This is a genomic window from Stenotrophomonas sp. CASM110 (assembly GCF_049384345.1).
Classification (GTDB): domain Bacteria; phylum Pseudomonadota; class Gammaproteobacteria; order Xanthomonadales; family Xanthomonadaceae; genus Stenotrophomonas; species Stenotrophomonas muris.
Genome location: NZ_JBMRGI010000003.1, coordinates 109,688 through 165,234, shown reverse-complemented (window position 1 = coordinate 165,234; position 55,547 = coordinate 109,688). Strand labels below are relative to the sequence as shown.

Genomic DNA, 55,547 nt, shown 5'->3' with positions numbered 1-55,547 from the left:
AACCTCCTGCGAGCTGGCCCAGGAACGTGGCAAGCACCCGTCGTTCAACGACACCCGTGCCGCCGGTGGCGAACTGCAGTTCGACGCCTGGAACGTGGTGCCGGAAGACACCGCGCGCTGGGATGCCCTGCGCGCCCGCATCAAGGAACACGGCCTGCGCAACTCGCTGATGATCGCGATCGCCCCGACCGCGACCATCGCCTCGATCGCCGGCTGCTACGAGTGCGTCGAGCCGCAGGTGTCCAACCTGTTCAAGCGCGAGACCCTGTCCGGTGACTTCCTGCAGGTCAACCGCTACCTGGTCAACGAGCTGAAGAAGCTGGGCCTGTGGACCGCCGACATGCGCGATGCCATCAAGCTGGCCGAAGGCTCCATCGCCGGCGTGGCGCAGATTCCGGAAACGCTGCGCGAGGTCTACCGCACCGCGTGGGAACTGCCGATGCGTTCGCTGATCGACATGGCCGCCGAGCGTGGCGCCTTCATCGACCAGTCGGCCTCGCTCAACCTGTTCATGGAAAGCCCGAACATCGGCGCGATGTCCTCCATGTACATGTACGCCTGGAAGCAGGGCATCAAGACCACCTACTACCTGCGTTCGCGCCCGGCCACCAAGATCGCCAAGACCACGGTCAGCGCTGCGGCCCCGGCCAAGGTGTTCAGCCCGGACGAAGCCATCGCCTGCTCGCTGGAAAACCCGGAAGCCTGCGAGGCCTGCCAGTAAGACACCGCGCGGTGGGTGCCGACCGTTGGTCGGCACTCGAACACCTCGCACCTGTAGAGCCGAGCCATGCCCGGCTGCGGAAAAACACCCACGGTAGCGCCGGGCCACGCCCGGCGGCTCACCCAGGAATTCAAGGAAACACCCATGGCCGACAAGCCCAAGCAGATGCTGCTCGATCCCGGTTTTGAACTGACCCTGCGCCCGATGCGCTACCCACAGTTCTATGACATGTACCGGAATGCGATCAAGAACACCTGGACGGTGGAAGAGATCAACTTCCAGATCGACATCACCGACCTGCACAGCAAGATGTCGCCGGGTGAGCGCCACCTGATCCACCGCCTGGTCGCGTTCTTCGCCACCGGCGATTCGATCGTGTCCAACAACCTGGTGCTGAACCTGTACCAGCACTTGAATGCGCCCGAAGCGCGCATGTACCTGTCGCGCCAGCTGTATGAGGAAGCACTGCACGTGCAGTTCTACCTGACCCTGCTGGACAACTACCTGCCGGATCCGGAAGAGCGCGCCAAGGCGTTCTCGGCGGTGGAGAACATCGACTCGATCAAGAAGAAGGCCGATTTCTGCTTCAAGTGGATCGACTCGATCCAAGACCTGACCCGCATCGAGACCCGCGAACAGCGCCGCCAGTTCCTGCTCAACCAGATCTGCTTTGCCGCCTGCATCGAAGGCCTGTTCTTCTTCGCTGCGTTCGCCTACGTGTACTACTTCCGTTCGCGCGGCCTGCTGCCGGGCCTGGCCTCGGGCACCAACTGGGTGTTCCGCGACGAGAGCGCGCACATGGAGTTTGCGTTCGAGTCGGTGCGCGTGGTGCGTGAGGAAGAGCCGGACCTGTTCGACGACGAGATGAAGCAGCAGGTCTACGACATGCTGGCCGAAGCCATCGAATGCGAAGTGCAGTTCGCCGAGGACGTGCTGTCCGGCGGCGTGGCCGGCATCTCGACCCGCGACATGCGCCAGTACCTGCAGCACTGCGCCGACCAGCACTTCGCCAAGCTGGGCATGGAAAAGAAGTACAACGTGCGCAACCCGCTGCCGTTCATGGAACTGCAGGACGTGCAGGAGCTGACCAACTTCTTCGAACGCCGCGTCTCGGCCTACCAGGTCGGCGTTCAGGGCGAAGTCGCCTTCGACATGAACTTCTGATCGAACCGGCCAGGCCTGCCGCAACGAAGAACCCCGGCCAATGCCGGGGTTTCTTGTTTCCGTAGCGTCGAGCCATGCTCGACTGCTGCTCGCAAGAAAGTCGAGCATGGCTCGACTCTACAATCAGCGCCGCCCTTCCACCGCCATGCGCACCGCCAGCCCGGCCAGCACCGTGCCCATCAGCCAGCGCTGCACCATCTGCCAGGTGGGGCGCGCGGCCAGGAAGCCGGCGATGCTGCCGGCGGTCAGCGCGATCATGCCGTTCACGCTGACGCTGACCAGGATCTGGGTGGAGCCCAGCACGATCGACTGCATCAGCACGCTGCCTTCGCCGTCCGGGTGCAGGAACTGCGGCAGCAGCGACAGGTACATCACCGCCACCTTCGGGTTCAGCAGATTGGTCAGGAAGCCCATCGTGAACAGCTTGCGCGGGCTGTCCTGCGGCAGGTCACGCACCGCGAACGGCGAACGGCCGCCGGGCCTGAGCGCCTGCCAGGCCAGGTACAGCAGGTACAGCGCTCCGCCGATGCGCAGCGCGTCGTAGGCGAACGGCACGGTCATCAGCAGGGCGGTGATGCCCAGTGCCGCGCACAGCATGTAGAACACAAAGCCCAGCGCCACCCCGCCCAGCGAGATCAGGCCAGCCATCGGCCCCTGGCAGATCGAGCGCGAGATGACGTAGATCATGTTCGGCCCGGGCGTGAGCACCATGGCCAGCGAAACCAGCGCGAAGGCCAGCAGGTCGGAAGTGGCGGGCATGGGCAGTCCTGGCAGTGGGCGTGGCGCAGTGTAACGCCTGCCGCAGGCGCGGCCTGCGCAGGCACCGCTGCCGGGTGACCGTTGCACGTGCATGCCGATGGCCATCACGCCGGTCGCTTAGAATCCGCAGCACCCCACACCGAAGCACCCCCATGACCCCGATCCCCGAGACCGTGCCGCCCACCGAAGTGCGCATGGCTGAAATCGTCTTCCCCAACCACACCAACCACCTGGGCACCCTGTTCGGTGGCCAGGCATTGGCATGGATGGACAAGGCCGCGTTTCTGGCCGCCGCCCGCTATTCGCGCCGCACCGTGGTGACCGCGCGCAGCGACCAGGTCGACTTCAAGCTGCCGATCCGCATCGGCCAGATGGTGGAAACCATCGGCCGCATCGTCGAAGTCGGCCGCAGCTCGATGAAGGTCGAGGTGGAACTGGTCGCCGAAGACCTGCACAGCGGCGAGCGCAAGCTGTGCACCCGCGGCCACTTCGTGATGATCGCGCTGGACGAGGAAGGCCACCCGATCGCGGTGCCGCCGCTGCCGGCCGCCTGAGACCAGCGGCTGAACCGGTGCTTGCGGGGGCGCTGCGGCGCCCCCATCTGGCAGCCATGACCCCGCCACTGACCGACTTCATCGACCGCGCCGAGCGCCTGTTCGTGCTGACCGGCGCGGGTTGCAGCACCGCCTCGGGCATACCCGATTACCGGGACGCCGACGGCCAGTGGAAACGCACGCCGCCGGTGACCTACCAGGCCTTCATGGGCGAGGCGACCACCCGCCAGCGTTACTGGGCGCGCAGCCTGCTGGGCTGGCCGCGCTTCGGCCTGGCCCGGCCCAACGGCACCCACCAGGCCCTGGCCGCCCTGGAAAGCCGCGGCAAGCTGCAGGTGCTGTTGACCCAGAACGTGGACGGCCTGCACCAGCGCGCCGGCAGCCGCAACGTGATCGACCTGCATGGCCGCCTGGATCTGGTGCGCTGCATGGGCTGCGAGCGCCGCAGTGGCCGCGAGGATTTCCAGCAGCGGCTGCTGGACGCCAATCCCGGCTGGGACGCGCTGGAGGCCGGCATCGCCCCCGACGGTGATGCCGACCTGGAGACCGATTTCTCCACATTCGTGGTGCCCGATTGCCCGCACTGCGGCGGCGTGCTGAAGCCGGACGTGGTGTTCTTCGGCGAGAACGTGCCGCGCGAGCGGGTGGCGGCGGTGCACGATCATCTGCAGCAGGCCGATGCGGTGCTGGTGGTGGGCTCGTCACTGATGGTCTATTCCGGCTTCCGCTTCGTGCAGGCGGCGGCGAAGGCAGGATTGCCGGTGGCGGCGCTGAACCGCGGCCGCACCCGTGCCGACGACCTGCTGTTGTTCAAGGATGAGCGGGACTGCGCTGAAGCCTTGTCCGGTTGGGTGGCGGGCTGAGCCGAGCGTCGGCTCGGCTCTACAAGGGGCTGTTCGGCGCTCGGCGGCATGATCGGCTGCGAAACAGCGATCCATCCAGACGGTTGATCCAGAAGCCGCGCAGCGGTGCAATACACACCCCCTACGTCGTTCATCACCCCCTTGAGCCAGCTGTTTTCGCCGATCTCGTTCGGCCCCCTGACCCTGTCCAACCGCATCGTCATCGCGCCGATGTGCCAGTACTCCGCCGAAGACGGCCGCGCCAGCGACTGGCACGCCATGCACCTGGGCAACCTGGCGCAGTCCGGCGCCGGCCTGTTGATCCTGGAAGCCACCGCGGTCGAGCCGCGCGGCCGCATCAGCTGGGCCGACCTGGGCCTGTGGGATGACGGCACCGAGGCCGCGCTGGCACAGGTGCTGGCCAGCGTCCGCCGCTGGTCGCCGATGCCGCTGGGCATCCAGCTGGGCCATGCCGGCCGCAAGGCATCCACCGCCCGCCCGTGGGACGGGGGTGGCCAGTTGCCGGCCGGCGATGCGCGTGGCTGGGCCACCGTGGCGCCGTCGCCGCTGCCGTTCCATGCCGCCGATCCGGCACCGCAGGAACTGGACGAAGCCGGCATCGCCGAGGTCATCGCCGCCTTCGCTGCCAGTGCGGTGCGCGCCGAGCGCCTGGGCTTCGAGCTGATCGAGCTGCATGCCGCGCACGGTTACCTGCTGCACCAGTTCCTGTCGCCGCTGAGCAACCGCCGCACCGATGGTTACGGTGGGTCGCTGCCGAACCGCCTGCGCCTGCTGGTGGAAGTGTTCGACGCGGTACGCGCGGCGGTGTCCGACAAGGTCGCCGTGGGCGTGCGCATTTCCGCCAGCGACTGGGTCGAGGGTGGCTGGGACCTGGTGCAGAGCGAAGCACTGGCCCAGGTGCTGGACGCGCGCGGCTGCAATTTCCTGCATGTCTCCAGTGGCGGCCTGGACGAGCGCCAGAAGATCACCGTCGGCCCCGGTTACCAGGTGCCGTTCGCGGCGGCGATCAAGGCCAAGGTGCGCATGCCGGTGATCGCCGTGGGCATGATCACCGAACCGGAGCAGGCCGAATCGATCCTGCGCCATCGCCACGCCGATGCCGTGGCCCTGGCGCGCGGCATCCTCTACGACCCGCGCTGGCCGTGGCATGCCGCCGCCGCATTGCGCGACAGCGTGGAACCGGCGCCGCAGTACCTGCGCTGCGAGCCGCGCGATGCGCGCGGCGTGTTCAAGGCGCGCTGAGGCTCACACCCGCCAGGCCGGCGCCATGCCGGCCCGCAGGTGCTCGAACAGCGCGCGGATCTTGGCGGTGAAGTCGCGGCGATCGCTGACGCAGAAATAGACCTCCATCGGCTCCGGACGCCACGTGCTGTCGGCGCCGAACACGGCCTGCAGGCGTCCATCGCGCAGGTAGGGCTCGGCCACGAACGCAGCCAATCGCGTGATGCCGGCACCGGCCGCCGCCAGCGACGCCAGCGCATCGATGTCATCGCAGACCATGCTCGGCGGTAGCACGGCGTCCACACGCTGGCCGTCCTTCAGCAGGCCCCAGCGCAACGGCCGGCCATCGGTGGGGAAGCGGTGCAGCAGCCCGCGATGGCTGCCCAGATCCGATGGTTCCTGCGGGGTGCCATGGGCCTTCAGGTAGGCCGGCGAGGCGCAGAACACGAACGGCACGCGTGCCAGCTGCCGTGCGACCACGCCGTCTTCCAGCTGCGCGCCGATGCGGATGCTGGCATCCACCGCCTCTGGACCATGCTGCACGGCGCGGTCGGTCAGCCGCAGTTCCAGCTGCAGCTGCGGGTAGCGTTGCTGCAGTGACGGCAGCAACGGGGCCAGCACGTGGCGGCCGAACGCGCTGCTGCTGGCGATGCGCAGCGGCCCGGCCGGTTCGATATCACCGGAGGTGACCATCGCCTGCGCGCGCGCCAGGTCGGCCTCGATGTGGCGGACCTGCGCCAGGTACAGCGCGCCGGCCTCGCTGAGCGCCAGCTGGCGCGTACTCCGGTTCAGCAGCCGTACGCCCAGATGCGCTTCCAGCCGGTTGATGTTCTGGCCGACTGCGGTGGCGCTGATGCCAAGGATGCGGGCCGCGGCGGCAATGCTGCCGGTCTCTGCGGTGCGGGTGAAGCTGCGGATCAGTTGCAACAGGTTCATGACCGACCAGCTTGCCACGGTGATGGCCAAGTATCGCTTGGGACTGAACCAAGCGGTTCGGTTGCATCGGTGATCATCCGGCTGCTGGGCAGGAAGCTGCCCTACACTGTGGCGATGCGCCCCGATTCCATCCTCACCCTGTCCTGCCCCGACCGTACCGGCATCGTCTACCGCGTGTCCGGCCTGCTGTTCGACCACGGCTGCAACATCCTCGACGCCCAGCAGTTCGGCGATGAGGAAAGCGGCCGCTTCTTCCTGCGCGTGCATTTCGACCTTGACGCCGGCCTGCCGCTGGAGACCGTGCACGCCGCGATGGCCACGCTTGCCGAAGGCTTCGGCATGGACTGGCAGCTGCATGATGGCCGCCGCCGGGCACGCCTGCTGGTGCTGGTCAGCAAGCAGGGGCACTGCCTCAACGACCTGCTGTTCCGCGCCCACAGCGGCCAGCTGAAGGTCGACATTGCCGCGGTGGCCTCCAACCACGCCGACTTCGCGCCATTGGCCGCGTCCTACCAGGTACCGTTCCACCACCTGCCGGTGACCGCCGATACGCGTGCGGTGCAGGAGCAGCAGATCATCGACCTGGTCGAGCGCGAGCGCATCGACCTGGTGGTGCTGGCACGCTACATGCAGATCCTGTCACCCGCGCTGTGCCGCGCGCTGGCCGGGCGTGCGATCAACATCCACCACAGCTTCCTGCCCAGCTTCAAGGGCGCGCAGCCGTACCACCAGGCACACGCGCGCGGGGTCAAGATCATCGGCGCCACCGCGCACTACGTCACCGAGGATCTGGACGAAGGACCGATCATCGAACAGGACGTGGCCCGCGTTGACCATGCGATGGCACCGCGCGAACTGGTGCGGCTGGGCAGCGATACCGAATCGCTGGTGCTGGCACGCGCCGTGCGCCGCCATGTGGAGCACCGCATCCTGCTCAACGGGCATCGCACGGTGGTGTTCCGGTAACGTGCTGCCCCTTCCAGGTCCGCCGGGCATGGCCCGGCACTACCGTTGTGGGTCAGGCGGTCGCGATTCCCGCCTTGCCCAGCGCCTCGCGCACCATCGCGTCGTTGGCTTCGGTCACCGGCCGGGTCAGCTCCCACAGGAACTTCACCCGGAAGCCGGACTTCACCGCATCCTGCGCGCTCCACAGCACGCAGTAGTCGCGGGCCAGGCCGCACACGTGCACTTCGCGGATGCGGCGCTCGTGCAGCCAGCCGGCCAGGCCGGTGGCCGGGCGCTCGCCATCGGGGCCGTGGTTCTCGCGGAAGGCGCTGTACGAATCCACCTGTTGGCGCGTCCCCTTGCGCAGGATCAGGTCGGCCACGGTCCAGTCCACGCCCGGGTGCAGCGCGGCACCGGCGCTGCCCTGCACGCAGTGGTCCGGCCACAGCGTCTGCGGCTGCGCGTGCAGCAGGATGGTCTCGAAGGGGCGTTGGCCGGGGTGCTGGCTGGCGAACGAGGCATGGTCGGCCGGGTGCCAGTCCTGGGTCGCCACCACGGTGCGGTAGCGGCGCTGCGCCAACAGATCGGCGATCGGTGCCACCAGCGCATCGCCCTGGTCGCAGGCCAAGGCGCCACCGGGCATGAAGTCCGGCTGCAGGTCGATCACCAGCAGGGCGACATCGGCGGGCAGGGCGGTCATGGCAGGTCCGCTACAACAGAAGGGGCGACCAGCGTGGCCGCCCCATGCCTGCACGTCAATCGCCCTGTGGCGTCCCAGCGTCCTGCCCGTAGTACAGCAGGCCGATCCTGATCCGCTCGCGGCCATTCTCGCGGCGATGGCGGTTGGCATCGCGAAGCGAGTACACGCAGCCGCAGTATTCCTGCTGGTAGAACTGCTCGCGCTTGCTGATCTCGATCATGCGGCTGGCGCCGCCGCCCTTGCGCCAGTTGTAGTCCCAGTACTGCAGGCCTTCATAGCGCGACGCCGCACGGATCCCGCAGTCGTTGATCTGCGCCATGTTCTTCCAGCGCGAGATGCCCAGCGACGAACTGATGGTGTCGTAACCGTGCTCGTGCGCGTACAGCGCAGTGCGCTCGAAGCGCATGTCGAAGCACATCGTGCAGCGGATGCCGCGTTCAGGCTCGTTTTCCATGCCGCGTGCACGGCTGAACCAGTTGTCGGTGTCGTAGTCGCAGTCGATGAAGGGAATGCCGTGCTGCTCGGCGAAGCGGATGTTCTCCTGCTTGCGCAGCTCGTACTCCTTCACCGGGTGGATGTTGGGGTTGTAGAAGAAGATCGCGTAGTCGATCCCGGAGGCGGTGATCGCCTCCATCACTTCGCCGGAACAGGGCGCGCAGCACGAATGCAGCAGCAGGCGCTTGCCGTCGGCGGGCAGGGTCAGGGTGGGGCGTTGGAGCTCGGTCATCGTCAGGTACCGCATGGACCGTCGGCAACGGCGGTGGCCCATGCATCAGCGCGTGGGTGAACGGGTCTGGCCGGATACCGTGAACAGGACGCGCGCGGCCACACCGCCTGCACGCGCAGGACGACGACGGCCCCGGCAACCTCCCCGCGGAGATTCCAGGTCGAGTCAGGGGACGGTCGTGTCCCCCGGCCGGGGCCGGTATTCGGGCTGATGGACACGGGCCGCAGCCCACCTACTACCCGCCGCTTCCCAGGCGCGAGCCCAGTGCTGTTGGCAGGATTCGTTTCCATTCACCGCTGCGGGGCAGCTCCGGAATGGACGCGCGAGGCGCCTTCACCGGATTCCCGTTTAAATCCCTCCCCGCGCCGCAGCGATGGGAGGGATACCTTCGGCGTGTGCAAGGTGGACCTGTTGGTGGCGCCGGTCAAGAGCGCAGGGGTCAGAACCCGCTACGCTGCAACGGGATCCGACCCCAGCGGAAGGAAGGGGTCGGATCCCGCTGCCACGCAGCGGGCTCTGACCCCGGTCGGGATGCACCTTCAATGCCCCACGGCCGCCCGCGTGCGGATGTCGTCCAGCCGCTGGTCGTGCAGCAGGCGGCCGTTCTCCCACACGGTCACCATTGCGTCCTCGAAGCCGTCCGGCAGGGTGTCGTCGCCGTTGGCCGGCAGTGGCACCGTATGCAGGCTGCCATCGTCCAGGCGGCGCAGCAGGCGCATGCGGCCACGCTTGCTGGCCTTGCCGGCGTCGGTGACCGGATCCTTGTAGACGTCAATCCACCCGCCGTCCACCCGCGCCGCCGAGCACTTCAGTGCGAACTTCTGCGTATCGCGGTCCAGCCGCTGCAGCAGCGCACCACCCATGCCGAAGGCCACGTTGTCGGCGGCGTAGCCGTCGTCGGTGATGCGTTGCAGGATGGTGCGGATGGTATCCGGGTTGATGCCATCGCCCTGGATCACCCGCACGTGGTTGAGCACGCGGTAGCCCTTGCTGTTGAGGGTGTGGCCGAAGGCTTCATCCAGCCGGCGCAGGCTTTCGGCCACCACCTCCACCGGGTCGCCCGAGTCCGGGCGGATGACCAGGGTGGCGCCCGAGGCGATCACTTCATCGCGCAGGGTGGTACCCCAGTGCTCGCTGATGGCGCGGTAGATGTCATAGCTGTCCGATACCACCGCCACGATCGCACCGGGCGTGCCGAACTGGCGCAGCATGTTGCGGTAGGCGTCCACCTCGCGCTCGCGGCCCCAGCTGGTGATGGTGCTGTGCTCGGCGGCGGGAATCGAATAGCCGGCCATCGGCGCGTGATAGTGCGCGCGCGCCAGGCACAGCGCCGATACGGTATCGGTGCCGAGGAAGTTGACCAGGTGTGCGGCACCGCCCAGCGCGGCCGATTCCAGGCTCGATACACCGCGCGCGCCGAAGTCGTGCAGCTTGAACGGTAGCTGCCCCTGCGGGTCGTCGCTGGTCTGCTGCAGGAACGCGGCAATGGTCTGCCGTGCGTGCCAGCTGATGGTGGCCACGGTGACCGGATACCACACGCGCAGCAGCAGCGTTTCCAGGTACGACGGCACCCAGAACGCAGCCGGATCGGTCGACTCGATGGTCATCAGTGCCTGGTGGGTGGGCACCACGCTGCCCTCGGGCACGGCGCGGATGCGCACCGGCAGGTGGCCGCCAAGCCGGTCGACGATATCGCGCCAGCCGGCCTCGTTGAACGGTTCGCCATGCGCGGCGAATACCGCAGCAGCGTCGTCGATGTCGGCGTGGGTGACCGGTCGTGCCAGCGCGTCCTTGAGGATCGCCTGCAGGCCGAAGAACACCGTGCGATCGTGCAGGCCGCCACGTGATTCGACGTAGAAGAACGTGGCATCGGTACCCGGCGGGTACTGCAGCCAATGGCTGGCCTTGTAGCTGTCGGTGTTGAGGAGAAGATTATCGAGGTAGTGCATGACGGAAGCTCCTTCGCGTCGGGTGGCACCGGCGGTCTATCCGCCAGTGGGAAAGCCGGGCCGGTCAGCCGCGGCCGAGGAAGTACTCCAGGATGTGCAGGTGGTCTTCGAACAGCTGCGGGCCCATGTCCAGTGCTTCACTCACCGGTATCCAGCGTGCCTTGTCGGCATCGTCGCCACCGCGCACCGGCGGCAGCTCGCCGGCCGGAAACTCGAAGTGGAAACCGTGGGTGATGGTGCGGCCACGCTGGCTGCGGTCCGGGTGGTCGAACACCTGCTGGCCCTTCAGCGACCCCTTCAACACCGGCAACGGAATCTTCAGGCGGGTTTCCTCGCGCAGTTCGCGCAGGCAGCTGTCGAGCAGGCTCTGTTCCTGGCCGACGAAGCCGCCGGGCAATGCCCACAGCCCCTTGCCGGGTTCCGAGCGGCGACGCACCAGCAGCACGTGGCCCGAATGCACCACCACCGCATCGGTGGTGACGAAGGTGGGCGCGTAGGGCGCATCCTTCCAGGCGGCCTTGTACTGTTCGATGAAGCGGTACTCGGCCACCAGCTGGCCATACGCAGGCGCGCTTTTGCGGAACGCTTCGAGCATGTCGTACACCGGCGCCGGCACATTGCCACGCAGCATCAGCAGCGCGCCGTGGAAGTCGACGTCGCCGGCCTCGAACAGGTAGCGCCGCAGCTCGGTGGCCGACAGGGTGGCGGTGTGCTGCACGTCCACCAGCGGCCACTGCGGGAACTCGCGCAGGTAGTAGCTGGACGCATCCTTGTCCATGCCGATCAGGCCCACCCTGGCATCGGCGGCGGCACCGTCGTTGCGCAGGGCGTCAGCCACCTGGCGCTGCACGTTGGCGATCCATTGTGCTTCGTTGTACAGGTGGTCACGCAGCGGGCGGATCAGCAGACGGTCGGTGTGGCCGTCGAGGGCCGCCTGGATCATCACGGCGCGTTCGGCCACGGTCCAGGGATTGCGCAGGCTGCGGGGGGTATCGGCAGAGCCGACCAGGAAGATCAGCTTGCGGGCCCGGCTCAGGGCCAGGCGGGCAACGGCGGCGTGGCCGTTGTGGAAGGGCTCGAATCGCCCGATGAAGACGAGATAGTCGAATTCCATGAGAATCCCTCATGTCGTTGTGGCAGCCGCGGGTCTGTCCCTTGGCTTGCTGCAGATGCTACGCCGATGGCGGGGCGGGTCAAGCCTGCAGCCGTGCTTTCTGCTGAACGGCGCATTGCGTGCGCGGACTGCGCCGTTGTTCTCAGGCCCTGAGAAGCCCCTGCGCCATACTGCAACCCACGCGGCGGACGGCATGCTCGGGGGCAAGACAGTGGCGGACAAGTACTGCGATCTGGTCATGAAAGGCGGCATCACCAGCGGCATCGTGTACCCCAATGCGGTACTGGCGCTGGCCCGCGAGTATCGCTTCAAGAGCATCGGCGGCACTTCAGCCGGCGCCATTGCGGCAGCGGTGGCGGCTGCAGCGGCCTGCGGCGATCGCCGCCAGCAGGCCGGCGAGCAACTGGCTGGCGACGCCGGCTATGGCGGGCTGTCGGCGGTGTCGGCACAGCTGTCGCGGCGCGGCTTCATCTACAGCCTGTTCCAGCCGGCGCGCGGCGCGCGCGCGGCCTATCGGCTGCTGGTGGTGCTGACCGGCAATGCCCGCCTGCCGCACAAACTGCTGTGCCTGGCCGTTGCGGTATTCGAGATCGCGCCGCTGGAAGTGCTGGTGTCGCTGGCGCTGCTGCTCGGCCTGGGCTGGTGGGGCGGTGGCTGGGGCGGCGTGGCCGCCACGCTGCTGCCATCACTGCTGTGCGCCTACGGTGCGGGTGTGGCCGGTGCCGCGCTGCGGGTCGCGCGGGTGGCGCGTCGCAACCTGCTGGGCCTGTGCAGCGGCCTCAGCCGCGATCCACGCAGGCCGGCGCTGACCGAGTGGTTGCATGAATGCCTGCAGCAGCTGTCGGGCAAGCCGCTGGATGCACCGTTGACCTTCGCCGACCTGCACGATGCGCCGCGCTACGCCGGTGAGCCGGACAGCCCGCATGCGATCAGCCTGCAGATGATCACCACCTGCATCTCACACAATGAGCCGCGCACGCTGCCGCTGGGCGGTGCGCAGTTCTGGTTCCTGCGCGAGGAGTTCGAGCAGCTGTTCCCCGCCAGCGTGGTGCAGTGGCTGGTGAGCCAGGCCGGCCCGCCGCTGGAGGTGGAAGGGCGGCAGTACTACCACCTGCCACAGGGCCCGAAGCTGCCGGTGCTGGTGGCCACGCGCATGAGCCTGAGCTTCCCGCTGCTGATCAGCGCGGTGCCGCTGCATGAACCCTCACGCCGCGAACGACGCTGCGAACCGACCGCCCCTGCGGCCGACCAGGAGCACAACGTTGCCGACAGCATGGAAGGGCTGACCAGTGCCGGGCAGACCTGCGGCCCGGTGATCACCGCCTTCCGCATCTGCTGGTTCTCCGATGGCGGCATCAGCAGCAACTTCCCGATCCATCTGTTCGACGCCGCCCTGCCGCGCTGGCCGACCTTCGCCATCAACCTGGTCTATCCACAGCACGCCGAAGCGGTGAGCCAGGGCAGCGGTGGCCGCCAGGCGCTGGAACATGCGGTGTTCCTGCCCACCGAAAACCGCCACGGCTGGCAACGGCATTACCAGTCCATCGCCACGCCACTGGCCGCAGCCGAGCTGGGTCGTTTCCTGTTCGCGGTGGTGGCGACCATGCAGAACTGGCGCGACCTGCTGCAGGCGCGCGCACCGGGCTACCGCGACCGCATCGTGCACGTCAGCCTGCAGGGCGACGAAGGCGGCATGAACCTGGACATGCCGCAGGAGGTACTCTCCCGCATCGCCGACAAGGGCAGCCTGGCCGGTGCGCGCTTCTGTTCGTTCTCGTTCGAGAACCACTACTGGATCCGCTGGCGCAACCTGGCCTCGGCCTACCAGCGCTACACGCTGGAAGTGGCGCGCACCGATGATCCGGCGCAGCAGGTGCTGGCCTACCGCGCGGCGTACGCGATGGTCGCCAGCGGTCAGCCGACGCCACCGTCGTACAAGCTGGGCTCGGAAGACAAACGGCTGGCCTCGCAGCAGTTGTGGGGCTTGATGGTCGAGCAGGGCCGCACCTGGGAGGACCTCGGCCCGGACCTTACCGACGGCGCACCGCGTCCGCTGCCGCAGATGAAGGTCACGCCGATCTACTGACCCGATCCTGCGGTCGAATCGGGGTCAGATCCGTTTCCGCAGGAAAACGGATCTGACCCCGCAGTGGTTGCTGCTCTTGCCGGCCAGCGGCCGGCGCTACCACGGGTGCAGGGCGCGGCCCTGCCAAACCCGCCCTATCGCCCCGGCAACTGCGCGAACGCGCGCTGCATGCAGTCCTCGCGCGGGCACACCCGGCACCCCGGGCCGATCGATACCGAATTGCCCGGGCTCTGCACATCCAGCCCCAGTGAATACACCAGGCGTTCGGCATGCTGCAGGTCGCAGCCCAGCGCCACCGCGAAGGTCTTGCGCGGTTGGCCATGGCCGACCGGGCCACTGCTGACCTGCCGCGCCAGCCAGAAATGGCGGCGGCCATCGGGCATGCGCGCGGTCTGGGTGAGGATGCGCCCGGGTTGGTTGAACGCCTCGTAGACGATCCACAGCGGGCACGATCCACCCACCTGCGAGAAGTGGAAATCGGTGGCCGAATGGCGCTTTGAGACGTTGCCCGCCCGATCCACGCGGATGAAGAAGAACGGCAGGCCGGGCGCGCTGCGCCGTGCCAGCGTGCTCAGCCGGTGGCAGACCGCTTCGAAGCCGACGCCGAACTGGTGCGCCAGCAGTTCGATGTCGTAGCTGCTGGTTTCGGCTGCACGCAGGAAGCGCATGTACGGCATCACCAGCGCACCGGCGAAATAGTTGGAGAGACCGATCCGCGCCTGCGCGATGCGTGCCTCATCGGTGAACCCGGCGCGCGCCACCACCGCATCGATCTGCGGCAGGTAGCCGTGCAGGGCCAGCTCGGCCGCCATCTGGAACGCCTGCTGTCCGGGCTCCAGGTAATCGGGCAGCCACAGCCGCCGCGCACCGGCATCGTAGTGCCGCTTTTCGCGCCCGGCCTGCAGTGCGGCCACTTCCACCAGCACGCCATGGCGGTCGGCCAGCAGCTGGCGCAGCCGCGGTGCCACATGCCCGGGCGACAGCCCCCATTCGGCGAACAGCTGCTCGGCCAGCTCGTCCAGCTCGGGAATGTGGTTGTGCATGCGGTTGAAGAACTCGCGCACCTGGTCACCGGCGGGCAGGGTGCTGCCGGCGCCGGGCTCGCCCAGCTGGAACTCCAGTGCGGCCGCGTGCTCGCGCAGCGCCAGGTGACGACGGTGCAGGTCCAACAGCGCGCGGCTGACCTGCGGCAGGTTGCCGGCCAGGGCGCGCAGTTCGGTCGCGCTGACCTCGGCCAGGCCCAGGTCGCGCAGGGTTTCGCCCAGCGCCTCCTGCAGGGCGGCGGGCTCATCGTCATCGAACAGCGAGGAAACGTCGCCCAGCACCTCTCCCAGCTTCTTCTGCACCGCCGGTGTCAGTGGGCGCTTGTTGCGCTCGATCTGGTTCAGGTAGCTGGCCGACAGCCCCAGCGCACGCGCCAGATCGGCCTGGCTGTAGCCGCGCTGCTCGCGCAGCCGCAGCAGGCGCAGGCCGAGTTGTCGCTGGGGAGCTGAATAATTCACAGAATTAACAGGAATCGTGGGGGGTGTTGGCCAGATTAAGCGGATTCAGCCCGGAAATCGAGCCGGGTGCTGTGAATAATGCCAAGCATCTTTCGCACCCTGTGGGATTGTCGTCATGACTGTTGCAGCGCCCCGTATCCGCATGCTGATCGATGGCCAGTTCGTTGAATCGGCCACTTCCCACTGGCAGGACGTGATCAATCCGGCCACCCAGGACGTGCTGGCCCAGGTGCCGTTCGCCACCACCGGCGAAGTGGACGCCGCCGTCGCCGCCGCCAAGGAAGCCTTCAAGACCTGGCGCAAGACCCCGATCGGCACCCGCGCGCGCATCTTCCTGAAGTACCAGCAGCTGATCCGCGAAAACATGAGTGAGCTGGCCCACATCCTCACCGCCGAACAGGGCAAGACCCTGCCGGACGCCGAAGGTGATGTGTTCCGCGGCCTGGAAGTGGTCGAGCACGCCGCCGCCATCGGCAACCTGCAGCTGGGCGAGCTGGCCAACAACGTGGCCAATGGCGTGGACACCTACACGATCATGCAGCCGCTGGGCGTGTGCGCTGGCATCACCCCGTTCAACTTCCCGGCGATGATTCCGCTGTGGATGTTCCCGATGGCGATTGCAACGGGCAACACCTTCATCCTCAAGCCGTCCGAGCAGGACCCGATGGTCACCATGCGCCTGGTCGAGCTTGCCCTGGAAGCCGGCATTCCCAAGGGCGTGCTGAACGTCGTCCACGGCGGCGAGGAAGTGGTCAACGCGATCTGCGACCACCCGGACATCAAGGCCGTGTCGTTCGTCGGGTCCACCCGCGTCGGCACACACGTCTACAACCGCGCCTCGCTGGCCGGCAAGCGCGTGCAGTGCATGATGGGCGCCAAGAACCACGCCGTGGTGCTGCCGGACGCCAACAAGGAACAGACCCTCAACGCAATGGTCGGTGCCGCCTTCGGTGCCGCTGGCCAGCGCTGCATGGCGGCTTCCACGCTGGTGCTGGTCGGTGAAGCGCGCAACTGGGTGCAGGACCTGGTGGCCAAGGCCCAGACCCTGAAGGTCAGCGCCGGCACCGTGTCCGGTACCGACGTCGGCCCGGTCATCTCCTGCAGCGCCCGCGAGCGCGTGGAAGGCCTGATCGCCTCGGGCGTGGAGCAGGGCGCCAAGCTGGTGCTCGATGGCCGCAAGCCGCAGGTCGATGGCTTCGAGAAGGGCAACTTCGTTGGCCCGACCATCTTTGCCGGTGTCACCACCGACATGCGCATCTACCAGGAAGAAATCTTCGGGCCGGTGCTGGTCATCCTCGAAGCGGAAACGCTGGAAGAGGCCATCGCGATGGTCAACAGCAACCCGAACGGCAACGGCACCGCACTGTTCACCCAGTCCGGCGCTGCCGCGCGCAAGTTCCAGGAAGACATCGACGTCGGCCAGGTCGGCATCAACGTGCCGATCCCGGTGCCGGTGCCGCTGTTCTCGTTCACCGGTTCGCGCGCCTCCAAGCTGGGTGACCTGGGCCCGTATGGCAAGCAGGTGGTGCTGTTCTACACCCAGACCAAGACGGTCACCGCGCGCTGGTTCGATGACGAGACGCTGAGCCACGGCGTCAACACCACGATCAGCCTGAAGTAACGGCAGGAGCAGCCATGAGCCACTCGATGACGACGGAACTGGAAGAAGCGCAGCAGGCGTACCGCGAGGCGGCGCGCGACTTCGCACAGGCCGAACTGGCGCCGCACGCCGCGCGATGGGATGCGGAGGGCATCTTTCCGCGCGAGGCGATCGCCAAGGCCGGTGAACTGGGCTTCTGCGGTCTGTACATGGACCCGGAAGTGGGCGGCAGCGGCCTGAGCCGACTGGACGCCGCCGTCGTCATCGAGGAGCTCGCCAACGTCGATCCGTCGACCGCTGCGTACATCAGCATCCACAACATGGCCTCGTGGATGGTGTCCAGGTGGGGCCAGCCGGCCCTGCGCGATGCGTGGGGCACCGACCTGTCCTCGGGCAGCAAGCTGGCCTCGTACTGCCTGACCGAACCGGGTGCGGGTTCCGATGCGGCGTCGCTGAAGACCACCGCCGTGCGCGATGGCGACTTCTACGTGCTGAACGGCTCCAAGGCCTTCATTTCCGGCGCCGGTGCCACCGAGCTGCTGGTGGTGATGGCGCGTACCGGCGGTGCCGGTGCCGGCGGTGTCAGCGCCATTGCGGTGCCGGCGGACCTGCCGGGCATCAGCTTCGGCCGCAAGGAAGAGAAGATGGGCTGGAACAGCCAGCCCACCCGTGGCATCACCTTCGAGAACGTCCGCGTGCCGGTCAGCCACCTTCTGGGAGAGGAAGGCGGCGGCTTCAAGCTGGCCATGAAGGGGCTGGACGGCGGCCGCATCAACATCGCCGCCTGCTCGCTGGGTGCCGCACAGGGTGCACTGGATGCTGCGCGCCGCTACATGGGCGAGCGCCGCCAGTTCGGCAAGGCGCTGGCCGAGTTCCAGGCGCTGCAGTTCAAGCTGGCCGACATGGTCACCCAGCTGGTGGCTGCACGGCAGATGGTGCACACCGCGGCACGCAAGCTCGATGCCGGTGCCAGCGATGCCAACGTGTGGTGCGCGATGGCCAAGCGCTTCGCCACCGATGCCGGTTTCAACGTCTGCAATGAAGCGCTGCAGATCCACGGGGGCTACGGCTACATCCGCGAATACCCGATCGAGCGCCTGCTGCGTGACTGCCGCGTGCACCAGATCCTGGAAGGCACCAACGAGATCATGCGGGTGATCGTTGCCCGTCACCTGCTCAACACCGAAGAGGAACTGCGATGAAGGATTGGCGTACCCAGGAGCACGTGGGCCTGAAGGTGGAGGTGGATGGCCACACCGCCGTGGTCACCATGAACAACCCGCCTGCGCATACCTGGACCGTGCACAGCCTGTCGGCGCTGCGCGACCTGGTCGGCGCGCTCAACGCAGACCGCGACATCTACGCGCTGGTGATCACCGGTGATGGCGAGAAATTCTTCTCCGCCGGTGCCGACCTCAACCAGTTCGCCTCCGGCGACAAGGCCGCTGCACGTGAGGCCGCGCGCCGCTTCGGTGAGGCCTTCGAAGCGCTGTCCGGTTTCCGCGGCGTGTCGATCGCCGCGATCAACGGCTACGCCATGGGCGGTGGCCTGGAGTGCGCGCTTGCCTGCGACCTGCGCATCATTGAAGACCATGCCCAGGTCGCGCTGCCGGAGGCCACCGTCGGCCTGCTGCCGTGTGCCGGCGGTACCCAGAACCTGCCGCGCCTGGTTGGCGAGGGCTGGGCCAAGCGCATGATCCTGCTGGGTGAGCGCATCAATGCCGAGACCGCGCTGCGCATTGGCCTGGCCGAAGAAAAGGTCGGCAAGGGCGAAGCCAAGGCGCTGGCGCTGGAATGGGCGAAGAAGGCCGGCAAGCAGAGCCCGACCAGCATCGCCGCCTGCAAGACCCTGGTGCAGTCCACCCGCACCGGCACCCACGCCTCGGCGCTGGTGGCCGAGCGCGAAGCCTTCGTCGACCTGTTCGACACCGCCGACCAGGTCGAGGGCGTGACTGCCTTCCTGGAAAAGCGCGCCGCGCAGTGGAAGAACGCATGAGCACGGATACCGCTGCCGACGACGCACCGGTGCTGTTCGAAGAGCGCGTGGCTGGCAACGGCACGCGCATCGGCATCGCCACGCTCAATGCGCCGCGTACGCTCAACGGTTTCTCGCTGCCGATGGCGCACCTGCTGCTGAAGCAGCTCAACGCCTGGGCCGACGACGATGGCATCGCCATGGTGGTGCTGCAGGGCGCCGGCGAAAAGGCGTTCTGTGCTGGTGGCGACCTGCACAGCCTGTACAAGGCCATGGTCGCCTTCCGTGAGGCCGGCCACAGCGACATCCGCCAGAACGGCTATGCCGCCGAGTTCTTCGACGTCGAATACCGCGTCGATTACCTCATCCATACCTACACCAAGCCGATCCTGTGCTGGGGCCACGGCATCGTGATGGGCGGCGGCATCGGCCTGATGTCCGGCGCCAGCCACCGTGTGGTCAGCGAACGCTCCAAGCTGGCCTTCCCGGAAATCACCGTCGGCCTGTTCCCTGATGTCGGTGGCAGTTGGCTGCTGCCGCGCGTGCCGGGCGAGGGTGGCCTGTTCCTGGCCCTGACCGGCGCACTGCTCAACCCGGGCGATGCCATCTACGCCGGCCTGGCCGACGTGCACGTGGCCGAAGAACGCCGCAGCGCAGTGTTCGATGCGCTGCTGCAGGTGGCCTGGTCCAATGACACCGCACACAACCACGAACGCCTGACCCATCTGCTGCAGTCGCATGCCAGCGATGCCGCCACCGGTCCACTGCTGGCCCACGCGGCGCAGGTCGATGCGTTGTGCGAAGGCGATGACCTTGAAGCCATCGTGGCGCGCATTGCCGGCCTGCAGACCGACGACGCCTGGTTGCAGGCGGCTCAGAAGACCCTTGCTGCCGGTGCACCGGGTTCGGCACGGTTGGCGTACGAACTGCAGCGCCGCAGTGCCGGCCAGGACCTGGCCGCGATCTACCGCCTGGAGTACATCGTCGCCCTGCATTGCGCCGCCCATGGTGATTTCGCCGAAGGCATCCGCGCGCTGCTGGTCGACAAGGACCGCAATCCGCAGTGGAACCCGGCCACCCTGGCCGAGGCCACCGGCGCGTGGGCAGACACCTTCTTCGCTTCCCCCTGGGCCGACGCCGCGCATCCGCTGGCCGACCTGGGCACTCCCCTTGTTGAAAGGAGCCTTGCATGAGCCGCATTGCATTCATCGGGTTGGGCAACATGGGTGGCCCGATGGCCGCCAATCTGGTCAAGAACGGCCACAGCGTGCGCGTGTTCGATCTGGTTCCGGCCGCGGTGCAGGCCGCTGTCGACGCCGGCGCCAGCGCTGCATCGTCGGCGCGCGACACCCTGGCCGATGCCGAAGTGGTGATCTCGATGCTGCCGGCCAGCCGTCATGTCGAAGGCGTGTACCTGGGCGACGACGGCATTCTTGCCGCGATCCCGGCCGGTGCACTGGTCATCGACTGCAGCACGATCGCCCCGGCCAGTGCCCGCAAGGTCTCGGAAGCGGCCGCCGCGCGTGGCCTGCAGATGATCGACGCGCCGGTGTCCGGCGGTACCGCCGGCGCCCAGGCCGGCACCCTGACCTTCATCGTCGGCGGCGAGGAAGACGCGCTGGAACGCGCACGCCCGGTGCTGCAGGCGATGGGCAAGAACATCTTCCACGTCGGCGCCAGCGGCGCTGGCCAGGTCGCCAAGCTGTGCAACAACATGGCGCTGGGCGTGATCATGGCGGTGACCGGTGAAGCCATCGCACTGGGCGTGGCGCACGGGCTGGACCCCAAGGTGCTGTCGCAGATGATGGCGGTCAGCACCGGCCGCAGCTGGGCCACCGAAGTGTGCAACCCGTGGCCGGGCGTGCTGGAGAATGCGCCGGCCTCGCGTGGCTACAGCGGTGGCTTCGGCAGCGATCTGATGCTGAAGGACATGGGCCTGGCGGTGGAAGCGGCGATGAGTGTCGGCGCTTCGATTCCGCTGGGCGAAGTGGCCCGCAATCTCTACTCGATGAACCACCAGGCCGGCCGCGGCAAGCTGGATTTCTCCAGCGTCGTGCAGCTCATCACCAGCGAGAAGTGACCTGGTAGTGCCGGCCGCTGGCCGGCAACCTCATGCCCCCGTGCGGGACAACGGAGGTGGGATGGGCGGATGTTCGGTTTCGACCGGCATCCGCCCATTTTTTTGGGGGTCGGATCCCTTTCGCAACGCGAACGGGCTCTGACCCCATATAGCCGTGCGGGCCTGGGATGGGGTCAGAGCCCTTTGCCGGTGGCAAAGGGATCCGACCCCGGCGCCGCATTAGGCAACGATCAGCGTTACATCAATGTTGCCGCGGGTGGCGTTGGAGTACGGGCACACGATGTGCGCCTTCTGCACCAGTTCTTCCACCTGCTCGCGCGGCACGCCCGGCACGTTGATGGTCAGCTCGGCCTCGATGCCGAAGCCGGTCGGGATCTGGCCGATGCCGACCTTGCCGGTGACGGTGGTGTCGGCCGGCAGCGCGACCTTGGCCTGGCCGGCCACGAACTTCAGCGCGCCCAGGAAGCAGGCCGAGTAGCCAGCGGCGAACAGCTGTTCCGGGTTGGTGCCCGGGCCGCCGGCGCCACCCAGCTCGCGCGGGGTCGACAGCTGGATGTCCAGCACGTTGTCGGACGAGACGGAACGGCCTTCACGGCCGCCGGTGGAGGTGGCCTGGGCGGTATACAGAACCTTTTCGATGGACATCGGGATGCTCCTGGTCAGTGGGTGGGAGTTGCGTTGGAGCCTACTTTGCCCGGTTTCTGCGTACGCTGGGTTGCAGTCCGTACGAAAAACTTGATTGATCGTCCTGCTGGCCTAGATTGTCCACTCGCGGTCGGTGGTGAACATGATGGTCAGCCAGCGGTCCGGCGAGGCCTCGCCCAGCGCATCGCCGATCTCGTCGCGCAGCTGGTCCCATTCCAGCAGGGGCCGCGGCGGGTCGTCCTCGCGTACCACGAAGAACAACTCGATCTGCTCGCCACGCCCCACCTGGGCGACGTAGCTGCGATGCTCGACGAAGCCATGCTTGGCCACGATCGCGCGTGCCACCGCGTCCACGTGCGCCTGCAGTTCCGGCGGGGTGACCAGCAGGATGCCGGCCAGCGCCCGGCGCACCGTCCCGAGCGGGGCGATCATCACCAGCACGCAGACGAAGGCAAGGATGGCCGGGTCGATGTACGGCCCGACCCAGGCCAGCGAGGTGCCGCGCACCAGTACGCCGCCAAGGAATGCCAGCAGGTAGCAGGCCGACATGCTGGCGGCGATCACCCAGTTCTTCGCGTCCAGCGCGATGAACTCCGAACCGATGCGGCGGTTGGCGCGCAGCACGAACCAGGCCAGCGCACCTTCGCCGATGATCGACAACCCGGCGAAGGCGATGGCTGGGCCGAGTGCGATGTGGCGGCCGCCGGACATCAGCGCATCCACCGCATTGACCAGCGCATACAGTGCCGCGCCGATCATCAGCGTGCCGCTCACCCCCAGCACGATGGGCTCCAGGTGCCAGAAGCCCATGGTGAAGCGCTGGTTGAGCCGCGACTGCAGCGCGTCGGTGCTGGTGGACAGTGCGATCAGACGCGCGACCAGCAGTGACAGCCACGTCATCACCACATCGATCAGGCCGTAGATGCCATCGAAGATGATCAGCGAGGAATTGGCCAGAAGACCAAATACCACCGCAGCGGCAGCCAGCAGCAATGAGCCTGCGATGGACAGGCGCAGCACGCCTTGTTCGGTACGCGCATCGAAGAAGCGTTCGGTGTTGGCAGGCATGCGGGAATCCAGCGGGAAATGGGCTGCGGAAGCAGCGCGTTGCCATTCTATCCAGCCTGCGGCACGTCGCCATGACCACGCCCGCACAGCGCCAGGAAAAGTCACCAGACTGGTAACCGTTTGCGGATTGACGGGTGCACACCCGAAGCGTATCGTTTGTACCACGATGACATAGAAGCCTCCGGTGACCCCGGGGGCTTCTTTCGTTTGCGCCGTCGCGCGCTGCGAGGTCACCGCCACCGGCCCTGACGTCCCCGTCGCAGCCGTTCTGTTTTTCCGCCCCGATCCTGCCTTTCCCGCGCCGTCCTGGTGATCGTGTGGGGCGCCGCCGTGCGCGCAGGATCGGGGCACTCCACATCCATCAACGAAGGAGGATTCGATGCCCCTGCTGACCCTTGAGCAGTGCCGCGCGCACTGCCGTATCGACGGCGATTTTGACGACGCCATCCTGGGTGACCTGCTGGCCGCAGCCAGCGACGCAGCCGCGGCCTACCTGGGCCGCGAGCTGTACGCCGACCAGGCCGCGCTGGACCAGGCGCTGGACCAGCTGCCGCAGGACATGGCGGCGGCGGTGACCGGGCATGAAGCCGCGGTTGCCGCCGCCAATGCCGAGACCAACGCGGCCAAGGCCAAGGCCATGCGTGATGTGGCCGATCGCCGCCTGGCCGTGGCGACCGCGCGCAGTGCGCGCCTGCTGCAGGGCATGCCGGTCAACGACAGCATCCGTGCAGCGGTGCGCCTGTTGCTGGGCCACCTGTACGCCCATCGCGAAGCCGTGGTCGTCTCCGCGCAGACGTTCGATGCACCGGCAGGCGCCGCTGCCATCGCAATGGAGCTGCCGTTCGGCGTGGCCGCGCTGCTTGATCCGTACCGATCGGCAGCAACGCCATGAACGCCGGCCACTTCAATCGCCGCATCCGCATCGAGCGCCAGGACGGCCAGCTCGATGCGTGGGGGCAGCCGCTGGACGCCTGGCAGCCGGTGGCAGAACTGTGGGCCGCCATCATCGCCGACCGCGCAGACAGCGTGCAGCGGCTGACGCTGGAAAGCCGCCTGCCGGCAACGATCCGGCGGCAGCGCTTCCATGTCCGATTGGCAGCCGCACGACAGGCAGGCATCCAGGCCGGCATGCGCATCGTGCATGACGGTCGTGTTTTCAACATCACCGGCGTTGCGCCCGACTTCAGCCGGCGCCAGACCACGGTGCTGTTCACCGAACAGTCTTCAGGCATCGCCTGAGCGACGCCAACCAGGACACCGCGATGAGTTACGAAGCACAGCTGCACGCGCTGCTGGCCCCGCTGCTGCAGGGCCGGCTGTATCCCAACCTTCCGCCGGAACCGGTCATCTATCCGTGTGCCGTCTACCAGCAGATGGGTGGACAGTCCGTGTGGTTCAACGAAGGTTCCATTCCCGAACAGAAGCACGCTCGCGTGCAGCTGACCGTCTGGGCAGACAGCCGCGCCCAGGCCAACACCCTGATCCGCAACATCGAGGATCAGGTATGCGCAGGATTGCCGACCGCCGAATCGTTCGGCGCTGCAATCGCCGTGCATGAGCCGATGCTGCACAAGTACGGCGCGCGGCTCGATTTCGGCCTGTGGTACGTCGACCCGTAAACCGCATCACCCGTGCAACACCCCAGCCCGGCATTCGCCGGGCTTTTTTTTATCCAACGAGGAAATACACCATGGCACTCAAGCTTCCCAAGGGCACCCAGTTCGGCTTCGCACCGGTCGTCTCCACCGCGATCGCCACCAGCGCGATCTCCAAGGCTGCGCCGGCGCTGGCCAGCGTTGCCGCCAACAGCGTCGACACCGGCGATGTGGTGGTCATTGAACTGCCGGGCTGGCCGGCCCTGAACAACCGCGCCACCCGCGCCGGTGCTGAAGCCACCGGCAGCGTTGAACTGCTGGGCATCGACACCACCGATACCGTGCTGTTCCCCGGCACCAGCGGTGCCGGTGTACTGCGCAAGGCGGGCGCCTTCGTCGACCTGGACCAGCAGGGCGACCCGACCACCGCCGGTGGCGAGCAGCAGTACTGGAGCGGCACGCTGCTCGAAGACCCGACCGGTCGCCAGGTTCAGATGCCGACCTTCAAGAACGCCAAGACCATCACCCTGCCGCTGTTCTACGATCCGAAGAAGCCGTGGTATTCGGCACTGAAGAACGCTGACGCCAAGGGCGAGCCGGTGATCCTGCGGGCCAAGCTGGTCGGTGGCGACGTGCTGTACTGGTACGGCTACCTGAGCTACAACGGCGACCCGACCATGGCCGCCAACACCCCGATGGGCACCACCGCGACCTTCACCGCGCTGGCAGACTCCATCCTGGTCGAGGGCGCCTGATGTTCCAGGTCAAGGCGCCGGAGAGCTTCAAGAGCACCCTGACCATCGTCGGTCACGGCCGCGAGCAGAAGCTCAACCTGACCTACCGGCACCTGTCGGTAGCCGACTACGCCAGCCTGCTGGAGCGTCTGGGCGATGACACGTTGAGCGTGGCCCAGGCCATCCTGGACATCGTGGTGGACTGGGATGCCGATGTGGCGCTGGACACCGCCGGCGTCGAGCTGGCGCTGCAGCAGCAGGCCGGCCTGGATGGCGCCATCATCGGTGGCTACACCCAGGCCCTGCAGGTCGCACGCAAGGGAAACTGATCGAGGCGGTGGGGGCCCTGTACTGGCGGGCCCCCACCGAGTCCGAGCTGATGAAGCTTGGATTGAAGGCAAAGCACTTTCCACCACCGCAGGTCGAGCTGTGGCCGGAGTGCGTGCTTCCCATCGAACTTTTTTCGCGGGTTGCCACCCAGTGGCGCGTCGGCGCAGGTGGCCCGATCGGGCTGGATTACAACGTGGTCTACCGGGAGCTGGAGCGCGAAGCGCTCGACGGCGACCAGCATGACGAGGTGATGGCGGCCATCCGCATCATCGAACGCGCTGCCTTGGAGCAGATGCAACAGGAATGAGCCGGCCATCGCGGCAATGCCGATGGCCGATCCCGGCTCCGCCGAAGCGGAGCCGACTCTCCCGAGGAACACTCAATGAGCACTACATCGCCTGGCAGCACACGGACCACCGTGGAGGCCAGCAACGCATTGGAAACGGCCATGCAGGCAGCAAGGCGCGGCATGACCGAGATGACCGGCACCACACAGGAGTTCCAGCGGCAGCTGGAGAAGATCAACACGGTGCAGCAGGCCTTCAATGCCGTGCTGACCACCAGCGCATCATTGGTCACCGCACTGTCCACGCAGCTGACCGCCCTGAACACGCAGCTGCAGGCGGCGGCGAAGGCAGGAACAACCGCAGCGGGCGCGGACACCGGCAAGGCTGCAAGGAAGGAAGAGAAGGCCCAACAGGACGACAAGGGCCTGGCAGGCATCCGCAAGGGCCTGGGTGGCGCGCTCGGCGACTATATCGGCAAGACCGAAAACACCGCCACGGCTGCCAAGAAAGCCTTCGACAAAGCATTCACCGGCGCCGACGAAGCGTTGAGGAGCTTCGTGACCACCGGCAAGTCCAAGTACAAGGAACTGGCCCAGTCCATCCTGTCCGACCTCAAGATGATCGCCGCACAGCAGGCACTGGTCTGGGGGGCGAGGAAGATCGCCGGCTTGATGGGGGTCGACCTGACGCCCAAGGATGCAGCGACGGACGCGGCGGCGGTGGCTGCAGGCGTGGCGACTGCCAAGGACGCCAAGGTCGGTGATGCCAAGGCGGGCGAAACCAAGGACGCCAAGGACACCAAGGGCACCACAGGACTTTCGGGGTTCCGCAAGGGCTTCGGCAGCGCGCTCGGCGAGTACATGGAAAAGACCGAGAACTCCGCCAAGTTCACCCAGGATGCCTTTTCCAAGGCGTTCACCGGCGCAGAGGCGGCACTGCAGAGCTTCGTGAAGACGGGCAAGTCCAACTACAAGGATCTGGCCAAGTCGATCATCGCCGATCTCAAGATGATCGCCATCCAACAGGCAATCGTCTGGGGCGTCAAAAAGATCGCGGGCCTGTTCGGATATGGCACGGGGGTGGAGGCCAACGCCAACGGTGGCGTCTACCAGTCGCCGAGCCTGTCGGCCTATTCCGGCGGTGTCTACAACACTCCGCAGCTGTTCGCCTTCGCCAAGGGCGCCGGCGTGTTCGGCGAAGCGGGACCGGAAGCGATCATGCCGCTGCGGCGCGGGCCGGACGGCCGCCTGGGTGTGGCCGCGCACGGTGGCGGCGGTGGCGGCGGAGTGGGAGTCAGCATCCGCATCGACAACAACGGTGGCAAGGAAGTCACCACCAACGAAAGCATGCTGCAGCAGTTCGGCAACGAGATCGGCCAGTTCGTGGAACGCAAGTACCGCGAGCTGCAGAGTCGTGACCTGAAGGCAGGTGGTGTGCTCAGCAGGAGTGCCATGCAATGACCGACACCTTCACCTGGCCGGCAACCAGCCAGAGTACTGGAACCACCACCGCCGCCGTGAAGCGCGCGAAGTTCGGAGATGGCTATGCGCAGGCCGCTGCCGATGGCCTGAACGCCACTTCACGCAGTTACCAGCTGCAGTTCGTCGGCAACCGCAAAACGATCAACGAGATCGTGACCTTCCTGGATGGTCATGCCGGCCGCAGCTTCCTGTGGAAAGGGCCACTGGGGCAGGGGCTGTACATGTGCGATTCCTACACCGACAGCCATCTCGGCGGCCAGGTATCGACCATCACCGCCACCTTCGAGCAGACCTTCCACGCGTAGGCATGAGCATGGATCTTCAACGGATCGACCTGGATACCATCCAGCCCAACGGAAAGCGTGGGGAGACCCAGCGGCCGGCCTTCACCAAGATCAACCAGAACTTTCAGGATGTTGCGTTGGCGCTGGAGGGAATCCCTGGTGCCATCGCAGACTCAGTCTCGGGAAAGAACCGTTTGATCAATGGGAATTTCGAGCTCTGGCAGCGTGGGGACAACTTCACCGCCGCCGCTGCCTACTGTGCAGACAGATTCTTTGCACAGCAGGGAGGGATGGACGGAGCAGTCATATTCAAATCACCCGTTGCCCCGGGCGATTCGAACTTCCCGAGAAGCCTGTTTACGTTGGCCGCCAATTGCAACGGGAATCACAACGCCGCCGGACACCATTTCCTGTTCGAGCAGCGTGTGGAAAGTGTGCGGACCTTTGCCGCATCGGAGAGCACGCTATCCTTCCTGGTCTACAACGCAGGCACCGCAGGCAGAAAGATCGCAGTCGAGTTCCTGCAGCGCTTCGGAACGGGCGGAAGCCCGACTGTCACGGCGATCCAGCCGGAGGTTTTCACGCTCGCACAGGGCCTGAACCGGATCAGCAAGACCGTCAGTCTTCCTTCCATCTACGGTAAGACGCTTGGCAGTGGCGATGATTCGGTCATCTGTGCGGTATGGCTCTCAGCAGGCAGCGACTTCAACGCGCGCACAGGAGGGCTCGGCGCGCAGGCAGGCCAGTTGTACTTCGGTGAAATGCAATGGGAAGCCGGCGCACGGGCGACCCGCTTCGAGTGGAGATCACCGGCCCACGAGCTTGTGCTGTGCCAGCGCTACTACCAGAAGTCCTTTCCTGTTACAGAGGTTCCCAACAGCAGGAGCAGCTCCGCCGTCCACCGGAACGCCGTGGCCTTCAACAGTGGTACCTGCCGGGTTGTTGCAGAGTTCAAAGGCACGATGCGCAGCACGCCAAAGCTGCTGTTCCATGCAGGCGGAGAAGGTGGTGACATCGGATCGCCGAGCTTCTGGAGGTACTACGACGCCGCGGGCGGAACATGGCGCGCGGGAACGCTCACTAACGTAGTCATGGCAACGAGCCAGGCGTTCATGGCTGACGTAGGCGGTGCGGGCTTCCTGGTAAGCGGCTCTGTTCTACTGGCAGGCCACTACACCGCCGATGCCGAACTCTGAGTGCATTCATGCGTCTGCGGGATCGGGCGGAAAGCCGTGAGATCCGCCCATTGACGGAATGAAAGTACTCAGACCCCGAGCGGACGCCGCCGATTCACCTCGTTCAAGGAGCCAACAATGGCAAGAAAGATCATCGACCTCGATTCCGTTCAACCGAACGGAAAGCGGGGTGAAACACAGCGCCCGGCGTTTACCAAGATCAACGAGAATTTCGCCGAGGTCTACGACGCGTTGACCGAGGTCGCGAAGATCCCGGAAACCGTGGCGAATGCCATCACCGAGCGCGTTCCAGGCAGGAATCTGCTCATCAATGGCGCCCTGCAGTTCTGGCAACGCCGTACATCTGGTCGTGTCGGCACTGGGTCGGGGACGCTGGGCGCGGAAGTGTTCTTCGCCGACCGTTTCACGAACTCGGCGCTGGTCTGCAACCACGACGTACAGCGGGTGGCGTACGACGGGCAGGCCGGATTTCCGGAAGACACACGGTCGATTCTGGTCTGCACCGTATCCGAGGCCATCACCAGAAGTGGCGCCTGGATGGGGCAGAAGATCGAGGGTGTCCGCAGTGCAAGTGGAGACATCACGATCTCGGTATGGGCGAACTCTGATGCGCCCGGTCGCAGTGTGGGCGTGCGTGTCATCCAGGATTTCGGAACCGGCGGCTCACCCTCGCCGCAGGTGGTGCTGGAAGCCGGTGTGCTCACACTGGGCACCACCGCCAAACGTCACAGCATCACGGTGACGTTGCCGAGTACCCGGGGAAAGGTGCTCGGCAGCAACGGCAACGACCACCTCTACGTAGTGTTCGACCTGTGCGGTGCTGGTCAGAAGGGCGAGCTGGTGGCACAGAACGGCTCGTTCGGCTTTACCCAGTTCCAGGTCGAATCGGGCCGCGCAGCGACATGCTTCGACTGGCGGCCGCCAGGTGTGGAACTGGCGTTGTGCCAGCGCTACTACGAGAAGAGCTACAACCTCGACATCGTGCCCAACACGGCGCACAACGAAGGGCGCGAGGCATTCTCGATCAACTCACCGGGGATGGCGCATTACCAGAGCGTGCGATTCCAGACGGCAAAGCGTGCCCATCCCTACGTGATGATCATCTCGGCCGACAACATCCAGCAGGATGGGCACATCGCGGAAGACAACATCTCCCGCGTGCCCTGCCTGGTCAACTACGCCTCGCCTTCCGGGTACGAAGTCAGCTGGACCAACAATCCAGGCCGCTGGGGCGGCTGGTGGCATTGGTGGGCCGACGCCGAGCTTTGACGGGGCGCCCGCAGGGAACAGGACGACAGCAATGACGAGAAAAATCATCGACCTCGATACCGTTCAGGCGAACGGTAAGCGGGGTGAAACACAGCGCCCGGCGTTTACCAAGATCAACGACAACTTCGCCGAAGTGTATGGCGCGCTGGATTCGCTGGAAAGCGCATTGCAGAGCGCGGCTCCAGGCAGGAACCGCCTGATCAACGGCAACTTCGATTTCTGGCAGCGGGCCACCACTGGCACCACCCAAGGCGGCGAGATCTATGTGGCCGATCGTTGGACCGTGGCAGCGCTGAGCTGCACGCATACCGCAAATCGCGGGGCCAATCTTCCTGCCGGCGGAGCCGCGCCGGAATCGCGCCGTTTCCTCAACAGCGTTGTCTCCAAGGTCAGTGCTGGCAGCAGCGCCTATGTCGCACAGAAGGTCGAAGGGGTCGCCACGCTGTCCGACGGCGAGGTGACGGTTTCCGGCTTCGCCTATGGCCCGCCAGGAAAACGCATCGGTGTTCGTCTCATCCAGCACTTTGGCACCGGTGGTTCGCCGTCCGCCGCGGTCAGCGTAGAGCTGGGAACCGTAGCGGTCACCGCCGCGTCCTGGACCTATTTCCAGCTCAGTGCGCGACTGCCATCGGTGAAGGGGAAGACGCTGGGCAGCAATGTCGACAGCGATTTCCTGTGGCTGGTGGTGGATCTGTGCGCCGATGCCTATGGCGGTGTCATCTCCGGTCAGAGCGGAGAGTTCGGCCTTGCGATGATGCAGCTGGAGCGCGGCGACAGGGCAACGGCATTCGACCTGCGCCCACTGGCTCACGAGCTGCAGCTGTGCCAGCGCTACTACGAGAAGAGCTACAACCTGGATGTGCCGCCTGGCACGGCCGATGGCATCGGACGCGACAACCAGTTCTACGACCGCAGTGTCGGCGTTGGCAGCACCTCGCAAATCCGGTGTCGCGTGCCCAAGCGGGCCATCCCAGCCTACACGGTCTACAGCGATGTGAACGGGCAGGCAGGGCGCATATCCGGCGCAAGCGGCGGCATCGGCACGGTGACGTCCATCGTATATGCCGGCCAGTCCGGCGCACAGGTCAATTACCAATCCGCCGCAGGCAACTGGGGCTCCTCCTTCCATTGGACCGCCGACGCGGAGCTATGACATGTATCAACTGACCGAAGAGATCGACACCATCAAGTGCCTGCAGACCGGCGCCTTCATTCCACGTGGCCACCGTCTGTGGAATGACTATGAAGCCTGGTGTACGGCAGGCAATGAGCCGGAGCCGGTACCGCCGCTGTTCGTACCCGGCTCGGCGCAGTTCCATCGCTTCATCCGCGGAAAGGCGTGGGAGTGGATGGCCCAGTGTGCCCGCGATCGCGGCTATGACAGCATCGAGAGTTGCTGCAGCTACGCGGGCAGTGCGGTGCCGCGCTATGCGCAGGACGCCATCGCCATGATTGCCTGGCGCGACGGGGTCAACCTCGCATTGGAGACTATTGAGTCCACCGCCGAGGAGAACGCGCCGGACTGGCGGCAGGTCCAGGCGCAACTGCCGCAGCCGGATGCATTCGGCTGGCCTGCCGAGCAGGCGCCGGAAATCATCGGCGGCTGAGGAGGACGACGCATGGCACGACGCACAATCGACCTTGATACCGTGCAGCCGAACGGAAAGCGGGGTGAGACGCAACGGCCGGCCTTCACCAAGGTCAATGAGAACTTCGCCGATCTCTACACGGATCTGGATGAACTCGAAACCACGGTGCAGGATCTCCGGCGCAGGCAGAACGGCCGGAACCGGCTGATCAACGGTGACTTCAGGTTCTGGCAACGGGGCAGCAGCCGCACTGTGGTGTCGCCTCTGGCGGTGTATGTTCCCGATCGCTTCCAGGTGGTATGCACCGGGGCGGGGCAGGTTGCGGTGTCACGCCGCAGCTTCGATGCCCCGGCATTCGGGGTCACGGGATTCATGAACTGCGATCTCACCGGATCGACGGCCGCGACCGAGGCGTTCGTCACCCAGCCGGTGGAAGGCGTGCAGACGCTCGCGGGAAGTACCGTGACGCTGAGCATGCAGGCATGGGCCGCGACGCCGGGCTGCCGCATCGGCGTTCGCTTCATCCAGACGTTTGGTACCAATGGGTCTCCGGATGTGACGGTCCGGGCAGGCGTCCAGGAGATCGGCACCGCGGCCGCGCTCAGGTACTTCACCGTCGAGTTGCCATCCATTGCTGGCAAGACCGTGGGAGCCAACAGCAAGCTGCACGTCATCGTCGACTTTGCGACGCCCGGTGGTTATGGCGGACAGCTTGTCGGCCAGTCTGGGTCCTTTTCGCTGACCTGCATGCAGTTGGAGAAGGGGGCGACACCTACCGACTACGACATGCGTGATGACGCAACCGAGTTGATGCTGTGCCAGCGGTACTACGAGAAGAGCTTCCCGCTGGAACAGGCACCGCAGCTTGGCATGCCGTCACCGCAGGGCGTCGCCGCCGCGTTCCAGGCAGGCCTGGCGCGCAGTGAGCAGATCTCCTTCAAGGTCGCCAAACGCACTGTGCCTGCGCTCACCCTCTACTCCAACAGTGAAGTGGCGCCGGCCCTCGGTTACTGGTCGTTGTTCAACGGCAACGGGTGGTCACGCGGAATGGCTGTCCCGCTGTTCCTTCGTCCCGATGGATTCACGCTTCAGCTTGATTTCGGTTCTGGCCTGACGCCGTTCTATGCCTATCTGGTGGGCGGCAACTGGGCGGCTGACGCCGAGATCTGACCCTGGCCGTCAACACCGGCGCACGCAGCGAGGACTGCACATGACACGAAGAATCATCGACCTGGACACCGTCCAGCCCAACGGCAAGCGGGGTGAGACCCAGCGACCGGCATTCACCAAGATCAACGACAACTTCGCCGAGATCTACGCTGGTCTGGACGACGCGCAATCGGCGCTCATGCATCTGGAAGGCCGCATGGCCGGAAGGAACCCGCTCATCAACGGCGACTTCCGGTTCTGGCAGCGCGGTGCAGCGTTCCCTGCATCCACGGGCTCTCGCTACATCGCTGACCGCTGGGCGGTCAATGCCATCGGCACCAGGGTGGCTGCCTCACGCGAGGATGTGCCTCCAGGCGGCGGCCAGGGAGGGCGCCTGCTGGCTGGGTCGCGCCACCTGCTTCGGCTGGAGGTGCAGAGCGTTGCCGGTGCCGGCAACATGGCGCTGGTCCAACAGCGCATCGAGGATGTCCGGACACTGGCCGGGCGCACCGTCACGATCAGTTTCAAGGCGCGCGCCTCGGTGGACGACTTCCGCATCGGCGTGGAGTTGCAGCAGTCCTACGGAACGGGTGGGTCTACCGCGCGCGACAGCATCGGCGCCTCGGTCGTGCTCGATACGCTGTGGCGATGGCACCAGGTCACCGTGGAAGTTCCCGGTCTTGCCGGCAAGACGCTGGGCCCGGACAGCTACCTGCAACTGGGCTTCTGGCTGGACGCAGGTGCCGATTTCGGCGGCCGCGCGTTCGCCGCCGGGCAGAAGAGCGGCAGCGTGCAACTGGCCGAAGTGCAGATCGAAGAAGGCGATAACGCCACCGACTTCGACCGCCGGTCCGAAGCACTGGAGCTGCTGTTGTGCCAGCGCTACTACGAGACGGTGGATGTAAACCGGATCATCGGCATCACCTACACCGCCAACGGCGACACGCGTGCGTGCATCCCGTTCAAGGTGCGCAAACGCTCAGCGCCCAGAATTTCCTCGCCGTCCACCGCGCTGAACCTGGTGGGCTTCGGCAATGCCGGCAACCTGGTCAACTTCGACGGCGGAGCGCCCAGCTGGCAGTCCACGGTTGACGCGGCAGTCATCGCCTCGATGCCGAACAACATGCAGCTCTGGGGCGCGGTGGTGGTGTGGTCGACCACCTCGCAGGTGCTGGTCCAGGCCGATGCGGAGCTCTGAGCCATGACAACCCCCGCTCCGCAGGCGCCAAAGCACGCCTGCTTCACCACCACTGCCTCGCTGCGCCCAGGCCACCACGTCATCGTACCGTGCGGCCAGGAACGGTACCCCGTACCACCCCCTCTTCCCAATGCCGCACAGGAGAACACCCCATGATCACCGCCGATGCCCAGCAGCTTGAGCCGGGTGGCCGCATCACCGTCTATGAACTTGACGCCAGCAGTTTCGGCGCCGACAAGCTCTTCTTCCACGCGCACCTGCAGAGTGGCCTCATCTGGTGGCAGGGCCAGGAATATGGCCCCTGGCCGATCGAGGCCAGCGGCTTCGAGCGCACCAGCGACCAGCCGCCGAACCCGCGCCTGCGCGTAAGCAACATCGATGGCCGCATCACCGCCATGTGCCTGTTGTTCGATGACCTGGTCGGTGCCCGCATCATCCGCCGGCAGACACTGGCCAAGTACCTGGATGCCGCCAACTTCGAGGAAGGCAATCCCAGCGCGGATCCTGGCGAGCACTTCCCTGATGAAGTCTGGTTCATCGAGCGCAAGATCGGTGAGGACAAGCAGATGGTCGAATTCGAGCTGACCACCGCGATCGATCTCAATGGGCAGCAGCTGCCGGGCAGGCAGATCATCGCCGGCATGTGTGGCTGGCTGGTGCGTGGCGGTTATCGCGGCGCGTACTGCGGCTACAACGGTCCAGCGGTGGCCGACAGCGACGACGTCGCTACCGATGATCCGGCGCGTGACCAGTGCGGCGGTCGGGTACGCAGCTGCAAGCTGCGCTTCGGCCAGGACAAGCCGCTGCCCTATGGCGGCTTCCCAGCCGCGGGCCTGTTGCGCTCCTGATCGATCCCCTCCCGAATTCCACTTTCCAGGCCCGCCCGCGCGGGCCTTTTTCATGGGTGAAACATGCAACCGACAACCCTGCAGGCCATCCAGGCGCACGCCGTGGCCGAGTACCCGCGCGAATGCTGCGGGCTGATCGTGGCCATTGAAGGCCACGAACGCTATCTTCCCTGCCGCAACGTGGCCGCCACGCCCAGCGAGCATTTCCGCCTGCCCGCTGAGGACTATGCCGTGGCCGAGGACAAGGGCGAGGTGCTGGCCCTGGTGCACAGCCATCCCGATGCCGCCGCAACGCCGTCCGACGCCGATCGGGTCATGTGCGAGCGCAGCGGGCTGACCTGGCACATCGTCAGCGTCGGCCAGGTAACAGGCGAGGCACCGCTGTGCGGTGATCTGCAGACCCTGCATCCCACGGGCTACATGGCACCGTTGGTCGGTCGCCAGTTCGCCCACGGTGTGCTGGACTGCTACAGCCTGGTCCGCGATTTCCACGCACGCGAACTGGGCATCCCGCTGTCCGAGTACGAACGCCAGGACGACTGGTGGAGCCACGGCCAGGACCTGTACAGCCTTGAACGGCTGCACGCCGAGGGCTTCGACCTGATCGAGGGCGAGCCGCAGCGGGGCGACATGATCCTGATGCAGATCCGCTCGCCGGTCACCAACCACGCGGGCATCTACCTCGGCGACGGGCAGATGCTGCACCACCTGCATGGCCGCCTGTCCGAGACCGTGCCGTACGGCGGCATGTGGGCCGAGCGCACCCGTTGCATCGTCCGCCATCGCGGGGTGCGACATGACTGACCGTCTTCGTACGATCCGCCTGTACGGCAAGCTGGGTGCGCGCTTTGGGCGCAGGTTCCGGCTGGCGGTGAACAGCCCGGCCGAGGCGGTGCATGCGCTGTGCACGATGTTGCCGGGATTCCAGCAGTACCTGATGGGCGCAAAGGCCAAGGGCATGGAGTTTGCCGTGTTCAACGGGCGGCAGAACCTGTCGCGGGATCAGCTGCACGACCCGCCGGGACAGGATGACATCCGTATTGCGCCGGTGCTGGTGGGCAGCAAGCGGGGAGGCATTCTGCAGACGATCATGGGCGTTGTTTTGATTGTTGTTGGCGTCTACATGAACATTGCGGCCGGTGGATCCGGTACCGGATTCATCCAGATGGGTGTGGGCATGGTGGTCGGTGGCGTCGCCCAGATGCTCTCCCCCCAGCCAAAAGGCCTGGGTGCCAAAGACACACCCGAAAACGCGCCCAGCTACAGCATGAACGGCACCGTCAACACGCAGGCGCAAGGCAACCCCGTGCCGGTCGCCTATGGCGGCCATGACACCAAGGGCATGTTCATCGGCTCGGCCGTGATCAGCGGCGGCATCCTGGCGGAGGACCAGTTTTGAATCAGACCACTCATCCCACGCCGCGCACGCGCGGCGCAGCCACGCCAGTGCTGGCGGGTGCCAAGAAGGGCGCGAGCAACGCCCGAACCCCGGTCGAAACCGCCGACAGCCTGCACTCGATGGCGGTGGCCCGCATCATCGACCTCGCCAGCGAGGGCGAGATCCGTGGCCTGGTTGCCGGCAAGCAGTCGATCTACCTGGACCAGGTGCCGATCGAGAATCCGGACGGCACGCTGAACTTCTCCGGCGTGGACGTGCAGACGCGCTCCGGCACCCAGGACCAGGAGCACATCAGCGGCTTCCCCTCCATCGAGAACGAAGTCGGGGTCAACGTCGAGCTGCGCAGCGATGCGCCGGTGGTGCGCACCGTATCGGGTGCCGATCTGTCAGCCGTCCGTATCCGCTTTGCGGTGCCGGCGTTGCAGAAGACCAACACCGAGAACGGTGATACTGAAGGCTACCGGATCATGTACGCGGTGGATCTGTCCACCGACGGCGGCCCGTTCAGCACGGTGCTGACCGATGCCTTCAGTGGCAAGACCACCAGCCAGTACGAGCGCAGCCGCCGCATCGATCTGCCTGCCGGCAGCCAGTGGCAGGTGCGCATCCGCCGGCTGACCGCCAACGCCAACAGCAGCACCATCGCCGATACCATCAACGTGCTGTCGATGACCGAGATCATCGATGCCAAGCTGCGCTATCCGAACTGTGCGTTGGCGGCGGTGCAGGTTGATGCCAGCCAGTTCCAGAACATTCCCACCCGGTCCTACCAGCTGTGGGGCCGCATCGTACGCATCCCCTCCAACTACGATCCGCTCAGCCGTCTCTACAGCGGTGTGTGGGACGGTACCTTCAAGAGTGGCTGGACCAACAATCCGGCCTGGGTGTTCTTCGACATCGTCACCAACGATCGCTTCGGCCTGGGCCATCGTGTTCCGCTGGACTGGGTGGACAAGTGGCGGCTGTACCAGATCGCGCGCTACTGCGATGAACTGGTCAGCGATGGCCAGGGCGGCAAGGAGCCGCGCTTCACCTGCAGCCTGTATCTGCAGACCCGCGCCGAGGCCTATCGCGTGTTGCAGGACATCGCCACCATGTTCCGCGGCATCAGCTTCTATGCGGCGGGGCAGGTGATGGCCTCGGCCGACATGCCCAAGGACCCGGTGCTGACCTACAGCCAGGCCAACGTCATCGAAGGGCGTTTCCACTATGCTGGCAGCAGCCGCACGGCGCGGCACACGGTGGCCCTGGTGTCGTGGATCGATCCGGACGACTTCGGTCGGCAGAAGGTCGAAGTGGTCCAGCACCTGCCCGGCGTGGCCCGCTACGGCATCAACCAGACCGAAGTAACGGCGGTGGGCTGCCACTCGCGTTCGCAGGCGCAGCGCGTGGGCAACCATATCCTGCATACCGAGATGCTGGAAACCGAGACGATCAGCTTCTCGGTGGGCCTGGATGCGCTGGGCTGCATGCCCGGTGATGTGATCCAGGTGGCCGACCCGAACCGCGCCGGCCGCCGCAATGCGGGCCGCATCCGCAGTGCAGGTGCGCGCAGCCTGGTGCTGGACCGGATGCCGGAACAGATCGCGGCCGGTGACACCCTGCGTGCCACCCTGCCCAGCGGGCAGACCGAAGCACGCACGGTGCAGTCGGTGGACGGCGAGACGGTGACCGTCAGCGCGCCCTGGTCGGCGGTGCCGGTGGCGCAGTCGGTCTGGGCATTGGAATCGCCGGAGCTGGCCCTGCAGCACTATCGCGTGCTGTCGATCAGCGAAGGCGAGGACCTGACCTATCAGATCACCGCGCTCAAGCACGTGCCGGGCAAGTACGCCGCCATCGACGACGGCACGCGCCTGGAGCAGCCGCCGATCAGCATCATCCCGCCCAGCGTGCAGCCGGCACCGGCCAACGTGCGGATGGCCTCGCATGTGGTGGTCGACCAGGGCATCGCTACCTCCGTGCTCACGATCGAGTGGGATGCTGCAGACAAGGCGATCGGTTATGACGTGGAATGGCGCCGTGGCGATCTCAACTGGGTCCGCGCTGGTCGCGTCGGGACGCAAAGCCTGGAAGTGCGGGGCGTCTACGCAGGCGAGTATCTGGCCCGCGTACGCGCGGTCAATGCGCTGGGCGCGGTGTCGCAGCCGACGCTCAGCGCGCTCACCACCATTGAAGGCAAGACGACGCCGCCACCGGCATTGACCTCGCTGACCGCGCGCAGCAGGGTGTTCGGCATCGAGCTGGGCTGGCAATTCCCGGCAGGCGCCACGGATACCGAACGCACGGAGCTCTGGTACAGCACCAGCCCGGATCGCGCAGCGGCCATCAAGCTTGGCGACTTCGCCTATCCACAGTCGCGGCACCAGATGAACGGTCTCGCGGCGGGCGCACGCTTCTGGTTCTGGGGGCGCCTGGTCGATCGCAGCGGCAACGTGGGTCCGTGGCATCCGGTGGAGATGGGTGTTCTGGGCGAGTCCAGCAGCAACCCATCGGACTACGACGCCTATTTCGCCGGCCGCATCAACGAAAGCGCGCTGGGCCAACAGTTGAAGGGCAAGATCGAGCGCGTCACCGAAGTGCTGCCGCTGGTCTGGGATGCCGAGGCAACCTACAGCCCAGGGCAGACCGTCATCCACGACGGCAGGATCTGGAGCTGGCAGGGCGCCGCTGCAGGCAACGAGACGCCGCCGGGCAGCCACTGGAAGAACATCGGCGTCGCGATCGCCGAGGCGGGTGCCATCGTCGGCCGTGTCGACCAGCTGGAAATGGACGTGACCGACGTCGATGGCAAGGTGGCTGCGCAGGGGCAGAAGGTCGACGGCCTGTTCGCCCAGGTCAGCGACCACACTGCCGGCGAGGAGGACTACAACGTCGGCGAGAACGATGTCAGCGCCGGTGCCATCACCGTCTACAGCGTGATGGCCGAGAAGGACGCGGCACTGGCTAAGCGCGTGGACACGGTCGAAGCGTCCATCGAAGGTGTTCCAGGCAAGATCGAGGGCGTCAGCGCCGCGGTCCAGCAGGTCTCGCAGGCCGTGGTCAACCTGGATGGCAAGGTCAGCGCGACCTATACGGTCAAGGCGCAGATCACCAGCGCCGGGCAGATCTACATGGCCGGCATGGGTCTGGGCGTGGAGCAGCAGCCAGATGGCAGCTATCAGAGCCAGATCCTGATGCAGGCTGATCGCTTCGCGCTGATCAACACCAACAGCGGGCAGGTCAGTGCGCCCTTCGTGGTGCAGGGCGGGCAGACCTTCATCAGCCAGGCACTGATCGGCAACGGCTGGATCCAGAACGCCATGATCGGCGACGTGATCCAGTCCAATGCGGTGGGTGCCGGCGGGCAACCGCGATGGAGGCTCGACAAGAACGGCACGCTGACGATGAACGGCCCCGAGAACGGCGGCCGCCTGACCATCAATGACAGTGTCATCCACGTTTACGACAGCAACGGCCGCGTCCGCGTCCGCATGGGGATCTGGTAATGGCAACAGGTATGCAGATATTCGGCCCGGATGGGCAGATGTGGTTCGACACCAATGATCGTGCCGGCAAGATCATGGGCACTCTCTCGGTCGTTGGGAGCTCGTCCAGCAGCGTGGGCCTGGCCGGCCTGGGTGAGCCATTTGCCATCCTGCCCAGCCCTGGCTCCGACAGTTGGCAGGACCAGAATGGCAATCAGTTTTCCGCGCCTGCGCTGGGGTACATGTCGTTTGTCGACGGCGGCAATACATTGCGGATGCAGTTCACGTTCTCGCCGATTGCCAACCCGACTGCTTCCATCTACTACGGAGTCTTCTGATGTCTGTTGGTCTTGAAGTCACCAATGACAGCGGCGTTCCGGTTCTTGTGAACGCACATTCCTTCGTCTTCTTCTCGATAGCCAAGGGCACGCAGTCCATTGCAAGCAATACGTCCGCCTATGGCGCGAGCGGGTTTGTAAGCCTTCCCGCACAGAGCGTGCCGTACCTGGTGTTCATCCGCTGCAATGGCGGATCCGCACAGGTGATGTCAGCGCTGAATGGCTTTTACTGGAGCATGGGGCAAGGGACCACCAGCTTCGAGTGGTGGGCATGGGGGCGGGCGGTCAACAGTGGAAGTACAGGCATGCAGGTCTACAACGCCGACGGATCCATCCAGTGGGATATGTCAAACCGTCCACTGCGCATCGCTGGTTTGGTCGATAAATCGGGTGGAAGTGTTCCAGGCTTTACCGAGATGTCCACCGACAATGTGAGGCAAGGGCCACTGTTCAACGGTCCTGGTGAGAATCTCGCCTATCTGATGTCCGACATTGGACTGTGCCATGACATCTACGCCTACTACGGAAGTGGCCCGACCATTCGCGGCAACATGCGCTATCAGCCGTACATCAATACTCCAAATGCTTCGCAGGTGCGATTGAACTACTGCAGGCGTAGAGAGAACCGTCAACGTTCGTTGAGCGGCGCGTCCTACCAGAGTTTCACGGGGCAGTTGCCGAACTTCCTGATTGCCGCACACACCTACTAGCCTGAATCAGGCCCGTGCAGGCGGCCATTTGAGCCGCCTGGGCCTAGACTGCGCCCCTCCTACGCTCCTCGACGACGCACTGCAGTGATCACGCCACCCTGACCCTTGCCGCACATCGGCAGCCGGCCCGCCCGGCTCAGGATGGTCGGCCTGCTCGAATCGATGATGACCCTGCAGATCGTCGAGGACATCACCGAGACGCCCAGCGAGCGCAACCGCGAATGCGTCGGCCAGGGCGTGGCGAATACGGTCACCGGTTTCCTCGGCGGCATGGCCGGCTGCGCGATGATCGGCCAGTCGGTCATCAACGTGACGTCCGGTGGCCGTGGCCGCCTGTCCTGCCTGGTGGCCGGCGTGCTGCTGCTGGTGCTGGTGGTGTACGGCAGCGACCTGGTGCGGCAGATCCCGATGGCCGCTCTGGTGGCGGTGATGATCATGGTCAGCATCGGCACCTTCAGCTGGCGCTCGCTGCGCGACCTGCGCACGCATCCGCGCAGTTCCTCGGCCGTGATGCTGCTGACCGTGGTGGTCACCGTGGCCACCCACGACCTGGCCAAGGGCGTGCTCAGTGGCGTGCTGTTGTCGGCGCTGTTCTTCGCGCGCAAGGTTGGCCGCATGCTGGATGTGCAGCGCGAGGATGTCGCAGACACGTAGATCTACCGCGTACGCGGGCAGGTGTTCTTCGCGTCCGCCGGCCAGCTGGGCGCCGCGTTCGACTACCAGCATGTGGCGCCGAAGGTGCAGATCGACCTGCGTGATGCCCATCTGTGGGATCTGACGGCGGTGGCCGCGCTGGAACGCGCGCACGAAAAGCTGGCCGCGCATGGGGCGGGGGTGACGGTGGTGGGCCTGAATGCGGCCAGCCAGACGTTGATCGAACAGGTAGGCGGGCGCGGAGGCGGGCATTGAGGTTCCAGCGTCCGCGTCTGAGACGACGTGCACGCATTCTGAATCCAGTCAGGCACCTGAAACCGGCGCCGTCGTAGCATTGCCCGCGTGATGGGGCCGATGGACGGCCCCTCCTTGCCGGCACCCGCTGGCGACACGCAAGGGAGAAACTGGCAATGCAGGCATTGGGCGCGCTTGGGCGCAGCGAACGGGTCGGCGTCGGCCATGGGTATTGGAAGGTGCTGGCCCTGTGCCTGGCGCTCACCGCATGCCAGGCGCCTGCTTCCCAGGCATCGACCGAAACGGCGGCCCCCGCGTCGATTGCTGCGGCATCGCCGACAGCCCCTTCCGGCCCGGCATCGGCAGATTCCCTCCACTACCCGGATGCGTCCTATACCGACGGTCGCCTGCGCCCAGCCTATGGCTGGTGTGTGGATGGGGTGGAAGATGCAGGCAAGCTCCAGGCCTGCGGCAAGGACGAACTCGCCTACCAGGAAGGGCGTCTCGAAGCGGCGGCCAGCAAGGCGCTGGCCGGACTCGACGGCGCTGCCCGGACGGCATTCCAGGCCACCCAGGCGAGCTGGCGCAGCGATACAGACCGTTATTGCCGCGTTGTTCCCAACGGCAGCGTGCAGCAGCTGCAGGGCGCGCAGGAATGCCGCCTGTACCGTGTTGCCAACCGTGCCGACCAGCTGCTGGCGCAGAGCGCGCCGCCGGATACCTCGTATACCCAGGCAGCGCTGCGTCCGGAATACACCCGTTGCGTGCAGGACGCCCGCGGCATGGACGACCAGTTGGAAGCCTGCGATACGGCCGAGCTCGCCCATCACAAGGCGCTGCTGGAAGCACAGGTCGCGCGACTGATGGACGGCCCCGACGGCCCGGGCAAGGACCGCTGGATGGACGAGCAGGCCAACTGGGCTGCAGACACGGACAAACACTGCAGCCAGGCCACTGACAGCGTGGGCCCGGCGTTGGATGCACAGTCGTGCCTCATCAATCGTTACGCCAACCGTGCGGTGGAACTGCAGAAGGGCGTGTTGGCGCGATGATGAGCCTCGATGGCGGCATTGCAGGGGGCCTCGACGCCGATCCGAAAGCCCGTCTGCTGGCAGGGCAGCGGAATTGACTGCGGTCAAGCCTTCAAGATGTCCTTGAAACGGCAGTTTCGTTGAGATTCGTGAGCATTGGGCATCATGTGAGCGACCTCAACATACGAATTCGCGAACGCGATCGCGAGGACGTTGCGCCGTGCAGATTGCAGTTGGGACAAGATGCACACATTCTGAATCCAGTCAGGCATCTGAAATCCACGCTGGCGTAGCATGCAATTCCCGATGGGGCCGATGGACGGCCCCGCGTTGACGGGCCACGTGCCTGGATGCCAAGGAGATGCAAGCAATGCAGGGAACAAACCACCTTCCAGCGGCCCCCCGCGAAACGTTCGGCAGGGCCGGGGCCATCGCGCTTGCGCTGGCCCTGGGCCTCAGCCTGGCAGCATGCCAGGCCAAGAGCCCGGAGGCGGATACGGCAGTTGCCCCCGCGGCCGCCGCGCCCGCCACCGCATCGCCGCCCGCCACTGCAGAGCCTGCACGCGCCGCACCTGCCACGACAGCGGCCGATGCCGATGATCAGGACATGCCGCCGCAGCGCCCGGATGATTCCTACAACAAAGCCACGCTGCGGCCGCAGTACGCCACGTGCGTGAACTCCAGCGGCGGCGAGACCCCCGCACTGCAGGCGTGTGGCGATGAGGAGCTTGCCTGGCAGGAGCAGCGACTCGAGCAGGCCTTCATGAAGATCGTCGACGGTCCCGATGGCAAGGACAAGGATAGGCTGATGGACGAGCAGGCCGCCTACATGTCCGATACCAATCGCTACTGCAGCTGGAACCCTGCCGAAGACGGGCAGGGGCAGATGCTGGACGCGCAGTCCTGCCGGATCAATCGCACCGCCAACCGTGCCGACGTGCTGCAGGCACTGACCTCGAAGTAATTCCCCCGCAAAGGAGTGCAGGAAAATGGATGTTGTGACCCAGGCAAAGCAGGCAATGGACAACTGGCATCGCGGCCAGACGTCGGCGCATTTCGAAACCGGAGGTCGCGGCCCCGGCCACGTTTCCACCGGCAGGGGCGACCATGGCGGCGTGTCGTATGGCAGTTACCAGTACGCCACCAACGTTGGCGGCGTGGATGAGTACGTCGCCGCCTCGCGCTATGGCAACCGCTTCAACGGCCTGCAGGCAGGAACCCCGGCCTTCACCGAACGCTGGAAGGAAGTGGCGGCCGCCGATCCGGCAGGGTTTGCCAGGGACCAGCACGACTTCATCCAGCACAAGTACTACGACGTGCAGATGGGCCGCCTGAAGGATGTGGGCATCGATCTCTCCGGCCGTGGTGCGGCCGTGCAGGATGCGCTGTGGAGCACCTCGGTGCAGTACCGCGGCATGACCCGGTCGGTGTTCCAGAAGGGCCTGCAGCAGGCCTATGGCGAAGACTTCAAGCTGACTGAGCTGAGTGACGAGCAGATCGTCCGCGCGGTGCAGGACTACAAGCACGCCAATGTGCAGGTGCACTTCCAGAGCTCGCCCACCCTGTGGGATTCGCTGCGTGATCGTGCGCTCACCGAGAAGACCGCACTGGTCGGGCTGGCGCGCTACGACCAGGTCAACCACAACCCCGAGGCTTACCGGGGCAAGGATTACCAGCAGGTGTTCGGTGAACCTGAGCCCGGCCAGCGCGGCCAGCGCGGCCAGCGTGCGGCGGCATCGGCGATGGCCGACGGCGTGCTGGCACCCGGCGAGCGTGGTACCGAGGTCCAGGCCCTGCAGGCCAAGCTGATCCAGGCCGGCCATAGCGGTCGCAACGGGCAACCGCTGACAGCCGATAGCCACTACGGTGCCAATACCGAGCATGCAGTGCGCGAGTTCCAGCAGGCGCATGGGCTGACCGTCGATGGCAAGGCCGGCCGGCAGACCCTGCAGGCCCTGGATACGGCGGTACGCGAGCACACGCCGGCGCAGCCTGTGGCACCGGCCACGCCTGCACCGGTCACTCCTGCTGCGGCACCCGCACCCGCGACTGCGCGGGAAGCCGATGCCGCCGCCGCGCCCGGTGGCCAGCGCATCGTCGTGGTCGAACCCTTTGGCAACGGCAGCAGCAACCGCACACTGCGCCATGGCACCAGTGGCGAGGATGCCTATCGCGAACTGAAGATCCATCACCCCAACACCAATGCCGAGGCCGTGCGCACCGGCAATGCCGCCAAGGCTGACCGCCCGTCGGCCATGGTCGAGGGCGAACTGGAAACGGTACGGACCCGCGGTGATCGCAACGGCATCCCGCTGGTGCACAAGGATCTGATCCTGAGCAATGCGCGCGGCGATCGGGAGGTGATGATTCCCAATCCGGTCGCCGGGTATGTCCAGGTCAACAATGACAAGTGGAATTCGATCAGCATCTGGAGCCATCCGGCCGGGCATCCGCAGCGCGAACTGGTCGGGCAGGTGCTGCACGGTGCGCGTGGAACCACCCCTTACAAGACCGGTGATTTCGTCGAGTACGGTGCGCCGTTGATCCGCCAGTCCGATGCCGGTACCCCGGGTGCCGTGCACGCGCATATCGAGCTCGAGCCCGATCAGTACCGCAGGTTCCTGGGTGACATGCTCAACGACCGCATCACCCTGGGCGGCAAGGTCCACGCGCAGGGCCCCGAGGCCGCGCAGGCCGCACGCAGTGCACAGCAGGCGCCGATGGCCGATGGCGTGCTGAAGCAGGGCGAGCGCGGCGATGAGGTCAAGGCCCTGCAGGGCAAGCTGGCGGCGCTGGGCTACGCCGGGGCCGACGGCAAGCCGCTGCACGCCGATGGCGTGTATGGCAAGGACACCTTTGCAGCGGTCAAGCAGTTCCAGGCCAACAATGGCCTGGACGACGATGGCAAGGCCGGCCGCAGGACCCTGGCGCAGGTCGATGCCCCCAACGCGGTGAAGGCCGGTATCGCGCCGGCGGCACCGGCCCAGGCCGAACCTGCAGCGCCGGCCAGCATGCGCGACGCCGGGCATGCCGACAACGCGCGCTTCGGCCAGGCTTTGGAGAAGCTGCAGGCGCTCGAACAGCAGCGCGCCCAGGCCGGCCTGAAGCCGCTGTTCGCCAACCCGCAGGAAGCCGAACGAGCGGCTGGCCAGCTGGCCTACGAAAGCAAGGTGTCCGGCATGCGCCAGATCGACCATGTCGTGGCCCGCCCGGACGGCACCGGCCTGTTCGCGGTGCAGGGCGAGCTGGGTGACCCGGCAGCGCAGCGGACCTTCGTCGACCGCCAGCAGGCGGTGTCGCACTCGGTCGAGGCCAGCAGCCGGCAGAGCGAAGCGCTGGACAGTCAGTTCAACCAGCGTGCGCAGGAACAGCAGCAGGAACAGGTTCGCAACCGCGGGTTGTAAGCCACGCGGTGTCCCCGGGGCCGGTCGAGCGGCCAGCCCCGGAGCCACCCGCCGCCATTCAGCCGTCCGGTGTAAACTATTGATCTCACTGGCAATGCCAGTCTCCACGATCAACACCCCGATGACGTCCGCCACCGCCCGTTACGCCGATTCCCTGCGCCTGTCCGTTGCCCCCATGATGGATGGGGCGGATTTCCTCTAAAATCAATTGGTTGCTTTGGGTGTGGTGCGGTAGTGGTACGGTCAGTTTTATCCACAGGCTTGTCGTGAGGCGAAGGCCGTTCCGAGCCAATATGATGGTCTCTCGCAAAGGGGGACCTATGAACCTGCCATCCAGCCAAGCAAGACGAAACTTCGAAGAGATCAGGCGGTTGACCGACCAGGGCGTTGAGTTCTGGTTTGCCCGCGAGCTTGGCGAAGTCTTGGGGTACGCCTCGTACCGTGACTTTGCCGTAGTCGTTGAGCGAGCAAAGATTTCCTGTAGGAACAGTGGGTTGGATGACCAGGACCATTTTGCGGATTCGCGCAAAATGGTCCCCATCGGCTCCGGAGCTGAACGGTCAATTGGTGACGTGCGTCTCAGTCGCTACGCCTGCTACTTGGTCGTCCAGAACGCAGATCCCGCCAAGCCGATCGTCGCGGCTGGTCAAACCTATTTTGCTGTTCAAGCTCGTCGTCAGGAGATATCAGACGACCAGAGGTTCGAACAGCTCACGGAGGATGATCGTCGCTTGATGCTTCGCAATGAGATGAGCCACCACAACAAAGGGTTGGTGGCTGCTGCGAAGAAAGCGGGCGTCGAAACTGGTCTCGACTATGCGATCTTCCAGGATCATGGCTACAAGGGCCTGTATGGTGGCCTGAGCGCCAAGGATATCCATCAGCGCAAGGGATTGAAGAAGAGCCAGAAGATCCTCGACCACATGGGTAGCACGGAGCTCGCGGCGAATCTCTTTAGAGCAACACAGGCGGAAGAGAAGATCCGCCGAGACAACATCAATGGGAAGGTAAACGCCAACCAAGCTCACTTCGAAGTTGGTCGCACGGTGCGGCGCACGATCAAAGAGCTGGGAGGCACCATGCCCGAGAGCCTCCCGTGCCCAGAGAAGAGCATTCCCCAGCTTGAGCGTGAGAAAGCAAAGCGCCTCAAGAAGGAGTAGTTTGCTTGTTGGGGCGCGTGCCAACAGCGTAGGCCTTAATGGCCTACGCGTTGCGCGTCCCACCACGAGGCCACGTCTCGAACATCGAGAACCCCATTGATCGGCCTGGGTGCGTCGCCCCTGGCGATCCAGTTCTGCAGGGTCTTCATGGTCATCTTCGGAAAGAACTCCTCGCGGAATTTCTCCACAGTCATCGTGGGGCCGTACTGCCCGTAGAGCAGCCAGAAGGTCGAGTGTTCAGCTGCGGCCATGCGGGCCTCCTTCTTTCGGTAGCCGGCCGTCCTTCCAATGGCCGTTCTCGTTGTAGCGGATGTGCTGGTAGCGGCCGGTCAGCCGGTGGCGTCGTTCCGTCGGCCAGCTCAGCCAGTTGCGCGCGGTGATGCGCCAGACAAGGCGGTCAATCCATGCCATTGGTCCAGCCCTCCACCTTCTTCCAGCGCGGATTGGTCAGGCCGTCGTGGTAATGCTGTAGGGGCATCGTTCCCACCTCGGTGTCCACCGCGAGCAGCTGACCAGTGATGCGTTCGGTCACCACCAGGACGCGCTCGATCGCGCCGTCAATTTCCTCGCAAGTGAATCTGTACCAGCCCGGTTCCGTCGGCACTTGGTCCATCCACGGCTGCGGAGACGACAGGACCGGCGGCGGCGCTGCAGCCGGTTGTGCGCCGAGCAGGGCCGGCAGCATGACGTGGCGCGTGCCGACGATTTCGAACCCAGCATCGAAGCCGGCGCCGGCTTCAACGTCCACGATGGCGCCCTCCTGCTTGAGCAGCAGCTTCTCCAGCGCCTTGACTGCGGTCCGCACGTACTTTGGCACCGCTTCGGCGCGCTTGTAGCTGTCCACGAGGCGCGCCTTTGCCTCGGCGCTGGGCTCAGGCATCGGCCCGAGACCTCTGAGCGTTTCGACCATCTCCTGCGGCGTCTGGCCGACTTCGCCGCGGACCCATGCCAACAGCCTGCGGAGGTGGTTGGTTTGGGCCTGCGTGAGGTTCGGCTTCAACTGACTTGACGATTCCCGTGCCGATTGATTCCCGGTCATACCCATGGCTCGCCCCCTTGGATCAGGCTGGTGGTGTCGACGTACGCCCAGCGCACAACGTCACCGGCGGTTTCGTGCTGCCATTCATGGGATCCATCGGTCCTACGCCAGAACGTCGCCATGTCGATGGCCTGCCAACCCTCTGGCTCGCCGGCAAGAGTTGCGTATTCGCTACCTGCAGCAGTGGCCACGTGAGCGAAAACCCGGTCGCCTGACCGCTCCGGAAGCCTCTCCGCGGCAAAGAACCAGGTGAGTCCACCGGAAGCCGGTGCGAGCTCTACTGCCGGACTTGCCTCCTGGGCCGCACTGATCGCCCCCTCAATGGCCTCCGCTGCGCGGATGTACGCGGATCGGCTCGCTGGCCACGCCGCGCTTGCCAGCGAACGAAGACGGGTGGCCACCGCAAGAACGGCCCGGTGCGAGATGAATCCCTCCATGGACGCGACGGCGACCATGCCGGCCTTCAGGCGCTCCCACTCAACGCGCTGGACGCGGACGCAATCCAACGGCGTTGGGTTGCCACTATGGAATCGAGCCTCAATCGCGCCGGCCGCGAGCAGCAATTCGGTTTCAGCGTCAGTGCCCATCAGACAGCCTCCGGTCGTGTTTCCAGCGTTCGATTCCACCCCGGGTAATGGCGCAGCCAGCGTGCCTGCCGGAGACCCTCGTCACTGTCCCAGCAGCCATGGCCGTCGACCATCTCGGGGTACGGACGATCCTTGAACCAACACCAGTGCCCGTCGCTGTCCATCGCTCGGAAGTTGTAACCGTTCGGGGCTTCGGCCCAGCTGGGCGGCGCCGGGTTCGGCGCGTCGCCACCGATGCCATGCGCCCGCTCTGCGGCGCGGACCGCCCAGGTGCCGTAGTCCTCCAGCGTCCAGCCGTCCTGCATCATCGGAAGTAGATCGGTCACGGCGGTGGCCGGCAGCGGCGCGCGCTGAAGCGCCGCGATAGTCTGTGCCGCCCGCTCGATCAGTTCGGCACTGATGCGGTCGGTGATCGTGCCACCAGGCCGGCGGAGGGTGGCCGCAGCCGAGCGAAGTTCGGCCAGCTGTCCGTGGATCGTTGATGAATTCATGCAACCCTCCTTGTGCAGTTCACGGCAGTGATGGCGGCAAGCACCCTCAGCTTGTCCTTGTGGATGAACTCGCCAAGCTCCATTGCGGCGAGGTAGTAGACGTACAGCCCCTTGGACCCTCGATCCTGCACATACCGCACTACCTGCCGGCCATGCAGATCGAGGACGTAGATGCCGTCGTAGCGCCACTCAGTGCGTGACAGATCGGCAAGCAGTACATCGCCCTTCTCGAAGCGAGGTGCGTTGAGGTTGTCCTGTACCAGGATGTGGGCGAAGCCACCGGCCGGCGGCGGAAATGCCACCGACGTGTGTGTCTGGAGTCCAACCGCAGCGGCCTCGCAAGTCGTCATTGCGCTCATGATTTCGCTCCCTGCTCTTTCATGGTCCGCAGCCGCTTAAGCAGCAGGTGATAGGTCCAGTCGTCGCACTTGCGGATGTGCTTCCATGCCTTACGGCGCGCCGTCGCTGGCGTAATCGGCTTGCCAGCTTTCGCGGCCTGGGCGGTGAAATCGTCGGCCGCAATCTGCACTGCGGCAGTCAGTTCGGCGACCGCCTTGCGTTCCTCCGCCTCCCTCTTCCGCTTCAACTCGCGCTCGCGTGCCCTTGCATGTCGTGCCTGCGAGGCCTCGTTGTAGCGGCGGCCGTCCCTCTTCTTCGCCGCTTCGAGTTCGCGTGCTGGCAATGCCAGCGGAAGCATCTCGGTTGTGTCGTCGCACGCCGTCGCGAACCAGTGAACTCCCCGCCGGAAGTGGTAGATGGCTTCGCCGAACATGCAATAGGGGTGATCAGGATTCGGATCATCCGGCGTCCAGCCAAGCTCCCGGGCCCTGGTAATCAGGCCAGGAGCAGCAACCTCTTCCACCACAACCTGTCCAGCGTCGTCGTGGTAGCAGAGACGGAACGTTTCGTCCTGATGCTCCGCCAGCCAGACGATTCCGGGGAGCATGTAGGAGACGAGGTCGCGGCCGGTCAGCCCACGGGCGAGAAGCCGATCGATCGGGTTCTCGGCCGCGCTCACAGGACCCCCTCCGCCACCTTGCACAGTGCGACGGCGCGCTCGTGCGTCATGCTGACGGCTGCTGCAATGCCTCGCGGAAACTCCTCGTTGCCAAGCGGACCGTTCTCAATCACGAACTGCAGCAGGTCCCGCATGTCAGCCACGCCCACGTACAACTCGTGAAGCGCCTTGGTTAAGGCTTCGCGGCTCTCGCGGTCATGGGTACTGGTCGCTGTCCGGCTCACGGCCCCACCCCCACCGCAGCGGCGGCCTTGTCGAGAATCTCGCCGATATGCACGACCGCCAGTGCTGCGTGGTCGGCAATGACGTTCACCGATGACGACTGCACGTCGCTCAGGTCGCCCTCGCACAGAATGTCGGTGTACGCGGTCAATTTCCGTAGGTGCAGCCTGATGAGATTCATCTGCCCAGCGTCGAGGGACACTACGGGGCTGCCCGGGGATACACTATTGTTGGCCATGTCTGCTTCCTTGATCTCGTCGATTGCGGGGCGGCTTGGTTGACGGCTCGGGCGTTGGCGCGCTCGGGCCGTCACTGTTTTGGTGTGGTGATTTCCAGATGGCGGGGTGCCCGGATACCGATTCGGGCCTTTCCGTCGCGCGCTGCGAGAACGACAAGGTGGATGCTCTCCCCAATGTGGATCTCGCCGTCCTCGTACTGCTTGATGACACGGCACCCCGCGAGGGGATGATCGCTGCCGTGGGCTGGCATCGGAATTTTCCTACTCACTTTTCAGGTTTCCTTGGTTCTGGTTGGCGTGAGAAACTGCAAAGGTCGGGGTAGATGCGTCACTCGGTGCAGCAACGCAAAAAACGGCGCTGGGACGGTTCGCGGCAACGATCTCTGCGACTCGCAGCGGTACGACGACCGACGCAGTGAGCGAGACCAGGACCCAACCCACGCGAATCAGCGTAGAGACCTTGCGGTCCGATCCGTGGGCGTAACTGGCTTTGATGCAGCGGCAGTTGGAGTTCATGCCGGCAACCTCGCGCGCGTCCCTAGGCGATAGCCGAATCCGCCTTGCAAGCAGCGGAGACGATGCTCAACCGGCAGCACTAGGGGATCGACGTCCGGAAATGCGACCAGGACAGTCGCATGGTCGGCATGATCGAGAAGGCTAAAGCCTCGGTTCGGAAGACGGCTCTCATAGCGCTTCCGAAGGGTGTTCAGTTGGCGCACCAGCCTGTGCTTACTGCGCCAGGTGTCCTTTATTGCGTGCATCTCTGTGGCTCCCATCAACCGCGGGTTGCGGCGACAGGGCTGGATTAGGCATTGCTAATCGCGAGTTCAATAGGTATTGCTAATTTACTTTGACTAATTTCTAAACTCGTTCAGAAATCCGCATTAGGCGATCTGACGCGCGCTGTACTGGACCACCGCCTTGCCCGCGATGAACAAGTCGTCCGGTGCCGCGTAGGGCGGGAAGAGCGGGTTGGCGCTAACGATGTACACGCCGTCGGACCGGCGCTGCAGCCCCTTGATCTGAGTTTCGCCGCCAATGTTGATCACGTAGATGGCGTCGCCATCGAAGTAGTCGACGGCGGTGTCGACCATGACTACGTCGCCGTTGTTGATGATCGGCGCCATCGACGGGCCCCGGCCAGTGATGAGCTTGAGCCGGCCTGGTTTCGGCAGATAGCCCAGGCGTTGCCGGATATCCCATTCGGCGTAATCCATGCTCCGAATAACTTCCGGGAATTCCTCATTCACGACCCCTGCGCCCATGCCTGCTGCTCCATCTAGTAGCTCGAGCCGAAGGTATCCGGGGGGTGTCTCACGGACGGAGAGCGGCGGCGTGTCCGGAGCGTCGTCGATAGAGCCCTCGCCTGTTGCAAGCCACAGGGCCGGAACCCCAAGGACGCGCGCAGCCTTGACCAAGGCATCCCCCCTGATCGACTGCGATTTCCCGCTCAGCCAGCCGCTCACACTCGGGGCGGAAACCCCAACGGCCTTGGCCAGTTCAAGTTGAGAGACGCCTGCGCGCGCCAGCGCCGTGCGAAGCCGGGTTGAGAGATCCATGGTTAGGGTCTGTGAATGGAATTAGGCAATGTTACGCACGAAGACGTTGTAAAGTAAATTAGGAACTGCTAATTTCCTTCGCCATGACCACGACTACCCACGTTTCCGCGATCAGCGATCCCGTACAGGCATCACAACTGATCGATTCCCTCGGGGGCACGAAGCGAGTCGCTGCCTTGTGCTCCGTCAGAGCCCCTTCAATCAGCCAGTGGCGCAGGCGGGGTATTCCCCGGCCCTGGGCGCTGTTCTTCCAAGCCAAGTTCCCCGACAAGTTCGACGCCGATGGCAATGTCGTAGCCGGGGCTGACCCAGTCGCGGCTGGGTAATCAACTCTGCTGAGGTCGACGGAACGGCCCGGGCGCAGTGAAGGAAAGCGTGCATCCCCGGCGTGGTAGTGGCCGCTCGGGTGTCTGGCGCGAGAACCCAACGTCCAGATACGACGAAGCCCCCGCTGTCGGGCAGACATGCGCGGAGGCTTCGTTCAGAGCGAGGCCACTATGCCACACCACGAATCCGATGCAAACCTGCATGGACAGGGACCACGTCCCTATGGCGAAGTCATGCAGGAAGCGCTTACTCGCATCCAGGAGCGCCATGCCAGGCCCTTGGTCAAGCTGCAGGAGCGCCTTCCCGACGGCCGAATCGCGGTAGAGATCTACGACCGGACTCGCCCGGGCGACGAACCTACCTACGACTTCTACTGTTCCGGCCCGCAGCAGGCGCTGGAGTGGATCCAGCAAATGTCCAGCAAGCGCTGGATCACCGCAGAGCACTTGGGCGCCTTCGCCACGTTGATGATTGCCGCATTCCCGGAAGTCTCGGGGGCATCGGCGTGAGCGTTCAGGCAATGACATGGGCGCTGGACCAGCAGGACGTGACCGACTCGATTTCCCGACACGTGTTGCTCTGCCTCGCCAACTATGCGGACAAGGACGGCAAAAACGCATTCCCGTCGGCATCCACGCTCGCGCAGGACACCGGCTTGGCGGTTCGCACGGTGCGTGTCCGGCTCGCCCAACTGCTGGAAGCGGGCATCATCAAGAAGGGCAATCAGATGATCGTGGCCGCCCACATCCCGGCTGCCGATCGCCGTCCCGTTTGCTATGACCTCGTCATGTCACGGGGTGCACCACATGCACCCCGTGAGGGGGAACGGGGTGCACGCCACGACACCAACGGGGTGCACGCCACGACCGAACGGGGTGCACGGCGTGCACCCAATCCGTCATATAACCATCAGAAAGAAAACCGTACCCCTGTAGTCCCCGGCGGGGACGACACAGCTGATTCGCTTGCTCTGGAGAATCCGGCCAGCGAGGAAGGAACCGATCCCCTCGAGGCCATCGTCACCGCGTACAACCGCATCTTGGGAAACCGCCCAGGTTGCCGGGCCAGTCTCACGACTACGCCGAAGCTCTCCCGCGCGCTGGGTAGAGCCTCCACCTTGGCGCAGACGGTGTGCAAGCAGCATGGGCTGGTGTTTGAGCCGGCCGAGTTTTGGGAGGTCTACTTCACGTCCTGCCTGGACGACAAGTGGCTGCGTGGCGACACGCCCAACCCCAACAACCCCAAGTGGAAGCAGAGCCTGCCGACGCTGATCGATGAGGACCGGTTCGCGCAGATTATGGACACGGTCCTGTCGGAGATGCTGGAGGGCCGGGAATGAGGCGCGAGGACTTTGACGCCGAATCGGCCGTGCTCGCTTGCCTGCTTCGGGACGGGCAAGCGTACTGGCGGATCGCCGACTTCCTGTCGTGCGACGACTTCACCAACGCCGGGAACCAGCGGTTGTTCAGGACGCTCCAGCAGGAAATCACCGCAGGACGACCGACCGACGCAGTCACCATCGGCGAGCTCGATGGTGGGTTGGCCACCCTTGCGCTGGATATCGATTCGACCTCAATCGGCAACCCGAGGTTCATCCGCAGCTATGCCGAGTTGGTCAGCAAGCGACAGCTGCTGCGCCGACTCCGCGCAGCCGGCCGCATGATCGCCAATCTTGAGCCGGACGAGGATGTTTTCGGCGAGGCGCAGCGAATCCTGGCCTCGTGCGCACCACGGATCACATCGGGTGGCCCGAAGCACATCAGCGAGTTCGTCCGTCAGTCCATGCGCGGCCTGACCGATCGCGCGCATTCTGACCGTGATCTCACGGGCGTTCCGACCGGCTATGCCCCATTGGATGACTTGACCGGCGGCTGGCAGCCAACGGATCTGATCATCATCGCGGCGCGGCCCAGTGTTGGTAAGTCTGCGTTCTCGCTGCAGTCGATCCTGCATGGCACACGGCCCAAGGAAGGTGTGAAAGGCTTCATGGCGTCACTGGAAATGTCGGGCGAGCAGTTGGCTGATCGGGCTATTTCCCACATCGGTCGGATCAACGCCGTACACATCCGTCGACCGAAGTTGATGGAGGAGGATGAATGGGACCGGTCCGCTCCAGCGGCCAAGACGCTGATGGAGCACTCGCTATTCATTGATGAATCCTCGGGCCTGAACGTCGAAGGCATCTCCGCTCGCGCCCGCCAGCTGCACTCGGAGAACCCGCTGGGCTTGATCGCAATCGACTACCTGACCTACATCGACCTGCCTCGCAGGGAGACCACGGAGCAAGGCATTCAACATGTCACCCGGAGTCTGAAGGGGCTCGCCAAGGAGCTGCGAGTTCCGGTGATCTTGCTTTCGCAGCTGAACCGCGACGGCGACGACGAGCCCAGCCTGAAGCACCTGCGCGGGTCCGGCGCGATCGAGCAGGACGCTGACGTGGTGATCTTCCTCCATCGCCCCGACAAGTCCCGCCGCGACGTTGTGAAGGTCAAGGTCGAGAAGCAGCGTAATGGCGCCCTGGGCGAGTTCTACCTGAACGCGATGATGGAGAGGCAGCGCTTCGAGCCTATGGATTGGAACCCGCCGGCTACGCCAGAGCGCAAAACCCTGCGCTCGGTAGGAGCAGCACGGCAGCCAAACCTGCGGAAAAACTGGCAGGAGCGTGACGATGAGTAACTACATCCCTTCGGGGTCTCAGGCACTTCGTCTCTTTGCCGACACCCTCGACCAGCAGGCGGATCGGCTCGACCGCCTGTTGTGGCGGGATCGGGGACAGCGGTCTACGACCGCACAGGCGTACCGCACGTCGGCATCGCTGGCGCGGCAGCAGGCGGTGAAGTTGGAGCAGATGGAGAGGATGGCCGCTGCGCGCGCTGGGGGCGGGAAATGAGCCTGTCGCTGAAGGAGCAGCTGAAACACTGGGGCCATTACCAGGAACATCGGTTCTGCGCACCGCTCGCCCCGGAGGAGGCGCCGAGCAGGGACGAACACCCGCTGGCCCGGGCTCAGCAGTTCGCCCAGGGCACGAAGCGTGATCGCCCGCCATTGCTCCGCGACGGACACGACCGGCGCATGCTGCTGGGGGCCGGCGCCGGCCGGGTGA

The 55,547-nt window shown here is 65.5% G+C and carries 61 protein-coding genes, 1 pseudogene and 1 riboswitch (2 of these 63 running past the window's edge); of the genes and pseudogenes, 42 read left to right on the top strand and 20 right to left on the bottom strand.

Annotated elements, in window-relative coordinates; translation table 11 throughout:
* Both VG561_RS03510 and VG561_RS03505 read left to right on the top strand, forming a co-directional pair.
* Positions 1-721, top strand: the 3' end of a protein-coding gene (locus tag VG561_RS03510) for a ribonucleoside-diphosphate reductase subunit alpha (RefSeq protein WP_075076407.1). 1,682 nt of this gene lie to the left of the window's left edge; only the last 721 of its 2,403 coding nucleotides appear in the window; its start codon lies beyond the left edge, outside the window; its stop codon occupies positions 719-721.
* Between the two features lie 144 nt (positions 722-865).
* Positions 866-1,885: a ribonucleotide-diphosphate reductase subunit beta gene (locus tag VG561_RS03505; protein ID WP_005420683.1), complete on the top strand. Its 1,020-nt coding sequence runs from the start codon at positions 866-868 to the stop codon at positions 1,883-1,885.
* Positions 1,886-2,008: 123 nt separating this feature from the next.
* Here VG561_RS03505 and VG561_RS03500 read toward each other — a convergent pair whose 3' ends face one another.
* Positions 2,009-2,644 (bottom strand): LysE family translocator, encoded by a 636-nt coding sequence (locus VG561_RS03500; RefSeq protein WP_032956621.1) that lies wholly within the window; start codon positions 2,642-2,644, stop codon positions 2,009-2,011.
* A gap of 152 nt (positions 2,645-2,796) precedes the next feature.
* On the opposite strand from VG561_RS03500, the gene VG561_RS03495 reads away from it, so the two are divergent.
* The 3 genes from VG561_RS03495 to VG561_RS03485 all read left to right on the top strand — a co-directional run bounded on the left by VG561_RS03495 (position 2,797) and on the right by VG561_RS03485 (position 5,303).
* Entirely contained in the window at positions 2,797-3,198 is a 402-nt protein-coding gene (locus VG561_RS03495) for an acyl-CoA thioesterase (protein WP_004153688.1), read from the top strand.
* Positions 3,199-3,254: 56 nt separating this feature from the next.
* A complete protein-coding gene (locus VG561_RS03490) occupies positions 3,255-4,061 on the top strand; it encodes an NAD-dependent protein deacetylase (protein ID WP_014645581.1) in 807 nt (268 codons plus the stop codon).
* A gap of 141 nt (positions 4,062-4,202) precedes the next feature.
* Complete coding sequence (locus VG561_RS03485) at positions 4,203-5,303, top strand: NADH:flavin oxidoreductase/NADH oxidase (RefSeq protein WP_014645582.1); 1,101 nt, start codon at positions 4,203-4,205, stop codon at positions 5,301-5,303.
* Between the two features lie 3 nt (positions 5,304-5,306).
* On the opposite strand, the gene VG561_RS03480 is transcribed toward VG561_RS03485, so the two are convergent.
* Positions 5,307-6,218: a LysR family transcriptional regulator gene (locus VG561_RS03480; protein ID WP_049441881.1), complete on the bottom strand. Its 912-nt coding sequence runs from the start codon at positions 6,216-6,218 to the stop codon at positions 5,307-5,309.
* A 114-nt stretch (positions 6,219-6,332) separates the two neighbouring features.
* Here VG561_RS03480 and purU point away from each other — a divergent pair, with 114 nt between their 5' ends.
* Entirely contained in the window at positions 6,333-7,184 is an 852-nt protein-coding gene (gene purU / locus VG561_RS03475) for a formyltetrahydrofolate deformylase (RefSeq protein ID WP_414612050.1), read from the top strand.
* Positions 7,185-7,236: 52 nt separating this feature from the next.
* Here purU and pncA read toward each other — a convergent pair whose 3' ends face one another.
* The 4 genes from pncA to VG561_RS03455 all read right to left on the bottom strand — a co-directional run bounded on the left by pncA (position 7,237) and on the right by VG561_RS03455 (position 11,653).
* On the bottom strand, positions 7,237-7,863 hold the full coding sequence (gene pncA / locus VG561_RS03470) for a bifunctional nicotinamidase/pyrazinamidase (RefSeq protein WP_032962116.1): 627 nt from the start codon (positions 7,861-7,863) through the stop codon (positions 7,237-7,239).
* A 55-nt stretch (positions 7,864-7,918) separates the two neighbouring features.
* Positions 7,919-8,605: an epoxyqueuosine reductase QueH gene (locus VG561_RS03465; protein ID WP_080281917.1), complete on the bottom strand. Its 687-nt coding sequence runs from the start codon at positions 8,603-8,605 to the stop codon at positions 7,919-7,921.
* A gap of 161 nt (positions 8,606-8,766) precedes the next feature.
* Positions 8,767-8,996: riboswitch (cobalamin riboswitch) on the bottom strand.
* Between the two features lie 133 nt (positions 8,997-9,129).
* On the bottom strand, positions 9,130-10,539 hold the full coding sequence (locus VG561_RS03460) for a nicotinate phosphoribosyltransferase (RefSeq protein ID WP_423179375.1): 1,410 nt from the start codon (positions 10,537-10,539) through the stop codon (positions 9,130-9,132).
* 64 nt (positions 10,540-10,603) lie between these two features.
* Positions 10,604-11,653, bottom strand: coding sequence for a bifunctional nicotinamide-nucleotide adenylyltransferase/Nudix hydroxylase (locus VG561_RS03455; RefSeq protein ID WP_014645588.1), 1,050 nt, complete (start codon positions 11,651-11,653; stop codon positions 10,604-10,606).
* Positions 11,654-11,846: 193 nt separating this feature from the next.
* Between VG561_RS03455 and VG561_RS03450 the strand changes: the two genes are divergently transcribed.
* Positions 11,847-13,739, top strand: a complete 1,893-nt coding sequence (locus VG561_RS03450) for a patatin-like phospholipase family protein (RefSeq protein WP_134808413.1) — start codon at positions 11,847-11,849, stop codon at positions 13,737-13,739.
* 134 nt (positions 13,740-13,873) lie between these two features.
* On the opposite strand, the gene VG561_RS03445 is transcribed toward VG561_RS03450, so the two are convergent.
* The gene (locus VG561_RS03445; protein ID WP_014645590.1) at positions 13,874-15,241 is read right to left on the bottom strand and encodes a helix-turn-helix domain-containing protein; all 1,368 of its coding nucleotides are present in this window, start codon (positions 15,239-15,241) and stop codon (positions 13,874-13,876) included.
* Between the two features lie 115 nt (positions 15,242-15,356).
* On the opposite strand from VG561_RS03445, the gene VG561_RS03440 reads away from it, so the two are divergent.
* Genes VG561_RS03440 through mmsB form a run of 5 tightly spaced genes read left to right on the top strand, consistent with a single transcriptional unit; the run spans position 15,357 to position 20,896 of the window.
* Complete coding sequence (locus VG561_RS03440) at positions 15,357-16,862, top strand: CoA-acylating methylmalonate-semialdehyde dehydrogenase (protein ID WP_014645591.1); 1,506 nt, start codon at positions 15,357-15,359, stop codon at positions 16,860-16,862.
* A gap of 14 nt (positions 16,863-16,876) precedes the next feature.
* Complete coding sequence (locus VG561_RS03435) at positions 16,877-18,043, top strand: acyl-CoA dehydrogenase family protein (RefSeq protein ID WP_014645592.1); 1,167 nt, start codon at positions 16,877-16,879, stop codon at positions 18,041-18,043.
* Positions 18,040-18,837 (top strand): enoyl-CoA hydratase, encoded by a 798-nt coding sequence (locus VG561_RS03430; RefSeq protein WP_134808419.1) that lies wholly within the window; start codon positions 18,040-18,042, stop codon positions 18,835-18,837. The genes VG561_RS03435 and VG561_RS03430 overlap by 4 nt, the downstream gene beginning before the upstream one ends.
* Complete coding sequence (locus VG561_RS03425; protein ID WP_423179374.1) at positions 18,834-20,009, top strand: enoyl-CoA hydratase/isomerase family protein; 1,176 nt, start codon at positions 18,834-18,836, stop codon at positions 20,007-20,009. Before VG561_RS03430 ends, VG561_RS03425 begins: the two co-directional genes overlap by 4 nt.
* Complete coding sequence (mmsB, locus tag VG561_RS03420; protein WP_005407687.1) at positions 20,006-20,896, top strand: 3-hydroxyisobutyrate dehydrogenase; 891 nt, start codon at positions 20,006-20,008, stop codon at positions 20,894-20,896. The genes VG561_RS03425 and mmsB overlap by 4 nt, the downstream gene beginning before the upstream one ends.
* 219 nt (positions 20,897-21,115) lie before the next feature.
* Here the strand turns inward: mmsB and VG561_RS03415 are convergent, their stop codons facing one another.
* Positions 21,116-21,541: an organic hydroperoxide resistance protein gene (locus VG561_RS03415; RefSeq protein ID WP_004153735.1), complete on the bottom strand. Its 426-nt coding sequence runs from the start codon at positions 21,539-21,541 to the stop codon at positions 21,116-21,118.
* 111 nt (positions 21,542-21,652) lie between these two features.
* Entirely contained in the window at positions 21,653-22,609 is a 957-nt protein-coding gene (locus tag VG561_RS03410) for a cation diffusion facilitator family transporter (RefSeq protein WP_014645594.1), read from the bottom strand.
* A 379-nt stretch (positions 22,610-22,988) separates the two neighbouring features.
* Between VG561_RS03410 and VG561_RS03405 the strand changes: the two genes are divergently transcribed.
* From VG561_RS03405 to dinD, 25 genes and pseudogenes are all read left to right on the top strand, one after another.
* Positions 22,989-23,501 carry a head-tail connector protein gene (locus VG561_RS03405; RefSeq protein WP_014645595.1) on the top strand — a complete coding sequence of 171 codons (513 nt, stop codon included), beginning with the start codon at positions 22,989-22,991 and terminating at the stop codon, positions 23,499-23,501.
* A complete protein-coding gene (locus tag VG561_RS03400) occupies positions 23,498-23,848 on the top strand; it encodes a head-tail adaptor protein (protein WP_014645596.1) in 351 nt (116 codons plus the stop codon). Before VG561_RS03405 ends, VG561_RS03400 begins: the two co-directional genes overlap by 4 nt.
* Before the next feature lie 23 nt (positions 23,849-23,871).
* Complete coding sequence (locus VG561_RS03395) at positions 23,872-24,228, top strand: DUF3168 domain-containing protein (protein WP_262093344.1); 357 nt, start codon at positions 23,872-23,874, stop codon at positions 24,226-24,228.
* Between the two features lie 71 nt (positions 24,229-24,299).
* Entirely contained in the window at positions 24,300-24,959 is a 660-nt protein-coding gene (locus VG561_RS03390) for a phage tail protein (protein WP_014645598.1), read from the top strand.
* Positions 24,959-25,267, top strand: coding sequence for a phage tail assembly chaperone (locus VG561_RS03385; RefSeq protein ID WP_014645599.1), 309 nt, complete (start codon positions 24,959-24,961; stop codon positions 25,265-25,267). The genes VG561_RS03390 and VG561_RS03385 overlap by 1 nt, the downstream gene beginning before the upstream one ends.
* 8 nt (positions 25,268-25,275) lie before the next feature.
* On the top strand, positions 25,276-25,575 hold the full coding sequence (locus VG561_RS03380) for a DUF1799 domain-containing protein (protein ID WP_227863846.1): 300 nt from the start codon (positions 25,276-25,278) through the stop codon (positions 25,573-25,575).
* Positions 25,576-25,650: 75 nt separating this feature from the next.
* The gene (locus tag VG561_RS03375) at positions 25,651-27,015 is read left to right on the top strand and encodes a phage tail tape measure C-terminal domain-containing protein (protein WP_423179373.1); all 1,365 of its coding nucleotides are present in this window, start codon (positions 25,651-25,653) and stop codon (positions 27,013-27,015) included.
* Positions 27,012-27,341 carry a phage tail protein gene (locus VG561_RS03370; RefSeq protein ID WP_049441818.1) on the top strand — a complete coding sequence of 110 codons (330 nt, stop codon included), beginning with the start codon at positions 27,012-27,014 and terminating at the stop codon, positions 27,339-27,341. The genes VG561_RS03375 and VG561_RS03370 overlap by 4 nt, the downstream gene beginning before the upstream one ends.
* Before the next feature lie 2 nt (positions 27,342-27,343).
* On the top strand, positions 27,344-28,516 hold the full coding sequence (locus tag VG561_RS03365; protein ID WP_049441820.1) for a hypothetical protein: 1,173 nt from the start codon (positions 27,344-27,346) through the stop codon (positions 28,514-28,516).
* Positions 28,517-28,633: 117 nt separating this feature from the next.
* A complete protein-coding gene (locus tag VG561_RS03360; protein ID WP_049441821.1) occupies positions 28,634-29,785 on the top strand; it encodes a hypothetical protein in 1,152 nt (383 codons plus the stop codon).
* A 31-nt stretch (positions 29,786-29,816) separates the two neighbouring features.
* Positions 29,817-30,938, top strand: a complete 1,122-nt coding sequence (locus tag VG561_RS03355; RefSeq protein WP_262093339.1) for a hypothetical protein — start codon at positions 29,817-29,819, stop codon at positions 30,936-30,938.
* A gap of 1 nt (position 30,939) precedes the next feature.
* Entirely contained in the window at positions 30,940-31,392 is a 453-nt protein-coding gene (locus VG561_RS03350; RefSeq protein WP_075076396.1) for a hypothetical protein, read from the top strand.
* A 12-nt stretch (positions 31,393-31,404) separates the two neighbouring features.
* A complete protein-coding gene (locus VG561_RS03345; RefSeq protein WP_053494634.1) occupies positions 31,405-32,544 on the top strand; it encodes a hypothetical protein in 1,140 nt (379 codons plus the stop codon).
* A gap of 40 nt (positions 32,545-32,584) precedes the next feature.
* Positions 32,585-33,721: a hypothetical protein gene (locus VG561_RS03340; RefSeq protein WP_262093338.1), complete on the top strand. Its 1,137-nt coding sequence runs from the start codon at positions 32,585-32,587 to the stop codon at positions 33,719-33,721.
* Between the two features lie 152 nt (positions 33,722-33,873).
* Positions 33,874-34,569, top strand: a complete 696-nt coding sequence (locus VG561_RS03335; RefSeq protein WP_014645608.1) for a phage minor tail protein L — start codon at positions 33,874-33,876, stop codon at positions 34,567-34,569.
* Positions 34,570-34,632: 63 nt separating this feature from the next.
* Entirely contained in the window at positions 34,633-35,373 is a 741-nt protein-coding gene (locus VG561_RS03330; RefSeq protein WP_032956266.1) for a C40 family peptidase, read from the top strand.
* Positions 35,366-35,968, top strand: a complete 603-nt coding sequence (locus VG561_RS03325) for a tail assembly protein (RefSeq protein ID WP_049441827.1) — start codon at positions 35,366-35,368, stop codon at positions 35,966-35,968. Before VG561_RS03330 ends, VG561_RS03325 begins: the two co-directional genes overlap by 8 nt.
* Complete coding sequence (locus VG561_RS03320) at positions 35,965-39,453, top strand: host specificity protein J (protein ID WP_423179372.1); 3,489 nt, start codon at positions 35,965-35,967, stop codon at positions 39,451-39,453. Before VG561_RS03325 ends, VG561_RS03320 begins: the two co-directional genes overlap by 4 nt.
* A 38-nt stretch (positions 39,454-39,491) precedes the next feature.
* Positions 39,492-39,770, top strand: coding sequence for a hypothetical protein (locus VG561_RS03315; RefSeq protein ID WP_227863853.1), 279 nt, complete (start codon positions 39,492-39,494; stop codon positions 39,768-39,770).
* Complete coding sequence (locus VG561_RS03310; RefSeq protein ID WP_041862971.1) at positions 39,770-40,480, top strand: hypothetical protein; 711 nt, start codon at positions 39,770-39,772, stop codon at positions 40,478-40,480. Before VG561_RS03315 ends, VG561_RS03310 begins: the two co-directional genes overlap by 1 nt.
* A 129-nt stretch (positions 40,481-40,609) precedes the next feature.
* Positions 40,610-41,389, top strand: a pseudogene (locus VG561_RS03305) (SulP family inorganic anion transporter); the annotation flags it as partial.
* A gap of 155 nt (positions 41,390-41,544) precedes the next feature.
* Positions 41,545-42,420, top strand: a complete 876-nt coding sequence (locus VG561_RS03300) for a lysozyme inhibitor LprI family protein (protein ID WP_423179371.1) — start codon at positions 41,545-41,547, stop codon at positions 42,418-42,420.
* A gap of 586 nt (positions 42,421-43,006) precedes the next feature.
* Complete coding sequence (locus VG561_RS03295) at positions 43,007-43,363, top strand: lysozyme inhibitor LprI family protein (RefSeq protein ID WP_065428057.1); 357 nt, start codon at positions 43,007-43,009, stop codon at positions 43,361-43,363.
* Between the two features lie 25 nt (positions 43,364-43,388).
* Complete coding sequence (locus VG561_RS03290) at positions 43,389-45,803, top strand: peptidoglycan-binding protein (protein WP_180835345.1); 2,415 nt, start codon at positions 43,389-43,391, stop codon at positions 45,801-45,803.
* Between the two features lie 326 nt (positions 45,804-46,129).
* Positions 46,130-46,963 carry a DNA damage-inducible protein D gene (gene dinD, locus VG561_RS03285; protein ID WP_345785296.1) on the top strand — a complete coding sequence of 278 codons (834 nt, stop codon included), beginning with the start codon at positions 46,130-46,132 and terminating at the stop codon, positions 46,961-46,963.
* Positions 46,964-46,998: 35 nt separating this feature from the next.
* Here dinD and VG561_RS03280 read toward each other — a convergent pair whose 3' ends face one another.
* The 11 genes from VG561_RS03280 to VG561_RS03230 form a co-directional block, all read right to left on the bottom strand.
* On the bottom strand, positions 46,999-47,214 hold the full coding sequence (locus tag VG561_RS03280; RefSeq protein ID WP_322546766.1) for a hypothetical protein: 216 nt from the start codon (positions 47,212-47,214) through the stop codon (positions 46,999-47,001).
* Complete coding sequence (locus tag VG561_RS03275; protein WP_322546767.1) at positions 47,201-47,374, bottom strand: hypothetical protein; 174 nt, start codon at positions 47,372-47,374, stop codon at positions 47,201-47,203. The genes VG561_RS03280 and VG561_RS03275 overlap by 14 nt, the downstream gene beginning before the upstream one ends.
* Complete coding sequence (locus tag VG561_RS03270) at positions 47,361-47,963, bottom strand: hypothetical protein (protein ID WP_322546768.1); 603 nt, start codon at positions 47,961-47,963, stop codon at positions 47,361-47,363. Before VG561_RS03270 ends, VG561_RS03275 begins: the two co-directional genes overlap by 14 nt.
* A gap of 35 nt (positions 47,964-47,998) precedes the next feature.
* Positions 47,999-48,589 (bottom strand): hypothetical protein, encoded by a 591-nt coding sequence (locus VG561_RS03265; RefSeq protein WP_322546769.1) that lies wholly within the window; start codon positions 48,587-48,589, stop codon positions 47,999-48,001.
* Complete coding sequence (locus VG561_RS03260; RefSeq protein WP_322546770.1) at positions 48,589-49,080, bottom strand: hypothetical protein; 492 nt, start codon at positions 49,078-49,080, stop codon at positions 48,589-48,591. Before VG561_RS03260 ends, VG561_RS03265 begins: the two co-directional genes overlap by 1 nt.
* The gene (locus tag VG561_RS03255; protein WP_171427820.1) at positions 49,077-49,439 is read right to left on the bottom strand and encodes a hypothetical protein; all 363 of its coding nucleotides are present in this window, start codon (positions 49,437-49,439) and stop codon (positions 49,077-49,079) included. The genes VG561_RS03260 and VG561_RS03255 overlap by 4 nt, the downstream gene beginning before the upstream one ends.
* On the bottom strand, positions 49,436-50,098 hold the full coding sequence (locus VG561_RS03250) for a hypothetical protein (protein ID WP_322546771.1): 663 nt from the start codon (positions 50,096-50,098) through the stop codon (positions 49,436-49,438). The genes VG561_RS03255 and VG561_RS03250 overlap by 4 nt, the downstream gene beginning before the upstream one ends.
* A complete protein-coding gene (locus VG561_RS03245) occupies positions 50,095-50,247 on the bottom strand; it encodes a hypothetical protein (RefSeq protein ID WP_322546772.1) in 153 nt (50 codons plus the stop codon). The genes VG561_RS03250 and VG561_RS03245 overlap by 4 nt, the downstream gene beginning before the upstream one ends.
* Positions 50,248-50,318: 71 nt before the next feature.
* Positions 50,319-50,558, bottom strand: coding sequence for a hypothetical protein (locus VG561_RS03240; RefSeq protein ID WP_322546773.1), 240 nt, complete (start codon positions 50,556-50,558; stop codon positions 50,319-50,321).
* A gap of 71 nt (positions 50,559-50,629) precedes the next feature.
* A complete protein-coding gene (locus tag VG561_RS03235; RefSeq protein WP_423179389.1) occupies positions 50,630-50,809 on the bottom strand; it encodes a carbon storage regulator in 180 nt (59 codons plus the stop codon).
* Between the two features lie 633 nt (positions 50,810-51,442).
* Positions 51,443-52,117, bottom strand: coding sequence for a helix-turn-helix transcriptional regulator (locus VG561_RS03230; RefSeq protein ID WP_322546774.1), 675 nt, complete (start codon positions 52,115-52,117; stop codon positions 51,443-51,445).
* Positions 52,118-52,677: 560 nt separating this feature from the next.
* On the opposite strand from VG561_RS03230, the gene VG561_RS03225 reads away from it, so the two are divergent.
* The 5 genes in view from VG561_RS03225 to VG561_RS03205 are tightly spaced (at most 38 nt apart) and all read left to right on the top strand, a layout consistent with a single transcriptional unit that may run on beyond the window.
* Positions 52,678-52,953 carry a hypothetical protein gene (locus VG561_RS03225; RefSeq protein WP_021203783.1) on the top strand — a complete coding sequence of 92 codons (276 nt, stop codon included), beginning with the start codon at positions 52,678-52,680 and terminating at the stop codon, positions 52,951-52,953.
* A 38-nt stretch (positions 52,954-52,991) separates the two neighbouring features.
* Positions 52,992-53,783 carry a helix-turn-helix domain-containing protein gene (locus VG561_RS03220; RefSeq protein WP_322546775.1) on the top strand — a complete coding sequence of 264 codons (792 nt, stop codon included), beginning with the start codon at positions 52,992-52,994 and terminating at the stop codon, positions 53,781-53,783.
* A complete protein-coding gene (locus tag VG561_RS03215) occupies positions 53,780-55,120 on the top strand; it encodes a replicative DNA helicase (RefSeq protein WP_322546776.1) in 1,341 nt (446 codons plus the stop codon). The genes VG561_RS03220 and VG561_RS03215 overlap by 4 nt, the downstream gene beginning before the upstream one ends.
* The gene (locus VG561_RS03210) at positions 55,113-55,334 is read left to right on the top strand and encodes a hypothetical protein (protein ID WP_121725808.1); all 222 of its coding nucleotides are present in this window, start codon (positions 55,113-55,115) and stop codon (positions 55,332-55,334) included. The genes VG561_RS03215 and VG561_RS03210 overlap by 8 nt, the downstream gene beginning before the upstream one ends.
* A protein-coding gene (locus VG561_RS03205) for a hypothetical protein (protein WP_189720437.1) crosses the window boundary here: on the top strand, positions 55,331-55,547 show its 5' end (the start). Its footprint extends 329 nt past the window's final position; only the first 217 of its 546 coding nucleotides appear in the window; it begins with the start codon at positions 55,331-55,333; the stop codon falls past the right edge of the window. Before VG561_RS03210 ends, VG561_RS03205 begins: the two co-directional genes overlap by 4 nt.

Coding starts and splice junctions, on each gene's coding strand:
- mmsB (WP_005407687.1), top strand. CDS start 20,006: ATGAGCCGCATTGCATTCATCGGGTTGGGCAACATGGGTGGCCCGATG.
- VG561_RS03345 (WP_053494634.1), top strand. CDS start 31,405: ATGGCACGACGCACAATCGACCTTGATACCGTGCAGCCGAACGGAAAG.
- VG561_RS03330 (WP_032956266.1), top strand. CDS start 34,633: ATGCAACCGACAACCCTGCAGGCCATCCAGGCGCACGCCGTGGCCGAG.
- VG561_RS03460 (WP_423179375.1), bottom strand. CDS start 10,539: ATGCACTACCTCGATAATCTTCTCCTCAACACCGACAGCTACAAGGCC.
- VG561_RS03395 (WP_262093344.1), top strand. CDS start 23,872: ATGAGTTACGAAGCACAGCTGCACGCGCTGCTGGCCCCGCTGCTGCAG.
- VG561_RS03230 (WP_322546774.1), bottom strand. CDS start 52,117: ATGGATCTCTCAACCCGGCTTCGCACGGCGCTGGCGCGCGCAGGCGTC.
- VG561_RS03235 (WP_423179389.1), bottom strand. CDS start 50,809: ATGCCAGCCCACGGCAGCGATCATCCCCTCGCGGGGTGCCGTGTCATC.
- VG561_RS03505 (WP_005420683.1), top strand. CDS start 866: ATGGCCGACAAGCCCAAGCAGATGCTGCTCGATCCCGGTTTTGAACTG.
- VG561_RS03465 (WP_080281917.1), bottom strand. CDS start 8,605: ATGCGGTACCTGACGATGACCGAGCTCCAACGCCCCACCCTGACCCTG.
- VG561_RS03255 (WP_171427820.1), bottom strand. CDS start 49,439: ATGAGCGCAATGACGACTTGCGAGGCCGCTGCGGTTGGACTCCAGACA.
- VG561_RS03430 (WP_134808419.1), top strand. CDS start 18,040: ATGAAGGATTGGCGTACCCAGGAGCACGTGGGCCTGAAGGTGGAGGTG.
- VG561_RS03490 (WP_014645581.1), top strand. CDS start 3,255: ATGACCCCGCCACTGACCGACTTCATCGACCGCGCCGAGCGCCTGTTC.
- VG561_RS03390 (WP_014645598.1), top strand. CDS start 24,300: ATGGCACTCAAGCTTCCCAAGGGCACCCAGTTCGGCTTCGCACCGGTC.
- VG561_RS03425 (WP_423179374.1), top strand. CDS start 18,834: ATGAGCACGGATACCGCTGCCGACGACGCACCGGTGCTGTTCGAAGAG.
- VG561_RS03325 (WP_049441827.1), top strand. CDS start 35,366: ATGACTGACCGTCTTCGTACGATCCGCCTGTACGGCAAGCTGGGTGCG.
- VG561_RS03355 (WP_262093339.1), top strand. CDS start 29,817: ATGACGAGAAAAATCATCGACCTCGATACCGTTCAGGCGAACGGTAAG.
- VG561_RS03400 (WP_014645596.1), top strand. CDS start 23,498: ATGAACGCCGGCCACTTCAATCGCCGCATCCGCATCGAGCGCCAGGAC.
- VG561_RS03340 (WP_262093338.1), top strand. CDS start 32,585: ATGACACGAAGAATCATCGACCTGGACACCGTCCAGCCCAACGGCAAG.
- VG561_RS03440 (WP_014645591.1), top strand. CDS start 15,357: ATGACTGTTGCAGCGCCCCGTATCCGCATGCTGATCGATGGCCAGTTC.
- VG561_RS03375 (WP_423179373.1), top strand. CDS start 25,651: ATGAGCACTACATCGCCTGGCAGCACACGGACCACCGTGGAGGCCAGC.
- VG561_RS03290 (WP_180835345.1), top strand. CDS start 43,389: ATGGATGTTGTGACCCAGGCAAAGCAGGCAATGGACAACTGGCATCGC.
- VG561_RS03480 (WP_049441881.1), bottom strand. CDS start 6,218: ATGAACCTGTTGCAACTGATCCGCAGCTTCACCCGCACCGCAGAGACC.
- VG561_RS03225 (WP_021203783.1), top strand. CDS start 52,678: ATGCAGGAAGCGCTTACTCGCATCCAGGAGCGCCATGCCAGGCCCTTG.
- VG561_RS03335 (WP_014645608.1), top strand. CDS start 33,874: ATGATCACCGCCGATGCCCAGCAGCTTGAGCCGGGTGGCCGCATCACC.
- VG561_RS03455 (WP_014645588.1), bottom strand. CDS start 11,653: ATGGAATTCGACTATCTCGTCTTCATCGGGCGATTCGAGCCCTTCCAC.
- VG561_RS03500 (WP_032956621.1), bottom strand. CDS start 2,644: ATGCCCGCCACTTCCGACCTGCTGGCCTTCGCGCTGGTTTCGCTGGCC.
- VG561_RS03405 (WP_014645595.1), top strand. CDS start 22,989: ATGCCCCTGCTGACCCTTGAGCAGTGCCGCGCGCACTGCCGTATCGAC.
- VG561_RS03275 (WP_322546767.1), bottom strand. CDS start 47,374: ATGGCATGGATTGACCGCCTTGTCTGGCGCATCACCGCGCGCAACTGG.
- VG561_RS03210 (WP_121725808.1), top strand. CDS start 55,113: ATGAGTAACTACATCCCTTCGGGGTCTCAGGCACTTCGTCTCTTTGCC.
- VG561_RS03295 (WP_065428057.1), top strand. CDS start 43,007: ATGCCGCCGCAGCGCCCGGATGATTCCTACAACAAAGCCACGCTGCGG.
- VG561_RS03435 (WP_014645592.1), top strand. CDS start 16,877: ATGAGCCACTCGATGACGACGGAACTGGAAGAAGCGCAGCAGGCGTAC.
- VG561_RS03315 (WP_227863853.1), top strand. CDS start 39,492: ATGTGGTTCGACACCAATGATCGTGCCGGCAAGATCATGGGCACTCTC.
- VG561_RS03310 (WP_041862971.1), top strand. CDS start 39,770: ATGTCTGTTGGTCTTGAAGTCACCAATGACAGCGGCGTTCCGGTTCTT.
- VG561_RS03265 (WP_322546769.1), bottom strand. CDS start 48,589: ATGGGCACTGACGCTGAAACCGAATTGCTGCTCGCGGCCGGCGCGATT.
- pncA (WP_032962116.1), bottom strand. CDS start 7,863: ATGACCGCCCTGCCCGCCGATGTCGCCCTGCTGGTGATCGACCTGCAG.
- VG561_RS03260 (WP_322546770.1), bottom strand. CDS start 49,080: ATGAATTCATCAACGATCCACGGACAGCTGGCCGAACTTCGCTCGGCT.
- VG561_RS03450 (WP_134808413.1), top strand. CDS start 11,847: ATGCTCGGGGGCAAGACAGTGGCGGACAAGTACTGCGATCTGGTCATG.
- VG561_RS03410 (WP_014645594.1), bottom strand. CDS start 22,609: ATGCCTGCCAACACCGAACGCTTCTTCGATGCGCGTACCGAACAAGGC.
- VG561_RS03415 (WP_004153735.1), bottom strand. CDS start 21,541: ATGTCCATCGAAAAGGTTCTGTATACCGCCCAGGCCACCTCCACCGGC.
- VG561_RS03280 (WP_322546766.1), bottom strand. CDS start 47,214: ATGGCCGCAGCTGAACACTCGACCTTCTGGCTGCTCTACGGGCAGTAC.
- VG561_RS03350 (WP_075076396.1), top strand. CDS start 30,940: ATGTATCAACTGACCGAAGAGATCGACACCATCAAGTGCCTGCAGACC.
- VG561_RS03495 (WP_004153688.1), top strand. CDS start 2,797: ATGACCCCGATCCCCGAGACCGTGCCGCCCACCGAAGTGCGCATGGCT.
- VG561_RS03370 (WP_049441818.1), top strand. CDS start 27,012: ATGACCGACACCTTCACCTGGCCGGCAACCAGCCAGAGTACTGGAACC.
- VG561_RS03300 (WP_423179371.1), top strand. CDS start 41,545: ATGCAGGCATTGGGCGCGCTTGGGCGCAGCGAACGGGTCGGCGTCGGC.
- VG561_RS03360 (WP_049441821.1), top strand. CDS start 28,634: ATGGCAAGAAAGATCATCGACCTCGATTCCGTTCAACCGAACGGAAAG.
- VG561_RS03385 (WP_014645599.1), top strand. CDS start 24,959: ATGTTCCAGGTCAAGGCGCCGGAGAGCTTCAAGAGCACCCTGACCATC.
- VG561_RS03215 (WP_322546776.1), top strand. CDS start 53,780: ATGAGGCGCGAGGACTTTGACGCCGAATCGGCCGTGCTCGCTTGCCTG.
- VG561_RS03240 (WP_322546773.1), bottom strand. CDS start 50,558: ATGGCCAACAATAGTGTATCCCCGGGCAGCCCCGTAGTGTCCCTCGAC.
- purU (WP_414612050.1), top strand. CDS start 6,333: ATGCGCCCCGATTCCATCCTCACCCTGTCCTGCCCCGACCGTACCGGC.
- VG561_RS03365 (WP_049441820.1), top strand. CDS start 27,344: ATGAGCATGGATCTTCAACGGATCGACCTGGATACCATCCAGCCCAAC.